Consider the following 57,671-nt stretch of genomic DNA (forward strand, 5'->3'; position numbering starts at 1 on the left):
GAGCCATAACATTTTAGTTGATACCAACCGAAATGTTTAATGGCGAATTACATCTGACAAATAAAAAACAAATAAAAATAAACAGATGAAAATTTCTTTGTTAGGCTATATGGGAAGCGGTAAATCTACGATTGGTAAAGAATTGGCTTCCAAATTAAATCTGAAATTCATCGACCTAGATAAATTCATTTCTTCCAAACATCAAAAATCCATTCCTGAAATATTTGCTACTGATGGAGAAATCAAATTCAGAAAGTATGAACGCGAAGCCTTAATTGAAATCTTAGAAGCAGAAGAAAACTTCATCTTATCATTGGGTGGCGGAACGCCGGCTTATTATGACAATATGGATTTAATCAACCAAGCCACACATTCTATTTATTTAAGATTGACACCAAAAGAATTGATCGAACGCCTTCGACCTGAAAAATCATCTCGTCCGCTCATAGCACATCTTTCTGACGAAGAATTCCCCGAATTCATCGCCAAACACCTCTTTGAAAGAAGAAATTTTTATGAAAATGCAAAATCAATCCTTGCGGTTCAAGAAAAATCAGTGAAAAAAATCATAGAGGAAATCATTCTAAACCTTCCTCATCCTCACCGGATATGAAATCATCTAGATCCCGTCTGTCTTTTTTGGTAGGTCTCCCCTCGCCTTTTTCTCTATAATAATCTTGATCCAACTTTCTCATTTCCAATTTATCCCACTCCTCTTTTGGGGTTTTATCGATGATATGTAATGAAACCAATTTGGCAGCCATTCGGCTTTTGGGGATTTGGATCACTTCGAATTGATAATCGATTTGATCTTTTCTTACCGTAATTCTATCAGAAGGAATTACTTCACGAGATGATTTAGCAACGTCTCCATTCACTTTTACCCGATTTTTTTTGACAGCCTCCGCCGCCATACTACGGGTTTTGAAATACCGGACACACCAAAGGAATTTATCTAAACGCATTGTTAAATTTATTTTAAGGAACTTAATTTTTGTAAATTCGCAACCAAATAACAAAGTTATGATGAAAAAATGGGGAATTTGTCTTCTGGCAGCAGGTTTGTTTTTAACAGCTTGTAGCAGTGATGATGATAACAATGAAGTTTCACAAGAAGATCAAAACCAAGTGGACGATGAAGCCATCGTGAATTATTTAGAAGATCATTATTTTGAGCCGGAACGCGGATTGATCAGAAAATATGATGATGAAGATGAAGCTGATGATGCTTATCCAAATCTGAAATCGATGGGTGTTAAGCTCAATTCAGGTGTTTGGGTGATCAAACGTCCTGGAGTAACAGCAGAAGGACCGTCTATCACTTCCAATACCCAAGATAGCATACAGATTTCTTATGATTCTAATCGATTTATTGCAAGTCGGGATAATGTAACAGAAGGTTCAGAATTATATGGGTCAGTTGGCACCTATTATAATACCATCAATTCAACTGGTGTAGCAGCTTGGGATCCTATTTTTTATTACACTGAAATTACAGAAGATTTGGCTGACAACGACATCAATCTCGATCATTTTGTGATTGAAGGATTTGTAGAAGGCCTTAAAGAATTCAATTCCACTCAAACCTCTGGAGATGATTTGTACAATTTCCAGGGTGCAATCATCGTTCCTTCCAGAGCTGCTTACGGTCGTGATTTTGTCTATACCGGAGGACAATTGAGAAATGATGTTTATAGAAATACAAGTTTCATTTTCAATTTTGAATTACATCAATTTTTGCCAAGAAATAATTAAAATCATTATTTAAAATACCAAGGTGCAAAGGATTTCTTTTGCACCTTTTTTTATTTTATAAATTTGTGGTGCGCATGAAACTATTTCTTTCACCCAATTCATTAAAATTGAATTTAAATCCAAACGCCAAACTGCTGGTTGCCGTCAGTGGCGGTGTGGACAGCATGGTTTTATGTGATTTATTGGTGAAATCCAAAATTGATTTTGCCATTGCACATTGTAATTTCCAATTGAGAGGAAAGGATTCAGACGAAGATGAAAATTTTGTGGTGAATTATTGTGAAGAAAATCAAATTGAATTCTTTTCTAAAAAATTCGAAGTAAAAAATCACAAAAATTCAGGGAATTTTTCTACACAGATGGCTGCAAGAGAACTGCGTTATACTTGGTTTGAAGAAATCATGAAAGAACAAAACTTTGATTATTTGGTTACTGCACATCATCTGAACGATGCATTGGAAACTTTTTTGATCAATCTTTCTAGAGGCACCGGAATAAAAGGTTTGACGGGAATTCAGGAAAACGCCCAAATTTTACGACCACTCCTTCCCTTTTCCAAAGCCGAAATTTTAAATTATGCTGATGAAAATCAATTGAAATGGCGGGAAGACAGCTCAAATGCTTCAACAGATTATGTCCGAAATAAAATTCGTCACAAAATCTTTCCCGAACTCAAAGAAATTCATCCCGAATTTTTAAACAATTTCTCTCAATCCATTCAATTTCTAAAAGAAGAAAATCAATTGATTTCCAATCATTTGGAAGAAATTAAATCGAGAATTTTCGAGGAAGAAAAAGAGTCAATTCAAATTTCGATTGATAAAATAAAAAAACTCAACCCAATCGAAACTTATTTGCATCATTTGTTTTCTGAATTTGGATTTAAATCAACAAACGAAATCCTTAAAATCTTGCAATCTGAAAACGGAGAAATTCGCTCGAAAACACATCGATTGATCCGCAACAGAAATGAAATCATCTTAACGAAAATCAAATTGGAAAAATTTGAGCAGGAAATAGAATTAAATGAATTTGAAATCCTCGAAAAACCTTTATATTTGAGGTTTTTGAAATCGGAGGAAAGAAATTTAAAGGCAGATGAAACACTGGATTATGATAAAATTAAATTTCCACTCCGACTCAGAAAAATGAAAATTGGAGATATTTTTTATCCTTTTGGGATGAAAGGTTCAAAGAAATTGAGCAAATATTTCAAAGATGAAAAGTATTCGAAAATAGAAAAAGAAAATGCTTGGTTGTTGGTAGATGATGATGATAGAATTGTTTATGTTGTAGGAAAACGCATTGACGACCGATTTAAAATAACAAAACACACACACAAATACTTAAATATTTTTTTATGAAAAAAAGGACTTTATTTTTTCTCTTATTTCTTCCTTTTTTGGTCAATGCACAGATTTTAACGCCTGTCAAATGGTCGACAGAAACCAAAGATTTAGGAAATGATGAGTATGAAATTTCTTTGCATGCAAAGATTGACAAAGGTTGGCACATGTATTCGCAGAAACATCCCGGTGATGGAATCGGGGTTCCGGCGACGATTACTTTTGAATCCAATCCCAATGTTGAATTAAAAGGAGAGGTTTCAGAAAGCGGAAAATTATTGGACAAATACAGCGAACTTTTCCAACAACAAGAAAAATATTACGAAAACAAAGTTACCTTCAAACAAAAAGTCAAACTTAAAAACCCAAAAGAAACGACTGTAAAATTCAGTGCGGAAACCCAGGTTTGTGATGCCGAAAAATGTTTACCGCCTGATTGGCTAGACTTTTCGGTAAAAATCACCCCGAAAAAGGAAGAGGTTGTAGAAGAAAAAACCGAGGAAATTGAAGAAAAATCTGAAGAAATTGCTGTTACTTCAACAGAAAATAACGTTATAGATTCCACTCAATTAACTCAAAATGAATTGAATGAAACATCTGATTCTACTTCAATTCAAAATCAAACTGCCGTAGAAACCGGAGATACAAAGCCTGAAAAAGATAAAGAAGCAGAAAAAGGACTTTGGGATATTTTTCTGTTAGGCGTCGGTGGCGGACTTTTGGCATTGGTGATGCCATGTATCTTCCCGATGATTCCACTTACCGTAAGTTTATTTACCAAACAAAGTAAATCGCGAAGCGAAGGAATCACAAAAGCATTAACGTATGGTCTATCCATTGTCGTGATTTTTGTCGCTTTGGCTTGTTTGGCAACTTTGATATTTGGAGCTTCTGCTTTGAATGAATTTTCCACCAATCCATGGGTAAACATCGCTTTCTTTTTGATTTTCATCTTTTTTGCGATTTCCTTTTTTGGTGCATTCGAAATCGCATTACCGGCGAGTTGGGCTAATTATACGGACAAACAAGCGGACAAAGGCGGATACATCGGTATCTTTTTCATGGCATTTACGTTGGTGATCATTTCATTCTCTTGTACTTTACCGATCATCGGGAGTTTAGCTACACAAGCTTCTACAACCGGAAATTATTATGCATTGATCGTAGGTTCTTTAGGATTCTCTGTCACCTTGGCGATTCCTTTTGTATTGTTTGCGATTTTCCCAAGTTGGATCAATTCATTGCCGCGATCCGGCGGATGGATGAATACCGTAAAAGTGACTTTAGGTTTTATCGAATTGGCATTTGCCTTTAAATTCTTATCCAACGCCGATTTGGTTTGGCAAGCACATTGGTTGGAAAGAGAAGTGTTCTTGGCTATTTGGATTGCGATTTTTGGATTGATGGGCTTGTATTTGTTGGGCAAATTCCGATTGAAATTGGACGCACCGGAAGATAGAATCGGTATCCCGAGATTGTTTTTTGCGATTTTGACTTTCACTTTTGTGATTTATATGATCCCGGGGCTTTGGGGCGCTCCTGTCAATATATTAAGTGGATTAACACCTCCTATCCAATATGCAGAATCTCCAAACGGTGTTGGTCGTGCGGCTGTTGCAGTTGGTGGCGGTGAAGCTGCCGGAGAATTGTTACCAGGACAAAAATACGGACCGCATCAGATACCTGCATTTTTGGACATGGCTGATGCGATTGAGCATTCAAAAAAAGTGAACAAACCGATCATGATTGACTTTACCGGTCATGCTTGCGCCAATTGCCGTAAAGTAGAAGAACGCGTTTGGTCCGATCCTAAAGTGAAAAATATGTTGTTAAACGATGTGGTTTTGGTTTCGCTTTATGTGGATGAACGCACCGAATTGCCAAAAGAAGAACAAGTTTATTCAGAAGCTTTGGGTCGAAACTTAAAAACGGTTGGAAACAAATGGACGGCATTTGAAATCGAAAAATACAATAACAACGCACAACCTTATTATATCATCGTTGATGAAAATCTAAACAATTATAACGAACCGCTTGGTGCGCTTTATGATGTAGACGAATACGTCAAATGGATGAAACAGGGTATCGATGGATATAATGCGAAGAAGAATTAAAACAATTCAATTTTAATCATAAATAACCGGTATCCCAGATATCGGTTATTTATTTTGTTTGTCGCTCATGTAAAATACCAATTCTCCACCTTTCACCAAATCCGAATGTTTCAATGTGAAGTCTTTGATTTCTTTTCCGTTTAATTCAACTTTTTGAACAAAAACATTTCTTGATGAGTTATTTATAGATTTGATTTTTAATTTTTTACCATTTTCTAATTGAACAATCGCTTCATCAATCAAAGGACTTCCAATTGCATAATTTTCACTTCCCGGTGCCACTGGATAAAAGCCCAAAGCAGAGAAAATATACCATGCGCTCATCTGTCCACAATCATCATTTCCACCCAATCCGTCCGGCGTAGGCTTGTATTGCATTTCCAAAATATGCCGAACCGTTTCTTGTGTTTTCCAAGGTTCCGATGACCAATTGTACAAATAAGCTACATGATGCGCCGGTTCATTTCCATGCACATATCCGCCGAGAATTCCTTCCCGCGAAATATCTTCCGTATGCGCAAAAAATTCATCAGGTAAATGCATCGTAAACAAGGTGTTGAGTTTATCGGTAAACTTCTTTTTTCCGCCCATCGCCTTAACCAATCCTTCCGGATCATGCGGAACAAAAAAGCTGTAATTCCAACTATTCCCTTCTATAAAGCCCATACCATGCGTTTCTTGACTATCGAAATTTTCACGAAATGTTCCATCGGCCAATTTTGGGCGCATCATCCCGATGCTTGGGTCGAAATTATTTTTCCAATTCTCCGAACGTTTGATAAATGTTTCATAAACATCCATTCGACCTAATGTTTTGGCAGCCTGCACAATTGCCCAATCATCGTATGCATATTCGAGTGTATTGGAAACCGAAGTTCCGTTTTTCTCATCCGGAATATATCCCAAATCAATATAATCACCGATTCCTTCATAAAACCGTTTGTTGGCGGTTTCGACGCAAGCATCCAAAGCCGCATTTTCATCGCCGTCATAAATTCCTTTTACGATAGCATCTGCCACTACCGAAACGCTATGGTAACCGCTCATGCACCAATTATCGTTGGCATAATGCGACCAAATCGGCAACATTTTCAACGAAATTTGCTCATAATGTTTCATCATGGATTTCACCATATCGTTATTTCGGGAAGGTTGAACAAGGTTGAAAAACGGATGCAGCGCCCTGTACGTATCCCAAATCGAGAAGGTCGTATAATTCGTAAAACCATCGGCAATATGGATTTCTTGATCCAAACCTTTGTATTGCCCGTTTACATCCATATAAACCGTCGGACTCAAAAACGTATGATAAATCGCTGTATAAAAATTGATTTTATCGTTTTCCGAAGCTTTTATTTGAATTTTATTTAATTCTTGATTCCAACTTTTTTGCGTTTGATTTTTTATCGCTTCGAAATCCCAACCGGGTGTTTCTACCAATAAATTCTCCATCGCATTGGATTGACTTACAGGTGATAACGCAAATTTCACCATGATCTCCTCGCCTTCTTCTGTATCATAATCAAAATGCATTCTGATTTTTTGTCCGGCGATTTCGGGGAAATTTTCATTTTGGTTAAACTTTCGCCAAAATCCTTTGTAGACCTGATTAGTATCAAAATCCTTTCGGCCGTAACTTTTAAAAGATTTGGAAAACGTCATCGCAAAATAAACCGTTCGGGTTCTCGCCCAACCATTGGTTTGTCTGTAACCTGTCAATGTGGAATCATTGACTACCCGTACATACGTCCAAACCGTTTTATCGTCATAATTGTAAATCCCCGACATCAAATCCAGAATGATATGGGATTCGGCCGATTTTGGAAACGTATATTTATGAACACCGACCCGAGTTGTTGCCGTAAGTTCAGCTTTGATGTTGTAATCTTTTAATTGAACTTGATAATAACCCGGCGCTGCTGATTCTTCATCGTGTGAAAAACGTGAACGAAAACCTGTTTCAGGATGTTGAGCCGTTCCGGGATTCATTTTCAACTTTCCAACCGTCGGCATCACCAAAAAATCACCCAAATCGGAATGTCCTGTTCCGCTGAAATGCGTATGACTAAATCCTACGATCGTTTCGTCTTCGTAACGGTATCCGGCGCAATATTTATAGACATCTTTATTGTATTTCCCGTTCAATTCATAGGAAATCGTATCGGTGTCAGGGCTGAGTTGAACTGCTCCAAAAGGCGCTGTAGCACCGGGATAGGTATGTCCCATTTTTTCAGTTCCGATGAAAGGATTGACATATTTCAAAAGGTTTTCTTGGGAAAATCCAATTAGCGAAACAAGAAAGAAACAGGGAATCAAAAATTTTTGCATACCTCAAATCTACAAAAAACAAAAATTGAGAATCGTTATTAACCTATTGATAATTTAATTCGAATTTAATTTTATCTCCCTTTTATGTTCAATACCTTTGCTGCGCAATTCTGAAAAATGCCGTTAAAAGAAAAACTCTGGAACAGAAATTTCATCATTGCATGTATCGCCAATTTCTTGGTGGCCTGTTCGTTTAACTTGTTGATGCCAACTATTCCGATTTATTTATCGGAAGAATTGGGTGTGCCGCATTCCGAAATCGGAATCGTACTTTCCTCCTATGCGATTGCACTTTTATTGATCCGTCCTTTTTGTGGATATTGGGTCGATGTATATGCTCGTAAACCTTTGTTTTTATTGGGTTTGACGGTTTTCATCGCCACATTTTTTGGTTATTATTTTGCGGTCACGGTTTTGTTTCTCGTGATATTAAGGTTTGTACATGGGATGTCTTGGGCGCTGGCAACGGTTTCGGCCAATACGGTGGCGATTGACATCATTCCGGCTTCCAGAAGAGCAGAAGGAATTGGATTTTTTGGGGTGAATACCAACATCGCGATGGCGATCGCACCATTTGTAGCGGTCAACATTTATGAAAGTTACGGCTTTCATTTTTTGATCAGTTGTGCTTTGATGATGGGATTTTTATCCATTTTAGTGGTGATTTTCATCAAAGTTCCGAAAAGAGAAAAATTGGACAAAACACCGCCTCTTTCCTTTGACCGATTCTTTTTATTAAAAGGTTTCCCAATTTTCATTAACCAATTGTTTTTATCCTTTGGTTGGGGAACTTTGATTGCATTTGCTGTTTTGTACGGAAAAGACACCGGAGTGCATAATGCAGGTGTTTTCTTTTTGTTTCTGGCAGGAGGAATCATTTTATCGCGGGTGACTTCCGGGAAATTTGTAGACAAAGGACATCTTCACAAAGTGATGGTTACCGCACTATTTGTCATCGCTTTAGGCTTTGTGTGTTTTGCCTTATTTCACAGCATTTACGCCTTTTGTATATCGGCGTTTATCATCGGAATCGGCTATGGAACGCTATTTCCTGCACTTCAAACGATTTACATCAATATGGCATCCAGCTCCAAACGCGGAACCGCCAATTCAACTTATCTGACCGGATTTGATTTGGGAATCGGAATCGGGATGCTATTTGGCGCCTATCTCGGCGATCATTTCGGGTTTTCAACGATGTACTTGATTACAGCAGGATTCTGTCTATTTGCGCTAATTTATTATTGGTTTATATCTCGAAAAGTTTTTGAGAAAAATCGAGTACGATAAATTAAGTCCCGCAAAACGTCACAAATTCAGCATCAAAAGCTTCTGGCGCATGCAAATAGTTTTTATTTTCTAGGTTGAATTCATACGGATTTTTCAAAATTTCCAAAAAAGAATTGAATTCGGTTAAATCCCCATTTACAGCGGTTTCCAATGCTTTTTCTACGAAATAATTTCGAGGAATGAAAACCGGATTTGTTTTTTGCATCAAATCAAATGCTGCTTGCTTTCCTCCTTCTTGATTTTGAATGCGAAGTTTCCATTTCGAAATCCAAGCCTCAAATTTCTCGTCGAGAAAGAATTGGTTTTCATCAAAAATTTCAGGCATTCGTAGAAATGTGAACGAATTGGTATAATCTTTTTGATGAATTTCCATCAGCCCTAAAAATTCATCTACTAACTTTTCATCACCTTCTTTAATTTCTACAAAACCCAATTTCGATGCATACATTCTGTACCATTTTTGGGTAAATTTTTGATCGAATTCGTTGATTTTTTCAGTAGCCATTTCAATGGCTTTTTTCTCATCTGAATCGATTAAAGGAATTAAAGTTTCCGCAAAACGCGCCAAATTCCATTTGATTATATTCGGCTGATTTCCAAATGCATATCGGCCATGTGTATCGATCGAACTAAAAACGGTTTCGGGAATGTATTTTCCTAAAAACGCACAAGGACCGTAATCAAAAGTCTCGTCTGAAATCGACGCATTGTCCGTATTCATCACACCGTGAATAAATCCTACGCGCGTCCAATTGATGATTAAATCCATCTGCAATTCCATAACTTTTTCAAGTAAAGCCAAAGCTTGATTTTTAGCCTCTTTCAATTCTGGAAAATGACGATGCGTCGTATATTTCATCAATTCATCTACATATTCAATTCCACCAAAATACCGTGCAAATTCAAAAGTTCCGACCCGGATGTGGCTGCGCATGATTCTTGTCAAAACCGCTCCGTCCTGCAGCATTTCCCGATAAACTTTCTCTCCTGTTTTGATCACCGCCAAAGATCTGGAAGTAGGGATTCCTAAATGATGAATCGCTTCGCTCATCAAGTATTCGCGCAACATAGATTTCAGTGTGGCTTTTCCGTCGCCACGTCGGGAAAAAGGTGTTTGACCACTTCCTTTGAGTTGGATATCCAATCGTTTTTCCGAATTTGTCAAATGCTCTCCGAGCAAAATAGCTCTTCCGTCACCCAACATCGTGAAATGTCCGAATTGATGACCGGCATAGGCTTGGGCAATCGGTTCAGAACCTACAGCCAATTTATTTCCCGATAAAATTTGAGCCAATTCATTTTTATCAGCGTTTTCCAAATCCAATTCTTTCAATAAATCTTGATTGAGCAATAGCAATTCGGGATTTGGGGCAGGAAAAGGATGAACCGATTCAAAAAATTTCGGGGAAAGCTTTTTATAGGAATTGTCAAAATTGAAAATAGAATCGGATTTCATTTGAAATAGAATTTAGACAAAATTACAAAGCAGAGATTGGAATCTCGGATTTCTGTACAACAAAGTTTTTATGCTTTCATTTCATTCAATTATAATTTGTTTCGTTAATTAGCGTTTCAGAAAAGTGAAGTTTCCTTTATTCATACTTGTATTGCTGTTTTTTTCTTTTGGGTTGGCACAAGAGAAAGACTCTATTTATACATTTTACGATTTCAAATCGGATAAAAACAGCTATGAAAAAGACTTCCAGAAAAGAATTGAAAACGATTCTTTGCTGTATCAAACCTTGGATTCGCTTAAAACCATCGGGTTCTATACTTTGAAAATGGATTCCATAAAAGCACATCAAGTTTATCTGAACAAAGGAAAAATGTACAAGCGTATTTGGGTAAAAAATGATTCGGTTTTTCAGAAAAAAGAAGATTGGTTTGCGGTGAAAAATCTGGATTCTTTGATTCAAAAAGTCAATGAAAATTATGCGGCAAAAGGTTTTCCGTTTACGGAAGTAAAAATCTTGCCGATGGGTTACAAAGACGGTGAAGCCCAAGTTGCACTCAATGTTCAATTATTTGCTGCACGTACCATCGACGGTGTGAATGTGGAAGGTTATGAAAAATTGTCCAAAGGCTATATCAAACACGGATTGGGGCTGAAAAAAGGAAAAATTTACAATGAAGCGGAATTGAAAAAGATTTCGGAGAGGATGAGTTATAATTTATTTGTTGAAGAAATCCGCGCGCCTCAAACGCTTTTCAATACTGATTCGACGACGGTTTATCTCTATGTCAAAAAAGTAAAATCCAATTTATTTGATGGTGTGCTCGGATTTGGGAATGATGCCAATGGGGATTTCAGACTGAATGGAAATGTGAAAATCGAGTTGAACAATAATTTTAACGGCATGGAAAAAATCCGATTGAATTGGATTGCGACGGCAGATAAAAGCACGACTTTGGATTTGAACGTTCGGGTTCCTTACCTTTTCCGTTCGGCTGTGGGAACACAGACCAATTTCAATATGTATCGGAAAGACAGTGTGTTTGTCAATACAAAAATCGAAGAGCGGCTATTTTATCAAATCAGCATGAATTCCAATTTAGGTTTGAATTTAAGTTATGAAAGTTCCAATTTCGTGCTGGACGAATATCCGGAAATGGCTTTGTTGTACGATGATTTTAACAAATCGGGAATCGGACTCAGTTATGAATTTTTTCAACCTTCCCAAAATCGATTATTAGAAGGGAAATCAGGCATCAGTATGGTCGGAAAAGCATTGCGAAGAAAAAGCCAAAAAATCGATCCCACGACAGAGGAAATCACAAAATTTGACATTCCTCAATATGAAGTCGGGCTCAATGCTTTTTATATTTTCAAACTTTTCCCAAAACATTTATTGAAAACGCAAATCGAAGGATATGGTTTGTTTGGAGATGAAGCGTTTTATACGGAAAATGAATTGTACAGAATCGGAGGATTTGGGAGTTTTCGCGGATTTAATGAAGAGAGCATTTTTGCATCGGCTTATGGAATCGGTAGTGTGGAATATCGGTTCATGCCCAATGACGGGTTTTATGTCGCGCTATTTGGGGATTATGGATTTGTGGAAAACAAATCAAATGGTGTGAATGAGAACTTTTTGGGAATAGGTACCGGCATTTCATTTTTGACGCAATTGGGTGTATTTAACCTGAGTTATGCAGTTGGAAAACAGTCTGATAATGCGTTTGACTTCCGGAACTCAAAAATTCATTTCGGGATTTTGACAAGATTTTAAGAACAAAAAACCTTGCTCCTTTATTCAAGAAACAAGGTATTTGTGTGTGCTTAATTATTTTACGCTCTCCTTTATAAATTCCAAATTTACGGAAAATTTTACATTATCGGAAACAACCACTCCACCAGATTCCATAACGGCATCCCAATTTAATCCAAATTCCTTGCGTTTGATTTGACCTGAGAACTCAAATCCGGCGCGTTGATTCCCATAAGGATCTGTGATGACACCACCAAAATCTACTTCCAAAGTGATGGGTTGGGTTACCCCTTTTATGGTAATTGCTCCATTTAAATTTCCCCCACTCCATTTTTCTGATGTAAATTTTAATTCAGGGAAATCGGCAGCATTGAAAAAGTCATCGCTTTTCAAATGTTCATCTCTTTGCGGATTTTTTGTGTGAATCGAATCGATTTGAGCGGTAAAACTGAAAGTTCCAGTTTCAAAACTCTCTGAAGTCGATTCTGCTGATGCGTCAAATTCTAAAAAATTGCCTGACACAGTTGAGATTACCATGTGTTTAACTTTAAAGTTAACTTCTGAATGCGCTTTATCTACGTTCCATTTAATTGACATAATGAATAAATTTAAATTATGGTTGCAAAGTTATTTTGTAGAAGCTAAACAGGAATTGATATAGGATAATAAATCAACCTGGGAATCATCTATAAATTAAAGAAACGTTAAATCATTTCGTTTTGTTTTGTTTTTTCCGAACAAACTATATTTTTGCAAAAAAATTCAAGGTTTGGATGAAGAAATTAAATTGGAATTGATTGAAGAATTTGCCAATCATTTTCACGAAACTAATAAATTACCACCATTAACTTCAAAGGTTTTTGCCTTTATTTTGGTGGATAAAAACGTGGAAGGCTATACTTTTGATGAATTGGTCAGCATATTTAATGTGAGTAAAAGTTCTATGTCTTCTAGTTTGAATTTATTAATCAAATATGATTTCATAGGTCAATATAACAAAATTGACGAAAGAAAACGAAGATATAAATTGACACCACATCAATTACCCATTCGGCTAAAAAAGACAAAAAATGAATTGATTAAGGAAAAATATTTGTCTGAAAAGTTGTTCCAATACCGAGAAGAAATACAGTCCTCCGAAGACGCTGAAGATATCCACAAAGAAAAGGTGACGGTATATTTAGAACATTTGGACAGTGCCATTGAGTTATTGGATGGAACAATCAAAAAATTAGAAAAATTAAATTGTAAATTATAAAATTATTATAACGAGATGAACTATGAAGAATAGAACGCTTTATTTGATGCTGGGGATTGTACTGATAGGAATGGTACAATCTTGTAAGAAAGACAATGCTGGAAGTGCGCAACAAGGAATGGCGAAACCCTATCCTGTGGTGAGTGTTCCGAAGGATTCTATAACTGCATTTGCGGAATATCCGGCTAGTATAGAAGGAGTTGTGAACAGTGATGTGCGTGCAAAGATCACAGGCTATATTACCAAGGTTTATGTAGATGAAGGACAATTTGTACAAAAAGGTCAAGCACTTTTTAAGCTGGAAACCAACACTTTATCTCAAGATGCGAGTGCAGCTCGAAGTGGTGTTTCAGCTTCAGAATCTTCAGTTGCTGCCGCTAAAGCTGCAGTGGATGCTGCTCAAATAGAGGTCAACAAATTGGTTCCGCTTGTTGAGAAAAAAATCATTAGTTCAGTTCAGTTGGAAACGGCAAGAGCCAATTTACTTTCGGCTCAAAGTCAACACAAACAAGCACAAGCCAGTTACCTTCAATCTCAAGCCAATTATAAATCGGCTGCCGCCAATTTAGGATATGGAACTGTTTATGCGCCGGTTTCGGGTGTGGTAGGTAGCTTGCCGCTAAGAGAAGGAAACCTCGTTGGTCCAAATGATGCTACACCTTTAACGGTCATTTCAGATGTCAGCGAATTGTATGCTTATTTTTCTATGAATGAAAAAGAGTATTTGGACTTTTTGGAAAACAATGAAGGAAAAACGCTTAAAGAAAAAATCAAAAATCTTCCTCCTGTCAAATTGAAATTGGCTAACGGAAGCATGTATTCTGAAGAAGGAAAAATTGAAGCAGTTACAGGGCAAATCGACCCGCAAACTGGAACAATTCAGTTTAGAGTTCATTTTGACAATGAAAACGGACTCTTGACCAATGGAAATAGCGGTAGTATCATGATTCCTCAACTGTATCCAGATGTTTTGGTCGTGCCTGAATCTTCTACGTTTGAACAACAAGGAATAACGTATGTATACAAAGTAGAAAAAGATACTGCAGTTTCTACCATTATTGGCATTACGGCAAGAGCCAATAACATGGCCATCATCAATAACGGTTTAAAAGAAGGGGATAAAATCGTAGCGACAGGAGTAGGAAATCTACGTACCGGAACAGCCATCCAACCTCAACCGGCCAATTTTGATTCTATTGTCCAATCCATTAAACCTGTATTTAAATAATGATTCAATTTATTATCAACAGACCGGTATTTGCAGCTGTAATCTCAATTTTGATTGTGATACTCGGGATTTTAGGTTTGACCGAATTACCGGTCACACAATATCCCGACATTGCGCCGCCTACCGTACAAATTAATGCCACTTATCCAGGAGCCAATGCCAAAACGGTTATGGAAAGTGTGGTGATTCCTATTGAAGAACAAGTGAATGGTGTGGAAGATATGGACTATATTTCTTCTACAGCTTCCAATAATGGATCGGCCAATATTTCAGTTTTCTTTAAACCGGGAGTAGATCCAGATATTGCAGCGGTAAACGTTCAAAACCGTGTAGCCCGGGCAACTCCTATCCTGCCCTCTGAAGTAAATCAGACCGGAGTTGTTACCCAAAAACAACAAACAAGTGCTTTGATGTTTATTTCGCTTTACTCGAGCAATGAAGCTTATGACCAAACATTCATCGAAAACTATGGAAATATCAACATCACTCCTGCGTTAAAAAGAATCAACGGTGTAGGTGACGCAAATGTTTTCGGTGGTCGAACTTATGCTATGCGTGTTTGGCTCAAACCGGAACAGATGAAAGCTTATGGACTCAATCCATCTGATGTAACTGCTGCCATTCAAGAACAAAGCCGCGAAGTTGCCGCAGGACAAATTGGTTCCAATGCCGGAAATTCATTTGAGTATGTTATCACGTATAAAGGTCGTTACAACGAAAAAGAACAATATGACGACATCATCATTAAATCCATAGGCAATGGTCAATTTTTAAGACTTAAAGATGTTGCAGATATCGAAATGGGTGGTCAATCTTACGCCGGAATCGGTAGAAGTAATGGAGATCCTGCTGTGAGTATTGCGATTTACCAAACGCCAGGTTCGAATGCCCAAACCATCATCAACGATATCAAAGCCTATTTCGAACAAGCAGAAGCATCCTTTCCGGAAGGAATAGGTTATCGGATTAATTTTGATACCAATGAATTTTTGGATGCATCCATCTCAAAAGTGGTACATACGATCATTGAAGCTTTTATTTTAGTATTTCTCGTCGTATTTATCTTTTTGCAGGACATTCGTTCCACTTTGATTCCGGCCATTGCAGTTCCGGTTTCATTGATAGGATCTTTTTTCTTTTTGAATTTATTTGGATTCTCCATCAACTTATTGACGCTATTTGCGATGGTCCTCGCCATCGGTATCGTAGTGGATGATGCCATCGTCGTCGTCGAGGCCGTCCATGCAAAACTGGAAAATGGCGAACATCCAAAAGAAGCCACCAAAAATGCGATGAGCGAAATCACCGGAGCCATTATTTCCATTACTTTGGTTTTGGCAGCTGTGTTTGTGCCGGTAACTTTTATTTCTGGTCCTACCGGTGTTTTTTATCAGCAATTTGGTATCACTTTGATCATTACCATTATCATTTCTGCGATCAATGCATTGACATTGAGCCCCATGCTATGTGCTTTGTTCTTGAAACACAAAGAACCAAAAGCTTATGAAAACAAAAATATTTTCCAGCGATTTTTCCATAAATTCAATACCGGATTTGATGCAGCGACTAAACGATACGGGAATATGTTTACTTTCCTATTTCGTCATAAATGGGTTACCGTTATTTTATTTGTCATAGCCGGATTGGGAATTTATTTTGCCAATAGTGCGATGCCAAGTGGATTTGTGCCAAATGAAGACCGCGGAATTATTTTCATCAACGCCGAATTGCCTCCGGGAGCATCAATGGACAGAACCTATTTGGCAATGGAAAAAGTAAAACCGGTCGTGGAACAAATTCCTGGCGTACAATCCTTTACGTATATCACCGGAAGAAGTTTCTTAGGAGGTGCAGGGAGCAATCAAGCGTTGGGATTCATTAAATTAAATTCATTTGAAGAAAGAACCCATGCTGATGGACAAAGTGTAGATGAAATCACCGGAAAATTATTTGGTGTGACAGCTGGAATTCCAGATGCCCAATATGTTTTCTTCGGACCACCTTCTATTCAAGGATATGGAATCAGCGCAGGATTTGAAATTAAATTATTGGACCGATTTGGAGGTGAAGTTGCCGATTTAGATGCTGCTACGCAGAATTTCATTCAGGAATTGATGGCCCGTCCGGAAATCCAATATGCACAATCTTCCTTTAAGACAGGATATCCTCAATTGGATTTGGAACTAAATGTACCTCGAATCAAAGAAGCAGGACTTTCTATTTCTGATATTTTAAGTGCATTGCAAGGGTATATCGGTGGTGTTTATGCTTCTGACTTTACGAAATATGGTAAATATTATCGTGTTTCTATCCAAGCTTTACCGGAAGATCGGAAAGATGTTTCTTCTTTAAATGAATTCTATATTCGAACTTCAAGTGGTCAAATGGCACCTATTTCTCAGTTTGCTTCATTGGATAGAACGTATGGACCACCGTCGTTAAATCGTTTCAATTTATTCAATGCCGTTACGGTATCTGGAGCAAATAATCCGGGTTATTCGACCGGTGATGCCATTTCAGCCGTTCAGGAGGTAGCAGAAACTTTACCGAGCAATTATTCGATTGATTATTCTGGTTTGACCCGTGAAGAAGTAAATGCAGGATCAGAGACCGTTGTGATTTTTATTTTGTGTTTGATTTTTGTGTATTTCATTTTGAGTGCATTGTATGAAAGTTTCATCGTTCCTTTTTCTGTCATCTTTTCTTTGCCATTTGGGATCATGGGCGCATATTTAGGTCAGTGGTTATTTGGACTGGAAAATAATATTTACTTCCAAATTGCCTTGGTGATGCTCGTAGGATTATTGGCCAAAAACGCAATTTTGATTGTCGAATTTGCCCAAATCCGGCGTATGCATGGTGAAACCATCGCCAAATCTGCAATTAATGCTGCAAAAGCGCGTCTTCGCCCGATTTTGATGACATCATTTGCCTTTATTTGTGGTTTGTTGCCATTGGTTTTTGCATCAGGAATTGGAGCAGTTGGTAACCGTTCAGTAGCAACCGGTGCAGCAATTGGTTTGTTAATCGGTACCATTTTCGGTTTGGTTGTGATTCCGGTTTTGTATGTTATTTTTCAAGCATTACAAGAACGCATTAAGCCGATTAAATTTGATTCAGAATCTTCAAACATCCATTAATTATGAAATTGAAAATACCCATCATAGTCTTTACCACTTTTTTGTTGGTTCAATCTTGTTCTACGATTAAAAAAGAATACAGCAGAGAAATTCTGAAAGAGGTAAATGTAGACATGTACCGTACAGAAAGAGAAGTAAATGATACAACCAATTTGGCACAAGTCAAATGGCAAGAATTATTTACTGACAAACAATTGCAAAATCATATCACGACCGCTTTGAACCAGAATCTGGATTTAATGGTTGCTTTGGAAAATATAGAAAATGCAAATGCCTATGTGCTCCAAGCTAAAGCTGGACAATTGCCTATGCTGTCCGTCGGTCCGTCTGTTACTTATTCGTCGAGTTCAGTAAATACCCAATTTGGGCAAATCATCGGTGATAGACAGTATATTACACAGTACGAATTTGGCGCAAACCTCAGTTGGGAAGCGGATATTTGGGGCAAAATTGCCAGTCAGAAAAGAGCGCAATTGGCAACTTATTTACAAAGTGTAGCAGCTCATCAAGCCATCAAATCAGAAATTGTTTCTGCGATTGCGACTTATTATTATCAATTGTTGTCTTTTGATGCTCAAAAGGAAATCCTAAATGAAACGATTTTATCGAGAAAAAGTAGTTTGGAAACTTCAAAAGCACTTAAAGAAGCAGGGCAATTGACTGAAGCCGCTGTGAAACAATATGAGGCACAAGTCCTCAATGCTGAAGCCCAAATTATTTCAATCGACAACAACATCAAAATCGTGGAAAACGCCATGAGTGTTTTGATGGGAAATGCACCGCAATCGATTGCAAGAGGAAGATTGGATGCGCAGGAAATTCAAACAGAACTGGTAAAATCAGGTGTTCCGGTTCAGTTGTTGGACAATCGTCCAGATGTATTGGCTGCTGAATACTCATTGGTCAATTCATTGGAATTGAGTAATGTAGCAAGAGCTTCTATGTATCCGACGCTATCTTTGAGCGCAAATGGCGGACTTCAAAGTGTGGACATCGACAAATTGTTCAATGCGAATTCTCTTTTCTTTAATCTAATTGGTTCGTTGACCCAACCGATTTTCAACCAAAGACAATTGAAGACCCAAAAAGAAGTGGCTTTGAACAATCAGCAAATTGCGTATTTGAATTATAAATCAACCATTTTAAATGCAGGTCAAGAGGTTTCCAATGCACTTAGTGATTATGAAACCCAAACCAAATTGGCCGATTTAAAAGAGCAAGAATACCAAGCTTATTTTGATTCTCGAAATTATTCGGATGAATTGTTGAACTATGGTTTGGCTGATTATTTGGATGTTTTGGTAGCGGAGCAAAATGCCTTGAATGCTAAATTAAATGCAATTTCAGCAGATTACGGAAAACTAAATGCTGTGGTTCAACTTTATTTGGCTTTAGGCGGCGGATGGCGTTAATTGAAAGTTGAAAATTAGAAATATAATAAAAAGCTACTTGATTGAGTAGCTTTTTTTAAACGGCTAATATTTTATCTTTGAAAAATGAATCAAAAAGAAACCGAAATTCAATGTTGTGTGACCCAATGTGAAAATCCATTGGACCAGGATTATTGGAACCAAAGATGGGAAAAAAATGAAACCGGATGGGACATAGGTGCAGCTGCTCCGGCTATCGTGGAATACATGAATCAATTTCCCGATAAAAAGGCCAAAATTCTGATACCGGGCTGTGGAAACGCGCATGAAGCTGCTTATTTGGTTGAGAATGGTTTTAGAGATATTACCCTGATCGACATTGCACCCAATGCCGTAAAAAGATTACAAGAGAAATTTGCGGACGATTCAACCATCTCCATTTTATGTGAAGATTTCTTCCAACATAACGGAAATTATGACCTGATCATCGAGCAAACTTTTTTCTGTGCCATCCCTCCTTTTCGTCGAGCGGAATATGTAGAGAAATCAGCCGAATTGCTCAATGAAAATGGTAAAATAATTGGTTTGCTTTTTGATAAACAATTTGATCAAAATCATCCACCCTTTGGTGGTTGTCCTTGTGAATACAAACCTATCTTTGAGCCCTATTTCAGGATCAAAACTATGGATGAATGTTACAACAGCATTCCTCCCAGATCCAAATCTGAAGTATTTATCAATTTGGTTAAAAAATAATTGGAATGAAGAATTTTGTAGTAAAACATAAATTAACATTAATCGGAATTGCTTTGGGCGCCATAGGCGGATTTTTCTATTGGCAGCAAATCGGATGTGATTCGGGAAGTTGTGCGATCACTTCAAATCCCTTGAATAGCACCGTTTACGGTTCGGTCATGGGTGGTTTATTTTTATCCATTTTTAAAAAGAATTCGAAGTAAAATTAATAATGAAAAATCAAAATCTAAATAGCGGTAAATTTATATTTCTATTTTTGATGATGATTGCTTTCTTATTGCCTTGCGCCATTAAGAAAGAACTCAAATCCGCTGTAGATGATGCTTTGGTTTTGGTTGATCAAACCAAAAAAAACAACCCAAACTTCACTTGCCAAACCATCTCAAAAGCTGATTCTCTTCAAGTTTCTTCAGATATTTCTTCTCCAATTTTTGGACTTTCCGGTTTAAAATCACCCATTTATTCAATTGGTTTTTCGACCGATTCTTTTGATCTCAATCAGGAGAAAGAAGTAATTTACTCATCTTCTGTTCCCCTATTTATTCTGTACGAAGAATATTTGATTTGATTCCATAATAATTTTAATACAACAATCAATTGAACTCATATTCAATTGGTTATATATTACTTTATTAATCAAATATTACTTTTAAAAATGAACAATCAAATATTTTCATACGCAGGTATGTTTACCACTTCCTTGCGTTTAGTTGCCGGATGGACCTATTTTTCAGCCTTTTGGCGGCGCCTTATATTGGAAAACAAACTCAACCCTGAAGAAGCCGGCTACATCGGAGAAAAATTCAATCATTTCTTACCTCATGCCCTTGGGATCAAACCGCTCATCGAGCATTTGGTTTCCAATCCCGAAAGCCTTTGGTGGGCAATGGCTTCTTTTACAATTATAGAAGGTGTCGTCGGGCTTTTCTTTATTTTCGGATTATTTACCCGACTGATGAGCATCGGCGTATTTTCATTGGCTTTTGGTATTCTTTTGGGTTCTGGTTGGCTCGGGACGACTTGTTTGGATGAATGGCAAATAGGTGTACTGGGCATCGCTTCCGGTTTTACTATTTTTCTATCAGGAGGCGGTAAATTTTCTTTAGACCAATATTTAGCTTCTAAAAAAATAGGATTTACCCAAACGAAATGGTTTGGATTTTTAGGTTCTAATCTTTTACCGATAAAAGACGTCCTTTTGTCAAAAATGGTCATAATTGGTTCTATTTTTATTTTTGGAATGACCCTTTTTACCAATCAATATTTCCACGGTGGAGTTTATGGGAAATTGCACAATCTCTCTGTAAAACCGCATATAACGATCACGAATGCAAAAATTGAAAATCAAAAATTATCTTTTACCGTTTTTCGGGATGAAGGAGCTGATGTTTATGGTTCATTTTTAATCGGAATACAATTGACCAATGAAAAAGGTGAAATCATTTTTGAACAAAATCAAAATCAATTGTCCCAACTTTCATCCGACCAAATTGAAAATGATTTTGTTGCCAAAGTAAAACCCGGGAAACATAGTTTGGTTTTACCCCTTGGCGCAAGAGCCAATTTGATTTTTCAACATGAAGCTTTTAAAGATTTAGCAGGAGAATACCGATTGGAACTAACGGACATCAGTGGTGCGAAATGGGAAACTGTAATAACGATTCCATAAGGAATTGATGGTTAAGAAAAAAAGCGATTCATTGAAATATTTTCTAAAAGTGAATCGCTTTTTTTGTGAATCTGATTTTCATGTTGGGTTTTGATTATTAAAACAATAGAAAATTAGTTAAGTTTGAATTCAATAAATTATTTTAAATTCATGAAGTACTCACAAGAAATTACCATCGACGCTCCTATCCAGAAAGTCATCCAACTTTTTGATGATCCTGATCAAATGGACAAATGGATGAAAGGTTTGATCAGTTTTGAACATTTAAGTGGGACGCAAGGTCAACCCGGCGCCAAATCTAAATTGAAATTTCAAATGGGAAAAAGAGAAATCGAAATGATCGAAACCATAACCGTCAGAAATCTTCCTCATGAATTTAGCGGAACTTATGATGCAAAAGGCGTACACAACATCGTGAAAAATTATTTTGAAGAAATTTCCGAAAATCAAACCCGTTATACGACCGAAAATGAATTTCAGATGAAAGGATTCATGAAAATTATGGCTTGGTTGATGCCCGGCGCTTTTAAAAAACAATCGCTGCAATATTTAAAAGACTTTAAAGCATTTGTTGAACGTACGAATTCGTAAATTTAGATGGTCATTTTTTAGCAACTTTCATGATAAACTCGTTAGCATGCATTTACCAGCATCCCTTGCTTTCAAAAGCCAATTTGGACATTATATTTTCTGCACACCGGCGAATTAAGGTTTCCAAAAACGAATTTCTTTTGCGTGAAGGCGAAGTTTTAAATTCTTACTATGTTTTGGAAAGCGGTTTGGTTCGGGCTTTTGTCCACGATTTTGATAACAATGAAATCACTACTGAATTCTTTGTGAAAAACGAAATTGTGATTGTTCCTTCTTCCCTTTTTCAAAGAATACCGTCCAAAGAAAATCTTCAAGCCGTTACGAATGCTGTCTTATGGAAAATTGAATTTGATGATTTCGAAAAATTATTTGATCAAATCGAAGGATTTAAAGATTGGGGAAGATTATGGTTTACTTTCCAATTGTTTTCCAACAAACAACGATCACTCGACATGATTACGGAAACTGCTACCAACCGCTATTTAAAGTTGATGAAAGAAAAACCTTCCATCGTCAAATCGGCTCCACTCAAACAAATTGCCTCTTATTTAGGAATTACAGATAGTTCATTAAGCCGAATTAGAAGGGAGATTTTATACAATTCAAAATCCTGAATTCAAAAATTTCAAATTCTTGTCATAAGGCAAGAATTTTTTATTGGGTTTCATTTTAACTTTGGAATTAATAAATTTAAAATCTAATTTTATGGATAACAAGGCAATAGTAAAACAGTTTTTAGGAAATCTTTTTATAGACAACGACAAGGCGTACGAAGTAGTTGCAGACAACGTTCGTGTAAATTGGCCTGGTTTCGGGATGGAAGATATTGTCGGAAAAGATAATCTGAGAAAGTTTTTTGAAAACGACGGACCAGATAAAGTCATTGAACAAAAAATCAACAATTTGTTGTGCGAAAACGACACGGTAATCGGAGATGGAACCATCGTAACTGAACGAAACGGAAAAGTGGAAACTTCACATTTCGCTGATGTTTATACGATGAAAGATGGAAAAATTATACGACTAAATTCGTACATGGTTTTTGATAAAACTAACCAACCATAAACAAAACAACATTTAAATCAATAAATCATGAAACTAAATCCTTATTTAAATTTCGATGGAAACTGCGAAGAAGCATTTAACCATTACAAAATAGTGTTTAAAACCGAATTCAATCAATACGGAATGATGCGATTTGGCGATATTCCTTCCATGGATGGTTTTGAACTTGCAGACGAACATAAAAACAGAGTGATGCACGTGGGAATCAACATTGGTGGGGATATTTTGATGGGCTCTGATACGATGCCCGGATTTGCGCAACGTCCTTTCCAAAATGGTGATAATGCTTATGTGAGCATTCATCCTGATTCGCGTGAAGAAGCTGACCGGATTTTTGCTGAACTTTCCGAAGGAGGAGAAATCGAAATGCCGATGGAAGACCAGTTTTGGGGCGATTATTTCGGGAGTTTCCGTGATAAATTCGGTATAAATTGGATGATTAACTTTAATGCAAACGGTCAATAACTTAATTGTAAATCATTAAGACCTATCAAAAATTTGGTAGGTCTTTTATTTTTCTAAAATTCTTGGTAAATTTAGGTTCAATTCAATCAAATTTACCATGGAAAATTGTTTAGAATGTGGTGATAAAATTATAGGTCGTTCCGATAAAAAATTCTGCAATGACAGTTGTCGAAATGCTTACAACAACAAGCAAAACAAGGATTCAACCAATTTGATGCGCAATATCCAACGCATCTTGCGTTCCAATCACCGTATTCTCTCTGAGTTGAATTTCAAGGACGGAAAATATAAAACTACCAAAGAAAAACTCAACTCATATGGTTTTGATTTTGAGTATTTTACCCATTTTAAAAAATACAAAAATGGCGCGGAATATCGGTTTATTTTTGATATCGGTTATAAAGAGCTGGAAGATGATTGGCTGTTGATAGTTCGAAACGATTAAAAATCCAAAATTCCATTATTTAGTTCAACCGCTTCTTCGTTTGCACGAAACAATCTTGCAGTATGGTTTCCTTTTAATTCAATTTTTCCGTTTTCAATTTCCAACCAACTTCCCTCTCGCAGTCCCAAAACAGGTTGTGAATTAAATTTGTGAAACTCTTTGATGCGGGTTTCACGTGTTTCACCTTTGTGTGTGGAATCTGGATCAGGATCGAGATAATGTGGATTGATGTTAAAAGGTAAAAATCCGAGTGCTTCAAAACTCGGCGGATAAACAATCGGCATGTCGTTGGTCGTTCCGACGGTCATTCCGGTTAAATTGCTTCCTGCACTACTTCCCATATAATGAATTCCATCAGCCACAACTTGTTTCAAGGTTTCCATTACATCCAATTCGTACAATGTTTTTAACAACAAAAATGTATTTCCGCCACCTACAAAAATGGCTTTGGCATTTTGAATGGCATCTTTTGGATTAGAAAATTCATGAATTCCTTTTACCGAAATATTTTTTTGACCAAAGGCTTTTCTCGGCGCTTCGGTATATTCGTCATAAGAAATTCCGGAAGGTCGTGCATAAGGAACGAACAAGATTTCATCCGTTTGTAAGAAATCAACTGCATCTTCTATAATATAGTCCAAATAACCACTTCCAAAAACGGTACTCGTACTTGCGGCAAGGATTTTGTAATTTTGATTTAACTTCATGAGCGCAATTTAATTTGAATTTGCTAATTCTAAAAGAAATTCATTAGTTTCGAACCAAAATTTAACCGATGTTAAAGTATTTTTTATTTGGCATTTTTTGTGTCCAGTCCATTTGGATTTCAGCTCAAACGGATAACGATCCCATTTATGTCAATTACAACTTTTTTCCAAGCAGAGATTTCGATAAAGTAGACGGAAGTGCGACTTATCAACAAGTCGAAGCCAATGTGATTTTGCCTGGTTTTAACTTGGGAAAAAAAACAAAAGTCTATACCAATTTGAACTACAAAGTCAATAGTTATGACTTTGAAGATACCGGAACCGATGTTTATCCGACTACTTTAAATGATTTCAGACTGGGTTTTATCGTCCGACATCAAGTTTCAGATATTTTTGAACTCATTTTAGCTCCGCGGATCAATGTCAGAAGTGATTTTGAAGAAAAGTTCAGCAAAAGAGATTTGTTTCCCAGTGCGCATTTGTTGGGATTGCGCACCCATAAACAGAACCCAAATTTGATCTATGGATTGGGTGTGAGTTACAACAACGAAGGAATTAAGAATTTGGTAATTCCAATTGGGATTTTACAATATAAAAATGAGGATATCCGCATCTACACTATCATTCCGAGTTTTGCATATATTATGTTGACACCTTCGGAAAAATTCGAATACGGTTTAAGTGTCAATTTGGAAGCGGGATTATTTCACATCGACCGATTTTCATTGGATAATTCACCCAATTATCTTCGAACTTCCAACGTGACCATCGCGCCAACTTTGGGCTATAAATTTTATAAAGATTTCTGGTTCAACTTTAGAGCCGGATATGCGATGCCGGGAAATTATCAATTGCTGGATGCCGATTTTGAGGCAGTTCCCTATTGGAAAAAAAATAAATTGGCAGACAGTTTTTCGATTATGGCCGGCGTCAGTTTGCGTGTGAAAGAAAAACAGGATTAAATTTTCATGAAATTTTCCTTCATCAAACGATTTAATTGAATTTGCGCAATGGAATCCGGCGCATATTTTAAAAAATTATTTCGCAAGTAAATTGCAAGAGAATTTTCAGATTGCGCCATTTTTCCTGCTATCCAGGAAGTATCCGTAATGTATTTCGTACGATCTAATCGTCGATTTTCAAAATTCCGAAATGCGGTTGGAAAATCATTTTTCATCAATTCATCTTGTAAAACGGCCACATCTTCAATCGCCATACAAGCGCCTTGTCCCATATTGGGCGTGGTGGCGTGCGCCGCGTCACCGATCAACAGAACTTTATCAGAAAAATTGAAACGAGAAATTGGTTTTATATCCACAATCGGCGTACTGATTACATCTTTTTCATCCGTCAAATCCAATAACATCGGAATATCCCGATGGTAATTTTGAAACAATTTTTTTAATTCTTCAAGTCCAAATTTATCCACACCGTCATTCATATCAGAATTCACACAAGCATACCAATACACGCGCTTTCCGCTCAACGGCGAAATTCCAAAACGTCCGTTTCGTCCCCAAGTTTCCGAATTTTTATGAATGGATTTCCAATTCTCCAAATGCACAACGCCTCTCCAACACCAATATCCGGCGTATCTCGGCTTTGATTTCGGCAAAAAAAATTGTCTGACTTTTGAATTCACACCATCGGCTCCGATCACATAATCAAATTCTACTATTGAATTATCCTTAAATTTTAGTCGAACTTTAGAATCGACCTGAATGTCAATAAATTCCTTTGAAGTTTCAATTTGATTGGCATCCAATTGACTTAGTAAAAACTGGTGCAAATCGGCACGGTGAACAGCATAATTGGCTTTGTTGTACTTTTTTGAAATCCTGGAGGTGTCGGCCTGAACCAGAATTTCTCCTTTTTCATTGCAAATATCAAATTGATCAATTGGATTACTGATCTGGACAATCCCTTCTTCCAAATCCAAATATTCAAAAGCCTTGATCGCATTACTCGCCAGACCTATCCCCGCTCCTATTCCACGAACGGTTTCCGAAGCTTCAAAAACGGTAGAATCCAATTCCAAATCATTCAACATTTTGGCAAGAGTTAAACCTCCGATCCCGGCACCGATTATCCCAATTTTTGGTTTCATAGTTGAAATTTAAATCAATATTCTGAAATGCAAAATGAGGATTATCAGCGATTCTAAATTTCTCATTATTCTGTTAATTTCATACATTCGCTAACATGAAAATAATTAGCTACAACGTCAACGGAATTCGCGCTGCGATGCGCAAAGGATTATTGGATTGGGTAAAAGTCGCACAGCCCGATGTCCTTTGTCTACAAGAAACCAAAGCGAACGAAGAACAAATCCTGGAAGAAATCAAATTATTCAGCGAAATCGGGTATTTCTCGTATTGGCATTCCGCTCAGAAAAAGGGATACAGCGGCGTTGCCATTCTTACCAAACATACACCGGAAAAGGTAGAATATGGAACCGGAATCGAATACATCGATTTTGAAGGTCGTGTCTTACGCGTGGATTATGAAGGTGTTTCCATCATCAGTGTATATGTTCCGAGCGGAACCAATATGGATCGGCTGGATTTCAAAATGCAGTTCTGTCGAGACTTTCAAAACTATATCAAAGAATTACGAAATGAAATTCCCAACTTGGTGATTTGTGGGGATTATAACATTTGTCACGAAGCGATTGACATTTGGGATCCGATTCGAAACGCAAAAGTTTCCGGTTTTTTACCAATGGAACGCGAATGGTTAAGCGGATATTTAGAAGACTGCGATTTGATTGATTCTTTTCGCTATTTTGTAAAAGAACCGCATCACTATAGTTGGTGGAGTCAGCGTTTCCCCACGGTTCGCGAGCAAAACAAAGGTTGGCGGATTGATTACAATATGGTCAGTCGACCATTGGAAAAAAATATGGTGAGAGCAGCTATTTTACCGGAAGCCAAACATTCAGATCACTGTCCTGTCCTCGTAGAATTGGATATTTGATTATTTTTTGTTTCAATTCAAATCCAATTTTAACAATTCTTAATTTTTAATTGGAATAATGTTTGGAAATAGATTGCAAAATTTAAATTATGAAAAAAATATTTTTTGCAAGTATTCTCTCCATTGGATTATTTGCTATTGGTTGTAGTGATGATGAATCTTCCGGAAATTCAGGCGACACTGCGACACTTGAACTTAGATTGACAGACGGTCCTGCGGATTACGAAGAAATCAATTTGGATGTTCAAGCGGTTGAAATAATCGTAGAAGGTGAGAATATCAATTTCCCCATTCCTAACCCCGGTGTTTATAACATTTTGGAGTTAAACAATGGAATTGATGTTTTGCTGGGCAATGCGCCTATCCCTGTTGGAGATGTTTCCCAAATCCGTTTGATTTTAGGTGATGATAACACGATTCGAGTAAACGGTGAATTGCATCCTTTGGACACTCCTTCTGCACAACAAAGTGGGTTGAAAGTAAATGTTCATTATAATTTTGAGCCGGGAATGGTTTACCATGTCTGGTTGGATTTTGATGCCGGAAAATCAATTGTGGAAAGAGGGAACGGAACCTACGGTTTGAAACCCGTTGTGAGAGCCTATACTGATTTGACAAATGGTATGATCGAAGGACATGTGCTTCCTATAGAAGCTTTGACAACAGTTTATGCCATTCAAAATGTTCAGGATACGATTGCCGTTGCTATTCCGGAACCAACCGGTTATTTCCGATTCAGCGGTATGGAAGAAGGAACGTACAATTTAAAATTCGATGCTGGAAATGAGGCATTTCAAGATCAAGAATTGGAAAATGTAAATGTAACATTTGGAAATATCACAAATCTTGGAGAAGTGATTATGGTTCCATAGAACTAAAATTTCATTTGATAAATCAACAGACAATCTTCAAATAAGGTTGTCTGTTTTTTGTTTCAAATCCTTACATTTAACCTATGAAAATCTCCATCCCGCAACCTTGTCACGAAAACTGGAACGAAATGCTTGCAGATGAGAAAGGGCGTTTTTGTCAATCTTGCCAGAAATGCGTGATTGATTTTACGAAACTTTCGGATAAGGAAATCTTAAATTATTCAGAAAGGAATATTTGTGTTAAAATATCTAATAATCAGATAGATAGAATTAATTCACGAAAAATATTTCAAATACCAAATTGGTTACGATATTCATCATTATTGATTGCTATGGGTTTAAATTCTGTAATTTTTGCTCAAAATAATAACTCTAAAATAAAATACACCACTTCCCAAATTGAAGAATTACAAAAACAGGATTCAACAATAGTTATTAAACTACAAGTCATTGATGGTTTTGATGAAACTCCAATTTCTGATGCTAAAGTTTACTTAAACAAAAGAAAAAGAAAGTATTCAACAAAAACAGACAAGAATGGGTATTTTGAACTTGAAATTCCAACAAAATATTTGTACGATGATTTAACAATTGAAAAAGATTATTTAAAAGATAGATTTCAAATTGGTTATCTTCTGAATCAGGATAGAATAGGTTTGGTCTTGAAAATCCTTATTGGCCGAATAGATTTTAATAAAGCAAAATAAATTGATGAGTTAAAAAATGAAAATCTCCATCCCACAACCTTGTCACGAAAACTGGAACGAAATGCTTCCGGAAGAAAAAGGACGATTTTGTCTTTCTTGTCAGAAATGTGTTTTGGATTTTACCAAAATGTCTGATTCAGAAATTTTAAATTATTCAAAACAAAAAGATATTTGTGTAAAAGTAAACAGAAATCAAATCTATAGAATCAATAGAATCAATCAAAACTATAATTCAATATATCCAAAATGGTTTCGATTTTCTTCGTTATTAGTTGCTTTTGGTTTGAGTTCTATTGGATTTGGACAAAACAATTCTGAATTGAAATACACAACTTCCGATATTGAAAAATTAATTAAAAAAGATACTGTTGTTATTTTGAAACTTCAAGTTGTTGATGATTTTGAAGGAAGTCCAATTTCAGGTGCAAAAGTTTATTTAAACAAAAAGAAAAGAAAAATCTCTACGATAACTGATGAAAATGGATATTTTGAATTGGAAATCCCAACTAAATATTTGAATGATTATATCATTGTTGAAAGTGAATATTTAAACCGTGATTATCAAATCAAATACATTTTAAACCAAGATAAAATTGGAAATGAAATTTATTTAGGACAAGTTTATTTTGAAAAGTCTAAACCAAATTCTTTTATTGATTCCATTTTTAAATTCTTTGCCTAATAATTTCAAAAAATTATGTCTCACTTTACCCCCGAATTCCTACAATTCCTACGAGAATTACCCGCTAATAACAACCGCGATTGGTTTCATGAAAATAAAAAACATTATGAACAATTCGTAAAATTCCCATTTGAGAAATTCGTAACAGATTTGATTGAAGCATTTTCAAAAGAAGGTTTGGCTGTAGGCGAATTAACTGCAAAAGAATGTATTTTCAGAATTTATCGCGATGTAAGATTTGGTCTCGACAAATCACCGTATAAAATTCATGTTTCAGCATTGATTGCTCCGGGCGGACGAAAAAGCATGAATAGTTTTGGTGCGTATGTTGAACTTTCGGGTGAACATGTCCGTTTATACAGCGGTGCCTATCAGCCATCGCCTGAACTTTTGGTGCAAATCCGACAAAAGATTTATGACGAACCGGAACGTTTACAAGAATTAATTTCCGACAAGAAATTCAAACAAAACTTCGGAGAAATCCGAGGCGAGAAAAACAAACGCATCAACAAACCTTTTTCTGAAATCATCGAAAATCAACCTTTGATTCTCAATAAATCATTCTATTATTTCAAAAATTACGAATCCGAAAATGTATTGAAAAAAGATTTCATCCAGCGATTAGTCAAAGATTATAAAATCATTCAGCCGTTGAATCAGTATCTTGAAGAAGCAATTAAATGATGTACTTATATATGTACATGATAATTACTATCTTTGTAATTAAATGAACTATAAGATGAAAACCATCACTGTTTCTGAATTCAGAAAAAACATAAAAAAATACGCAGATTTGGCGAGAACTGAAAAAGTAATTGTCAATCGTGGTGAAGGAAAAGCTTTTGCAATCGTTCCTTTGGAAGAAGTCGAAGATCCGGGTTACAATCCTGAGTTTGTAAAGAAAATTGAGAAATCTTTACAAGAGGCAGAAGAAGGAAAAACTGTAACAATTAAAACTGAAAAAGAACTTAGAGAATTTCTTGATTCATTATGAATTATATTCTGAAATTTACTGAAATTGCAGAAAAAGATATTTCATCGTTGAAAAAGTCCGATAAAAGAGCATTTGAAAAATTAAGTCAGTTGTTGGATGAACTAAAAGAACATCCTTATTCAGGAACCGGGAAACCAAAAACCCTTAAACATTCACTCAAAGGGTTATGGTCAAGAAGAATTTCTAAAAAACATCGACTTATTTATGCGGTTTACGAGAATGAAATTACAGTTCTCATTGTTTCCGCAAAAGGACATTATTCTGATAAATAAACATCTATCACCTAACTTCCCACTTCTATCATCCAACCAAATTTATTACCTTTGCAATCCAAAAATAATCGAAGAAGATGTTTCAGAGTTTACAGGATAAATTAGACAAAGCTTTACATACGCTCAAAGGAAAAGGGCAAATCACCGAAATCAACGTTGCAGAAACCATCAAAGAAGTGCGTCGTGCGCTTGTTGATGCCGACGTGAGTTACAAAGTGGCCAAAGATTTTACGGACAAAGTAAAAGAAAAAGCTTTAGGTCAAAATGTTATTACCGCTTTGAATCCTAACCAATTGATGGTCAAAATCGTCCACGATGAATTGGCGGATTTGATGGGTGGCGATACTGCAGAATTGAACATTTCTGAAAATCCGACAATTATTTTGATTGCCGGTCTTCAAGGTTCCGGTAAAACGACTTTCTCCGGAAAATTGGCGAATTATCTGAAAAAGAAAAAGGGAAAAAATCCGCTTTTGGTTGCTGGAGACGTTTATCGTCCGGCGGCAATTGATCAATTGAAAGTATTGGGCGAACAAATAGGCGTGCCGGTTTATGCCGAAGAAGAAAATAAAAATCCGGTTCAGATTGCACAAAATGCTTTGGCAAAAGCCAAAGAAGGAAAACACAATGTCATCATTCTCGATACCGCAGGTCGTTTGGCGATCGATGAAGCGATGATGAACGAAATCCGACAAGTCCATCAAACTGTAAAACCGACCGAAACTTTATTTGTGGTCGATTCGATGACCGGACAAGATGCTGTAAACACTGCAAAAGCATTTAATGACGTTTTGGATTATAACGGAGTTGTTTTAACCAAATTGGATGGTGATACCCGTGGTGGTGCGGCTTTGACGATTCGTACAGTTGTTGACAAACCGATTAAATTTATCTCAACCGGCGAGAAAATGGAAGCTTTGGATATTTTTTATCCGTCGCGTATGGCCGACCGAATTCTCGGAATGGGTGACGTGGTTTCCTTGGTGGAACGGGCGCAAGAGCAATTTGATGAAGAAGAAGCCAAACGTTTACAAAAGAAAATTGCCAAAAATAAATTTGATTTTGAGGATTTCTTAAAACAAATCCAACAAATCAAACGAATGGGAAATATGAAGGATTTGATGGGGATGATTCCGGGCGCCGGAAAAGCATTAAAAGACGTCGAAATCGACGATGATGCATTTAAAGGCGTGGAAGCTATCATCCGATCGATGACGCTAAAAGAACGACAAAACCCACATATCATCGACGCAAGTCGTAAAAAAAGAATCGCTTCAGGTTCAGGAACTTCGGTTCAAGAAGTAAACCAATTGTTGAAACAGTTTTCCGAAATGGGAAAAATGATGAAATTCATGCAATCTCCGGGCGGAAGACAGATGATGCAGGCAATGGGAAAAAATATGCCGGGACAATAAAAATTCAGCAAGTCAACTTAATGGTTTTGCTGAATTACTAATTTAATTCTTGCTTTTAGTTGTGAACTTTGTGTTTTCCCATTGTGTTCTTAGTGGTAAAATTTCAACCACAATGGACTCAAAGAATTTCACAAAAGCTCACAAAGTAGTCGCTAAATTCTGTCGTTTTTATGCGAAACAAAGCCCAGTACTCTTTCAAGCTAAAGTATTTAGTATTTTAGAAATTTCCCTTTAAAAATTACTTGATGATTTTCTAGAATTTTGTAGAAATAAATCCCGTTTGGATAATCAGAAACATTTTGATTCAATTCAGATTCAAACGAATAAACATCAATCCATTTCCCTTCAGAATTATAGATTTTAACAAGATATTTTCCTAACCTTTCGGCTTTAAAATTTAAGTTGGATTTTACGGGATTTGGATAAATTTGAAAATTGAAATTTTGATTTTCAGTCAGATGCATCGTTCCACTTCCTTCCACGAATTCGTAGGTTTGATTGATTTCTTCTATGGTAAAAATTTCGATTAAACCAGAAGGCCAACTTACTTTAACTTCTTGAATTTCAGTTGAATCACTTAATCCGAAATGTGTCGTCAAACTATTTTGACTGGCATAACCGGAGGCTGCTTCCACTTTTCGCATTTGTGTTATCGAAATTCCATTGATTGTTGCAGTAACTTTTACAACAGCTCCGATTGCAGAACGATTGGACACCTCTCCTACCAATTTGATTTTCAACCAATTATTTCCAGTTCCTGTATTTTTATAAACCGAATTTTCTTGTCCTTCATTTTGATTGTTGGCATAAATGACATCCAGCCAACCATCGTTGTTGTAATCCCCAAAGGCTGCGCTATACGTCCAACCTTCAAATTCGGAAAGCGCACCAGAATTAACTTTGGTGAAATTCCCTTCGCCGTCATTTAAAAATATAGAATTATGAAAATGTGCATCGTTGTAAGAATTGGCAATGATCAAATCCAAATCCCCATCATTATCAAAATCTCCAAAACTTGACCCGAAAGAGTTGATTCCAATTTCGGCAATTTCAGAAACTGTAATTTCAGTAAACACACCATTTTCATTGATAAACAATTGATTGGCATCTTCCCAATTGGTCACCATCAAATCAAAATCACCATCATTGTCTACATCTGCCCATGAACTTCCCATCGAATTTCTTTCTTGATTTACAATGACCAAATCCGTGATTTTGGTAAAAATATTTGGACCATCATTTCTGTATAAAGTGTTGAAATGGTTGCCTTCATTGGTAATAAATAAATCGGAATCACCATCGGAATCATAATCCACCCAATCAATTGATCTTGAAGGCTTAACTTCATCTGTAATCGCCAAATCAGTTCGTTGTAAAAAACTTCCATCTGCATGGTTTTCAAAATAGAGATTTCGTAAAGATTGAGCACTGTTGGTGATGTACAAATCCAAAAGTTGATCTCCATTTACGTCAATCCAATTTGCTGTTTCTGAATAAGTTAAATTGGGAGCTACGTCTTCTTCAAAGGTAAATGAAGCATCGCCATTGTTTCGGTAAAAATAATTGCGTTTGGGTTGACCGCCAGCACCCCAAGTTACCACATAACCATCCAAATCTCCATCATTGTCAACATCAGCAAAACTCGCGCCTACCGCTCTGATGCTTTGCTCGACGATGTCATCATTTGTTATAGTCGTAAAACTTCCATCACCATTATTGAGATACAGCATATTAGTTTCACCGGATGAAAGTCCATTGGTAAAAAAGATGTCGTCCCAACCATCGTTGTTAACATCTACAAAATTGGCACTTCTGGAAGAAGAAACCGTTGTGGTAATATCGGGAAATTCCATTGCCTCAAAAGATTGTCCATTTGAAACAAATAAACCAAGGCTTAAAAAAGAAAATATTGTTGTTTTCATCTTGAATTGATTTTGAATTCAAGCCTAAATTTCCATTCATTTTCAGAGGAGAAATTAAATTTGATATGAAAAATCTGATTTTGATTTGAAATCCGATTATTTGATACCAAAGCTTAAAATTCAAAATAAAAATCAGACCCAATTTTCAAATCAATCAAAATTTATTAATTTCCTTTGTACAAATTCTGTTCTATGAATCGTATCAAATGGATTTTAATTTTGTGGGTAATTTTAGCTATATCCACTCTTTTCCAAATGGTTACGTACCAATATTTCCAAAAATACGATTACGAAATTTTGGATTATTTCGTCACGCCACTCGCTAGTTTAATTACCGGAATACTATTGTTTTTCGTTGTGGTTTTACCCGTTTTTGATCAAACCAAACACTTAAAAAATCTGAAGCGAATTCTGATTTTAAGCGGTTTGGGGATTCTGTATTCGTTTCTTTTTATTTTCATTTTGCATCTTTTTCCGATTTTATTTTATGAGTCCGATTCTGATTATTTCAGAAGCATATTTGGATTTTTTGTAGCTGATTTTCATAATGTTATCAAGAATTATTTGTTCCAAATTGCCATTTTATTTGCATTTGAATACATCGGAAAAGAAAGAGAAATACTGACCAAACAAAAGGATTTGGAATTGGAATTGAACCAAACCAAATTGCAACTTTTAAAAAGTCAATTGCAACCCCATTTTTTGTTCAATTCATTGAATAGTGTCGTGGCAGAAATCGATCATTCCCCAAAAAAAGCACAAAATATGGTGTTGAATTTAAGTGATTTACTTCGTGAAACACTCGATGGTGATTTTGAGCAACCCATTTCTATCAAAGAAGAATTGATACTTGCTGAAAAATATTTGTCCATTGAAAAAATTCGTTACGAAGATCAATTGAACTACGAAATCAAACTTTCGGAAGATAATGAAAACCTCCAAATTCCCAAGCTCATTTTACAACCTATACTTGAAAACGCGATCAAACACGGCTTTAAAGGACATAATCGACCGATTTTGATTCAAATTAAATCAGAGGGAAATTCGATTTATGTACAAAATAACGGTTCAATTTTGCAAAAAAATCCTGAATTTGGGACAGGATTGCGCAATGTTCAAGAACGAATGAAAATTTTCACCGGAATGGAAAATGCTTTCGAAATTTACCAAGACGTAAATTGGGTCGTAACAAAATTGAATTTCAAATGAAAAAGATCAAAACCCTTGCTGTAGACGATGAAGCGCCGGCTTTGCGGCGTTTGGTAAAAATGATTGAAAATCATCCAAAATTGGAATTAATTGAAACGGCTAGAAATTCGATTGAAGCCAAAGAAAAAATCTTGAAATTCAATCCTGATCTGGTTTTGCTTGACATTCAACTCAAAGATGCTACGGCTTTTGAATTGCTTTTGGAAATTCAAAATTCTTGTAAAGATAAAATCATTTTTTGTACAGCTTATGATCAATATGCCATAAAAGCATTTGATTTTCAAGCGATTGACTATTTATTAAAACCTTATTCGGAAGAACGATTTCAAATAGCCATTGATCGAATTCTCAAACAAAATGAAAAAACGGATTTGACAAAAATGCTTCAAGTTTTGGCCGAAAAATCAAAATCCTCCGAAATGCTAAAAATTCCGGAAGGAAATAAATGCCATTTTATTCATACTGAATTTTTGTATTACGTTCAAGCAGAAGGATATTATGCCCAATTTGTATTGAAAAATGAGAAAAAACTCATCCGGATTTCTTTAAAAAATCTGGAGGAAATTTTGCCTGAATCTTTTATTCGAATCAATAAATCGATCATCGTAAATAAAACTTTTATTTCGGAAATGGTGTCCAATAAATCTTCTACAAAAATTACAATGCCCGATAAAATGGAATTTGATGTTTCCGAAAAATATTTAAAGTACTTTCAATCTAAAATTCTATAAATCAATTCATTGACATTTCAACCAACTTCTAGGTCGTATTTAAATTCCGAGCAGTTGCCGAAACTTTAAGTTTGGATTCGATGAGATTGGTGGTGAGTTTGGACTTTCCGGCTCCATTTGGATAATGTATGAAAAGCACTTTATCTCCCAATTCTATCAATTCGCCATTTAAATTAAAATTCTTCAAAATTTTCCAATTTTCTTTCGTCGGTTTTTCATGGAGAAATGCAAAATAATTTTGTTTGATGTCCAAACTTTCATCTTTTAAAAAGGGGTTTTGCTTCAAAGCAGAACTTAAAGCTTCCGGTTGTAAAACTTGAATTTGAACATCAAATCCAAATTTTTTTAGAATTTCAGTTTTAATGATTTCTTCTAATTTATCGGTCGAATTTAAATTGGATTGAAAAACCAGATTTCCGCTTTGGATATAGGATTTCACGTTTTCAAAATTTAAACTTTCCATCATTTTCCGGAGTAATTCCATTTTGATGATTTTCTTTCCGCTGACGTTGATTCCGCGTAAAAGCGCAATATAGGTTTGCATTTTAATGGTTTTCTTTTGTTATTTTTTTTGCCGTTTCGAGGTACACCGGTAAAGCTGCAGAACCATACCAATTGTAAAAATCAACAGCCAACATTCCGGAACTTATTGCCGGATCTGTTTTTACCAATTCTTTGGCTTCGTCGATCGTTTTGACATCGAGAATGAAAATTCCTCTATAATTCTTTTCATTTTCAACCATCGGTCCGGCAACGATTAATTTATTTTTTTCAACTAATTTGTTGATATTATCCATGTGTCCTCTGAACAATACGTTTACCTTTTCCTTATCATCAATTTTGGTTTCTCCTGTTTTTAAAATCGCCAAAACATAGATTTTCATTCCGTATTGATCAGCTTCTAGGGAATCTGCCAATGCTTTATCATATTCATTGTCTGTGCTTTGGGCATACCCAAATTGGGAAATAAAGCAAATGCCGCATAAAAGAAAAAATGATTTCATGAATGATCGTATTTTTTCAAATTTAAATCATTTTTAAATGGTGTTAAATTTAATTTAAGACTTAGTATATTTGTTTTTCCAAAAGAGACAAAAGAATATATGGAATATTTAGAATTTGAACAACCGATTAAAGAACTTCAGGAGCAATTGGAGAGTTGTAAATTGGTTGGAGAAGAAAACGGAGTTGATGTAAAGCAGGCTTGTAAACAGATCGAAGTAGCGATAGAAGAGTCAAAAAAGCGAATTTATTCGAAACTTACGGCTTGGCAGAAAGTACAACTTTCCCGTCATCCTTCAAGACCTTATTCGCTTGATTATATTTACCATATTACCGAAAATTCATTTATCGAACTCCATGGAGACCGTAATTTTGGTGACGACAAAGCCATGGTGGGCGGAATGGGCAAAATCAAAGGAATCCCATTTATGATCATCGGTCAGCAAAAAGGGAAAAATACAAAGGAAAGACAATACAGAAGGTTTGGGATGCCCAACCCTGAAGGATATAGAAAAGCGCTTCGTTTGATGAAATTGGCAGAAAAATTCAATATGCCGATCATTACTTTAATGGATACGCCGGGTGCTTATCCAGGACTGGAAGCTGAGGAACGCGGACAAGGAGAAGCTATTGCAAAAAACATTTATGAAATGATGAATTTGACCGTTCCGGTCATCAGCATCGTGATAGGCGAAGGAGCCAGTGGCGGAGCTTTAGGAATAGGTGTTGGAAATCAGGTTTTTATGATGGAAAATACTTGGTACTCTGTTATTTCACCTGAAAATTGTTCTGCTATTTTATGGCGATCTTGGGACTATAAAGAACAGGTTGCCAGTCAGATGAAAATGACGCCAAATGATATGTTAGAATTGAAAATCATAGACGGTGTGATCAAAGAACCACTTGGAGGTGCACATTATGATCCTTCTGAAGCTGCAGAAAATTTAAAATCCCAAATTTTAAAATCCTATCAAGAACTTTCAAAACTCTCCGGAGAAGACTTGAAAAAACAAAGACAAGATAAATTCATTGCCATGGGAGAATTCTCGGGTTGATATGAAATAAAAAACTTAAAAAAAGGTGGCTTGGATTTAACCAAAGTCACCTTTTTTATTGGAACTAACAAAGATCAATCCTTGTATTCCGGTTTTAATTTATTGTAGAATTTTTTATAGAATTTTTCAATTTTTGGTGCAATTACGATGCTGCAATAAGGATTTTCTCCTCCATCGTTTTCATAATAATTCTGGTGATAATCTTCTGCAGCGTAGAATTTTTCAAGCGGCACCAATTGCGTTGTAAAACTCCCATCGTACATTTCAGAAGCTTCAAATTCCTTAATTGAGTTTTGGGCAATGGATTTTTGATTCTCGTTTTCAAATAAAATGATGGATCTATATTGTGTCCCTACATCATTTCCTTGTCGATTCAATTGTGTCGGATCATGAACCGTCCAAAAAACTTCTAATAAATCTTGATAGGAAATAACATTGGGATCAAATTCAATTTGAACTACTTCCGCATGTCCTGTCTCACCGGAGCAAACTTCTTTATAAGTCGGATTTACGGTATGACCTCCGGAATAGCCGGAAACCACTTTTTTCACACCCAAAAGCTGGTCAAAAACCGCTTCCACACACCAAAAACATCCACCTCCAAAAGTGGCTTTTTCTAAATTTCCAGTTGAATTCATTGTTGATTGAATTGATTTTTCGGACGTATCTGTTTGACCTTTACAAGCCAAAAAAAATATACATAAAGAAAATATACAGATAAGTCGCATTTGAATTATTAATGATTAGATTTCGCTAAAAAGAGTATAAAAGTTCTTAATTCGAAAACAATTTGAAAAATTCTATCAAAAATTATACCTAGGCAATTTTATCTTTGTTAAATATGACTATTTTTGTAAGTATATAAAGTTAAAATGAAAAATTTCACGGTCAAGGAATTACTTGAAAAAGGAAAAGAATTAAACTTACAGGAAGTAACGGTACAAGGATGGGTTAGGTCATTTCGAAGCAATCGTTTTATTGCCATAAATGATGGATCAACCATAAAAAACATCCAAATTGTAGTTGATTTTGAAAAATTGGATGCAAAGATTTTAAAGAAAATTTCTACTGCCGCTTCTCTAAAAGTAAAAGGTGAAGTTGTGGAAAGCCAAGGAGCCGGACAAGAAATAGAAATCATTGCAAAAGAAATAGAAATACTGGGTGAAGCCAATCCTGATGAACTTCAGTCTACTATTTTACAACCCAAACAACATAGTTTGGAGAAATTGCGAGAGCAAGCGCATTTAAGGTTCAGAACCAATACTTTTTCGGCCATCATGCGTGTGCGAAACAGTTTGATGTTTGGAATTCATAAATATTTCAACGAAAATGGATTTGTTTATATCAATACGCCAATCATTACGGGTTCAGATGCAGAAGGTGCAGGTGAAATGTTCAGCGTTACCAATTTTGATTTGGAAAAAGAACTTCCAAGAACCGAAGAAGGAAAAGTTGATTTTTCACAAGATTTCTTTGGAAAGCAAACCAATTTAACGGTTTCCGGACAGTTAGAAGGAGAAGTTGCTGCTATGGGATTGGGGAAAATTTACACCTTCGGTCCTACTTTTCGTGCAGAAAATTCAAATACAGCTAGACATTTAGCTGAGTTTTGGATGATCGAGCCTGAAATGGCTTTTTATAATTTGGATATGAACATGGATTTGGCGGAAGACATGTTAAAATATGTGATCCGATATGCCTTGGATAATTGTGCTGATGATATGCAGTTTTTAGCTGAAAGATTTGATAAGGAACAAACACAAAAACCTCAAAATGAGCGTTCTGAATTGAGTTTAATGGAGCGTTTGGACTATGTATTGAACAATAAATTCGTCAGACTAAGTTATACTGAAGCGATCGAAATCCTTCAAAAATCCAAACAGAATCAAAAGAAAAAATTCCAATACCCAATCGAAGGTTGGGGAACGGATTTACAGTCTGAACATGAACGCTATTTGGTAGAAAAACATTTTAAAACACCAGTGATTTTATTTGACTATCCTGCTGAGATCAAGGCTTTTTATATGCGGATGAATGAGGATGGGAAAACAGTAAGAGCGATGGATATTTTATTCCCAGGAATCGGTGAAATCATAGGTGGTTCCCAACGAGAAGAACGACTGGATGTTTTGGATGAAAAAATCGAAAAATTTGGGATAGAAAAAGAAGAACTTTGGTGGTACCGAGACACTCGAAAATTTGGTACCGTTCCACATAGTGGATTTGGATTAGGATTGGAAAGGCTTGTTCTTTTCGTTACCGGAATGGGAAATATACGCGATGTCATCCCTTTCCCAAGAACACCAAAAAATGCAGAATTTTAATTAAATTAGACTATGCTAAAGCAGGAACTCAGTTTAAAACTCCAACAAAAACTTTCGCCCCAGCAAATCCAGTTGATGAAATTGGTTCAGTTGCCTACTATTGCGTTTGAACAACGAATCAAACAAGAATTAGAGGAAAATCCGGCTTTGGAAGAAGGAAATGACTATGGCGATGAAGAATTTTCAAGTGAATCTGACGAATGGAACAATGAAGAATATAATGAGGAATCTTCCATCGATACAAGTGACATCAACATCGACGAATACTTAAGTGATGATGAAATTCCAAATTATAAAACTTATACCAATAACTATAGCGATGATGATGAAGAGCGTGCGATTCCTTATGCGCAAGGCATCAGCTTTTTAGATTATTTGGAAAATCAATTGTCCATGTACAGATTGGATGAAGAAGAATTTTCTATCGCCGAATTTATCATCGGAAATATAGATGATGATGGATACATCCGACGAGATTTACAAGCCATCGTGGATGATTTGGCCTTTACCCAAAATATTTACACTGATAAAACCGAGGTTGAAAATTTATTGGTCAATTATATACAAAAATTAGACCCAATAGGTGTGGGAGCTAGGAACTTACAAGAATGTCTTAAAGTACAACTTGAAAACAAAACTCCTCAAACCGAAACCACAGAATTGGCATTAAATTTAATCAATAAGTCATTTGAAGCTTTTACAAAAAAGCATTATAAAAGGTTGATGCTGAAACATGATGTTACGGAAGACCAACTCAAAGATGCCATTTCGGAAATTGAAAAATTGAACCCAAAACCTGGAAAAGCTTTTTCCGGAAATACCAAAGAACTGGAACAAATCACTCCTGATTTTACCATAAGAATCGTGGATGGAGAATTGGAGTTGACCATTAATGGCCGGAATGTGCCGGAACTAAGGGTTTCAAATGCTTATGCTGAGATGTTGGATACTTATAAGCATACGGAAAAGAAGTCAACGGAACAAAAAGAAGCCGTATTGTTTGTCAAACAAAAACTGGATGCTGCAAAATGGTTTATCGAAGCCGTTACTCAGCGCCGAAATACACTTTTGTACACGATGACTGCCATCATGGAATTTCAGGAAGAATATTTCTTAACCGGTGATGAAACCAAAATTAAACCGATGATTCTTAAGGACATAGCAGATAGAATCGGCATGGATATTTCAACGGTTTCTCGTGTTGCAAACAGTAAATATGTCAATACACCGTATGGAACTTTTCTGATAAAAGACTTATTTTCAGAGAGTTTGACCAATGAAGAAGGTGAAGAAGTTTCTACGCGTGAAATCAAAAGAATTCTTCAAGATGTGATCGTGGATGAAGACAAAAGAAAACCGTTGACAGATGAAAAATTGACGGAAATTCTGAAAGAAAAAGGATATCCTATCGCACGTAGAACCATCGCCAAATACCGTGAACAACTGAACATTCCTGTAGCAAGACTCAGAAAAGAGATATAAACTTAAGAGATCAATCTATAAATTCCTCGACGCACTGCGTCGGAGTTTCCTTTTCACCTCTCCTTTGGAGAGGTCGAAACTGCTAAGCAGTTTCTGGAGAGGCATAATAGAATTTCAATTTTTAACCATTAAGTCATAATGAAGCAAATTAAATACTTTCATGGCAATGCCTTGGAGTTGGTTCGTTTCTAGAAATTCTTTATTTCCCATTTTCTTCCCAATTTAATTCTAATGTAGCAAAGAATTTCCCAACCCATAAAATTTCAAGAATAGAGAAAGACAATTCCAAATTCGAAGTTAAATTGTCCAATGATTTGGATTTGATTTTTGATAGCAATGGCGACTTTGTGAGAGTTGATAATTAACTGAATATTAATTGGTTAAAATAAAAAAGGTTTCACTTGCGTGAAACCTTTTTTCATTTGTAAATCTTATCAACCTAATGCTTAAGCTCTTCTAACATTTACAGCATTTGTTCCTCTTCTTCCTTCTTCCAAGTCAAAAGAAACCTCATCGTTTTCTTTTACTTTATCAACCAATCCGGTTACGTGAACGAAATACTCTTTTCCTGAATCTTCATCTTTGATAAAACCGTAACCTTTGGTTTCATTGAAGAATTTTACAGTACCTTTATTCATAATTTTATTAATTTGGGCGAAAGATAGGACGATAAAACCAACTACACACTATAATTTATATTTTTTTATTGCTAATTTTTAGAAATCCTTAACAATTCTTTTTAGACAAATGCTTCATAATAAAAATGCCCGTGAAATCACGAGCATTATAAATGGTTTGTTTCAATTATCTCTTTCGTCCGCTTCCGCTTCTACCGCCGGAACGTCCTCCTTTTCTTCCACCACCGAAATCAGATTTTCCACTTCCGGATTTAGAGTAACCGCCTCCGCTTCTTTTTCCGCCACTTAATTTCCCTGAATATCCTCCTCCAGATTTTCCGGAATATCCACCACCGCTGGAACGTTTGCGATCTCCTTTTCTTCTGTCATTTCTATCATCACCTCGTCTTTCTTTCTTTTCCGGATTTGAAATTTGAACATCAACATCCTCTCCAGCAAATGAATCTAAAATCAACTTTTCAAATTCAGAATCAGCCTCAAAAAAGGAGAAATTTCGAAGAATTTCGATTTTACCGATTTCGATGTCTCGTTTTTTCGTAACCTCATTGATCAAACCAATCAAATTAGGAACTTTCAATTTTTGTTTTTGACCGATTCCTATGTAAAATCTGGTGAATCCTTGTACATTGCTATTTCGGCTGTTGCGCTCTTCCCTACCCGATTCGCTGACGTTTAGATCTTTTGCATTTTTATAATAATCCAAAAAGATATTGAACTCCATCGACACAAATCTTTTTAACAATTCGTCGCGATCCATCCATTCCAATTTTTTGGAAATCGTTTCCATATAAGGTTCGATCTGATGTTCATCAACTTCGATTTGTTCAATTTTATCAATGGTTGCAAACAATCGTCTTTCCACGATTTCTTGTCCGTTTGGCACTTGTTTGCGTTCAATTTTTTTATGGATCAATTTTTCCAATTCCTTAATGCGACGACCTTCTCTTGAATGAGCAATGACGATTGAAATTCCTTTGTTTCCTGCACGTCCAGTTCGACCACTTCGGTGTACATAAACCTCAGGATCATCCGGTAAATTATAATTGATCACATGGGTCAATTCCGTTACATCGATTCCACGGGCAGCAACATCCGTCGCAACCAATAATTGCAATTGTTTACGACGAAATTTATCCATGACCATATCTCGCTGTGCTTGAGACAAATCGCCATGCAAGGCATCAGCGTTGTATCCGTCTTGGATCAAAGCATCTGCTACTTCTTTACATTCTCTTCTCGTTCTACAAAAAACGATTCCATAAACGTCAGGATTGATGTCTGCCAATCTTTTTAAAGCCAAATATCGATCGTTTGCACGCACCATATAATAATGGTGTTCAACGTCATTAGAAGCTTCATTGGTTTTTCCGATGGAGATTTCCACAGGTTTGTGCATGTATTCAGAAGCAATTCTTCTTACTTCTTTTGGCATGGTTGCAGAAAAAAGCAAAGTTTGTTTTTCTTCCGGTGTTCCTTCCAAAATCGCATCGATGTCATCACGGAATCCCATGTTCAGCATTTCGTCCGCTTCATCTAGAACCACCCAATTAACATGGTTGATTTTTAAAGCGCCTCTGTTCATCAAATCCATCGTTCTACCCGGAGTACCGACTACGATTTGTGGATTTTTTTTCAATCCATTGATTTGTTTTTGCGCATCTGCTCCACCATAAACAGGTTGGATCATCACTTTCCCCAAATGTTTGGAAAAAGTTTCCAAATCTTTGGTGATCTGCAAACAAAGTTCGCGCGTCGGACATAAAATGATGGCTTGAACCGTTCTGCTTTCTACACTCAATTGCTCTAAAACCGGTAAACCAAAAGCAGCAGTTTTTCCCGTTCCTGTTTGTGCCAAAGCGATTAAATCTTGTTCAGAACTTAAGATTTGTGGAATGGCTTGTTCTTGAATGGGTGTCGGATTGACAAATCCCAATTCGTCAATTGCCTGAACGATAGATTCGTTCAAGCCTAATTCGTGAAATGTAATCATTTAAATTTTTTAAGCCGGTAATCGGTCATTTACCCTCGCACCGGAGATTTGTTAAAAATCGAATGCGAAAGATGAAATTCAACGGCTACGCAGCCTAAAAACCCAAAATGCTCTTTTACATTCGTGTTTTCCACCCGGAAAACGGGCGCAAATGTACGATAAATATTTGAAATTCAAACAAATCCAACCCAAAGAATTTCGGAGTTCTCATTTCACTAAGACATTGATTTAGGCTTTGTTATTAAAATCGATGAAACCGTTTTCGATGGATTTAATCTTTCGGGTCAATTCAAAAACTCCTATTCCTTCACGAGTTCCATTGTCATTGGAGTTTCCTTCTATGGTATGGATGTATCCGCCTTTTACAGCAGTAATGATCCCGGTATGCCCCATTCCTCTTCCATAGTTTCGGATGAATACATATCCGGGTTTGATCAACGAAGGATTGTTTACGACATCTTTGGTTTTAAATTTTCTACAATCCGTTTGGTTCCATTGTTTCAAAACGCCTGCGGTTTTCACCATAGGATTGGATCGACCTAAATTTTTACAGGCTTCTTCAAAAACCCAATACACAAACGCCATGCACCAAGCATAATTCCCTCTATGCGCATCTAGTCCTGCTGCTTTTAGATAAGCATCTACTTCTTTTCCACGGTTGCTGTTGCGCGGATTTTCTCTTACATGCAATTGGGAATTGGCGATTTTCAAAACTTCTTTAAACAGTGCATTCGTCGGTTCTTCTGCAACGGGAACACTATCGTCCAAAAACAAAACTTCCCAAGTAATGGCACCCACTACACCGTCTACGACAAGCGGAATTCCGTTGATGTCCGTATTTCTGGATTGAAAAAGTTTAACTGCTTTAAAAGTCTGGTTGCCAAAATCACCGTCTACCTCAATCGGCCCACAGTGCAATTTGTTGAGTTGTTTTTGGATGGCTTCGACGACCTTTTGATCGCGCTCACCTTTTTTGATCAATCGTTTTGGATATTTCATGGTTTTAGTTTTTGAGTTATCCAATTTACGAATTAAATTAACTTATAATTTATTAATATTTAAGTATTTAACCTGAATTTAATTAAGGAATTATCCTTTTATTATTAATTGTATATTTATAACAAGTTTAGGCACGGATTTCAAATCCGCGCCATCGGATATTTAAGTATTTAACCTGAGTTTAATTTAGGAATTATCCTTTTAAATTTAATTGTATATTTAAAACAAGTTTAGGCACGGATTTCAAATCCGCGCCGTCGGGATTTTGTACCTTAAATAACTTCTATTATTCTATACTTCTGTCCGTTAAATTCAACCGCATCTCCGGCTTTTTTACCTACAATTGCTGAATAAATAGGGGCTTCTGTGTTCAATCCTATAAACTTCTTCCCATCATGGTCAAATGGTTTTACAGAAATGCCGATGAAGAAATTCAAAGTTTCAGTCAAAACCAATGCGCCAGGTTCTACAACAGATTTCGGGCTGAAATCAAGGTTGATAAAACTATCCAATTCCATTTTGGCTCGATTGATCCGAACCTCTAAATTTCTGGCAGAATCACGGCTTTGATCTTGTTGAGAAAAATCCTCTGGGTCATGCGTGGCTTCCTCATCGATGTCGGCAGCTTCAGCATAAGTTTGGAACATTTCTTTTAATCCATTGATTCCTTCTTTTTCTATTTCTATGATTTTGTTTTTGATTTCTTCTTTTAGTGACATACTGCTAATTTTGATTAAAAATAGAGAATATTCCCTTATTTTTATCAGTAAATCACCTAAAAACCATTACCATGAAAAAAATCATCTTTCTTTTAGCCATTTGTTTTACGTCCACCGTATTTTCCCAACAAGAAGAATTGGCTGATGACATGCCTTCTAAATGGCGTTTCGGAGGTGGATTAGGTTTGGGATTTGGGAGTAATGGCTATTTTGGATTTGCCATTTCCCCTTTTGTCGGTTATGAAATCATCCCTCAACTGGAGGGCGGACTTACGGTTGGTTATCAATATTCCAAATGGAGCGATTCCAATCAAAATCTATTTAACGCCGGACCTTATGTAAATTATTATCCCATTCCCTCTTTATTTGCCCGTGTACATTATGAATATTATAACGGAACCAATGAAATCGAATACGATTACAGCGCAGATAATTTCAAATACAACTTTAACGAATCAGCTCTTTGGTTGGGTGGTGGTTACAGGACCACCGGAAAAGTTCAGTTATACGCCGGTTTGATGTACAATGTTTTGTACGATAGCAGTTCCAGCTTATTCTCCACCGGACTGCGACCCATTTTGGGCGTAAGTGTTGGATTTTTAAATAAAATTTTTTAAGATTTAGAAGTGAAAAAATCATTTAAAACATAATTTCTAATGGAATTAATTCATTTTTAAATAGTTGTATTTAATTGATAATCAAATAATTAAAGCTTTAATTCAAATTTTAACAAAAATATATTTGGAAAATAAATTATTTCGAATTTAAATTTGCAACCGAGAAGTTCATACAAAAATTGTCTTATCAAGAAAAGTTGAGGGAAATGGCCCGTTGAAGCTTTAGCAACCTGTTTTATCGACAAGGTGCTACATCCATCCGCCGTCTGGCAGAAAGATAAGTGAAGTAAAGTTTAGCAAATAATTACACAATATACTGGACTCTTCTGACTTATCAGAAGAGTCTTTTTTTTGGGCTTTTCTGAAGCTGCTCTTGGTAAGATTTTATCTAGTAACTAATAAAAATACCATCATGAGCAGAATCACAGACATCATCCACTCCGTACCCGTTGACGAATTGACAGGTTCTATTTCCGTACCAGTTTACCAAACTTCCACATTTGTTCAGGAAGCGCCAGGCATCAACAAAGGTTATGATTATGCAAGAAGCAATAACCCAACCCGAAAAGCACTGGAAGACATCGTAGCAAAATTAGAAGGTGGTGATGCTGCTTTTGCATTTGCAACAGGATTGGCTGCAATAGATGCTGTTGCCAAATTGCTCAAAACTGGAGATGAAATCATCGCTGTTGATGATATTTACGGAGGCGCATACCGATTGTTTACACAGATTTATGAGAAATTTGGCATCAAAGTTCATTATGTTGATACAACTGATGCTGAAAACATTTTGGAATTCATCAACGATAAAACCAAATTAATTTGGATCGAATCGCCTACCAATCCAACTTTGAAAATCACAGACATTCAAAAGATAGCTGAAATCGCAAAACCTTTTGGAGCTCTGGTTGTAGTGGACAATACTTTTGCAAGTCCGGTCGCTCAACTTCCATTTGAGCTCGGCGCAGATATCGTCATCCATAGCGCAACGAAATACATCGGCGGCCATTCTGATTTAGTTGCCGGATTGGTGGTAACCAAAACAAAAGAATTATCAGAAAAAATAAAATTTATACAAAACGCCACAGGAGGAATACTCGGCCCGTGGGATTGTTTTTTAGCCATTCGTGGAATTGAAACACTTGAGTTAAGGGTCAGACAACAAAGCGAAAACGCAATCAAAATTGCAGAATTTCTGACAACGAGGCATGAGGTGGATAAGGTTTATTATCCGGGATTATTAACACACAAAAATCACGAAATCGCTAAAAAACAACAAAACGGGCTGTATGGCGGCGTTGTTTCATTCAGTTTAAAAAATGATACTGTAGAGGCTGCCAATCAATTGGTTACGTCCACAAAATTTTTCAAACTCGCAGAGAGTCTGGGTGGTGTTAAGAGTTTGATTGCTCATCCGGCTCAAATGACGCACGCATCTATACCAAGAGAAAAACGTTTGGAGTCCGGCATTCAGGACTCATTGATTCGGATTTCATGCGGAATTGAGGATGTTGAAGATTTGATTCAAGATTTGGAAAAGGCGTTAACAATAAAAGAAAATTTGGTTCTTAAGGAAAACTAAAATGTTTTTTGGTTGGCTAATTCATACTGATAATAGAAAATCCTCAGGTTAATTTATGAAATAGTCGGCCAATTTTTAAAATTAGAAAGAGAAAATGAAAAAATTAAATATAGGATTATTTGGGTTTGGCGTGGTCGGTGAAGGGATTTACCAAGTTCTTTCAGAGAAATCTCAACTTCAAACACACATCAAAAAAATCGTCATTAAAGATCCGGAGAAAAAAAGAAATGCACCTGCCGAATTGTTCTCCATCGATCCAAATGAAATTTTAAATGATGAAACGATCGATGTTGTGGTAGAATTGATCGATGATGCTGATGCAGCATTTGAAATCGTAAAAACTGCATTAAACAAAGGGAAATCGGTCGTAAGTGCCAATAAAAAAATGATTGCGGAAAATCATTTGGAATTGATAGAATTACAAAGAAAAAATAAAGTTTCGTTTTTATATGAAGCAGCTGTTTGTGGAAGTATTCCCATTTTACGAAATCTGGAAGAATATTATAACAACGATTTGTTGAATTACGTCAATGGAATCGTGAATGGTTCCACCAATTACATCTTGACCAAAATGCGTTCTGAAAATCAGTCTTATGAAAACGCACTAAAAGCTGCACAAGAAAATGGTTTTGCAGAGCGTAACCCTACGTTGGATGTAGAAGGCGTTGACGCAGTTAATAAACTCTCTATCATCATTTTACATGCATTTGGTCGGTTAATTTCTCCAGATGATATTTTGAAAAAAGGCATTACGGCTTTGAAAAATGAAGATTTTAAATATGCAGCAGAAAAAGGTTTGATCATCAAACTGATAGCCGGTTGTGCTGTTGATAAATCTGAAAATATCACGCCTATCGTAGTGCCAACTTTTATTGAAAAATCCAAAACTTTGGGATTGGTAAACAACGAATACAATGGGGTTTTGATCGGCAGTGATTTGGCAGATGAACAATTTCTTTATGGAAAAGGAGCTGGCCGCTACCCTACTTCCTCGGCGGTTTTGAGTGATATTTCTGCGCTTCGATACAATTACAAATACGAATTGAGAAAAGGTATCAAAAACGGATTTCATGGCGAATATTTCGCTGAAAAGAAATTTTATGTTGGTTTCAAACCAGGACTTGATCTCGATAAATCTACTTTTCAAAACATCGAAGAATCTTACCAAAGCAAAGATTATGAATATGTTACAGGAACCATTTCACTAAACGAATTAAAAAATTCGGGATGGTTGGAAAATCCTGAAATTTCCGTAATTTCTTTTTAAAACTTAACCCTTTAAAACTTAACACTATGATAGAATATGATTTTAATTTCCTGTTGGAAATGAGTGACTTGGAATTGGTAAACCAATACAACCTATTGGTAACGCATAAACCAAATGATGATCCCGATGACAAATTAAACGATGTCATTTACAGAGCCATGCTTACAAGGTATTTAGGTAAGACTTTTAAGTCGAGGAATTATAACTTGGAATATATAAGTTCTCCACTAAAAGATGGTTTTAAGGTCATGCATTTTAAAAAACCTGTTTATTTAGAAGTGATTTTAGGAATCAAAACGCTTAAACCGATTGACTTTAATTAATTCATTTTAAAAATTTGTTCATGTTTTTCATTGGAAATTTTGCATAGAATTCTATTCCAGAACCAATTGAATAGCTGAATGCGCTGAAATGATTTCAATCAATATTTCAAAATAGGTTTTTCCGATTCCTGACTTCAAATCAGCGATTTTAAGCTGAACAAAATCCTGATTGAACAGATCAGGATTTTTTAATTTTTCTTCGTAAAAATTCAAAGTTGCTTCCAAACCCAGATCCAAACTGCTTTTTGCTGAATTTTTCCAGACGATTTCCAATTGATCAAAACCCTTTAAACTTCCATATCCACCATACAACAAATCATCAAAAGCATCCAAACTCACACCCAATTTCCAATCTTCATCTTGCATCAACAATCGGTTCAACTCCTCATAAAATCCTTCGATCGTTTGAAAATCATCACCGTTGATTTCCAATTTGAATTTTTCCATACACAAAGAAATGAATTTCCTTTCTTACCATTTGAATCATAATTAGCATCTTTACCAAAAATAAAAAATGAATAAGAAATTAGGTTGGATCATTTTCTATATACTCATCGTTGGACTAAGTATTTTCATCACCTACAAAAGATTTTTACTTTTGAGTGAACCCGAAGGGGAAACCATCATGAATTACGCATTATTTGTGTTATTTATCGTATTCACTTTCATAAATATACGCCTTTTACTTAAACATATAAGAGAATATAAAAAATGAAACTTTCCGAACTGAAAAATATATACCAAAACGAACTTCAATCGATTTATTCGAATGCTGAAATCGAAAGAATTTTCTATTGGACTGCTGAAAAAATTTTGAACAAACCCGAACATATTTTGCGATTGGCTTTGGATGAAGAATGGCGGGAATTTGAAGAATTAAAAAATCAATTTTTATTCAAATTAGTGCTGTTAAAAGAACATAAACCCATTCAATACATTTTGGGCGAAACCGAATTTTACGGAATGAAATTTTTCGTCAATGAAAATGTATTGATTCCACGACCTGAAACGGAAGAATTGGTAGAATGGATACTTTCTGATTTCCCCAATCATGAAAATCTAAAAGCCCTAGACATCGGCACCGGAAGCGGATGTATTCCGATTACACTGAAAAAAAATCGACCTGATTGGAAAATTGCTGCTTTGGATTTTTCAGAAAAGGCAATTGAAACAGCTAAAAATAATGCCAAATTCCACCAAACCGAAATTGAGTTCATTCAAAATGATTTTTTAAAGATGAATTTCAATTCGCTCGAAAAATTGGATCTGATCATCAGCAATCCGCCGTACATCGGTGAAACCGAAAAGAACGAAATGGATGAAAATGTGGTGAAATTTGAACCACATTCTGCCCTATTTGTACCCGATGAAAATCCCTTGATTTTTTATGAAAAAATCGTTGAATTCGCGAAGCAAAAATTAAAACCCAACGGAAAAATTTTTGTGGAAATCAATCAGAATTTAGCCCGTGAAACAAAAGAATTATTTCAAAATAATTTCGAAAACACGGAACTAAAAAAAGATATTTCGGAAAATTTCCGGATGATTAAAGCTTTTAATTAAAACTTGATATGAATAAACTTAAATCATTGATAATTATTTTATTAACCAATTCATTAGTTTTAGCACAAGAGATTCATCAAACCAATCCCAATGCGGCTCCTTCCATAGTTTGGGCGATGAGCAGTGAGCTGGACGATGCCTTGCTGGAAAAGGACACGGCAAGTCTTCGAAAATTACTTCATAAAGATTTAATTTTGGGACATTCCAATGGTTGGTGGGAAACAAAGGTTTCTTTGCTCAAAAATCTTCCCACCCAGAAAATTCGTTATCAGGAATTTCGAACAGTCGGTGAGCCTGAAATTCACCATGCTTCTGAAAATTTAAAAACCATTACACGAAAACTAACGGCAATTGGAGAATTGGATGATTATGATTTTGAGGTGGATTTAAAAATCATAGAAATTTGGATTTACGAAAACGAAAGATGGCAACTTCTCGCCCGTCAAAGTGTAGAAGTCGAATTTGATGAATAATTGATTACATTTGGTTTATGGTAAAACTTTTCATTTTCTTATTCCCCATATTCACACTGGCACAAACGACAAGTGTGGAGGATTTTCTGACCGCTGACACTTGGAACATCGCGTACAATATTTCTCCGGAAGGTGAAAGAGTAGATGAAGAAAGTCAGGAGAAAATCCGTTCCAATTGGGTAAAATTCCTAAAAGACGGTACTTATGAAACACCCTCCGGAATCAGCGGAAAAACGATAGGGAAATGGACTTTTAATCCGGGAACCCAAGCGATTCATTTTAACGAAAACGGTTCAAAATACCGCGCAATCGTAGATGAAATTAGCGATATCAGTTTGGTACTTCATTATGTGGACAATGGCGGATTTAAATTGGGCTTGATCCATTATGTCCACATTCCCAAAACCAAATCCAACGAAGAAACGACGCTTTTATTGACTTCCGGAAAATGGAATGTAATTTTGAAAAGATATGATGCGATGGAAGACAGAACGCCTGAGGAAAATGTAGAAAATACTTGGTATGAATTCAATCCTGAAGGAACCTATCAAAAATCGGAAGTAATAGGAGAAGAAATCGTTACATCAGAAGGAACTTGGTTCATGGATGAGAAATTCCAATTGAATTTAGATGCTGGAGAGAATACGATTTATTCAGTTGTTGGAGATAAATCCAAATTGATTTTGACTACGATTTCCGGCGGATACAACACCATCGAAATGCGAAAAGCAAAATGATCAATGCTGATGTCCGGAAATAGTCAGATAAGCTACCACAAAACCTAAAAGTACTGTCAAAACTTTTTGCGTTTTGAATTTATGGCTATCCGTACTCTCAAATAAAATCACGGTTGCGATGTGAATGAAAATTCCCGCTACAAAAGCAGAGGCTTCCACATGATAATCTGCCAAAACCGTTTCGCCAAAAACCACTCCCAAAGGCCCTGCTAATGCAAAGACAAACATAAACAATAACTGATAGATTTTTTTGATTTTCATTTGAGAGACCGCACCGTAAAGCACCATGGCTACAGGGATGTTATGAATGAATATGGCCCAAAGCAAATTATGACTATGCTGGTGCATGATGGGCATTCCTTCAAAAAAAGAATGTAAAAACAACCCGATGAAAATACTGATAGGAAAAGTTTTATTATGGTTCAAATGAACATGTCCGTGCTCTGCTCCTTTACTCAAAGACTCTACGATCATCTGGAAAAACAAGCCGCCTAATACATACAAACCAATGCTATGATCATGTACTTCATAAACCGTTGGGAAAATTTCCAAAACCGCCGTTGCAAGAAAAAAAGCGCCACTGAAAATCAATAAGAACTTACTGAGACTTTTATTTTTAACAAACAATTGCCCCAATAAACTTCCCAATCCTACGGATAGAAATAAAATTAAAATTTCAAACATCGGTGCAAAAGTAAATCAATTCGTTAAAAAATTTATCAAAGTAAATATTATTATTATTTTCGTAGCATTAACATACATAAAACATGAGAATAAGTTTATTTTTATTACTAACTAGTTTCTCCTATTTTCTATTTTCTCAATCCATCGATGTTAACCCCACAGCTGCTCCTGAAAGTAATCTCACAGCAGAGGAATTGACTTTTCAAGTATTGATCGACGGTGGAGATTGTGCGGAAATTGATAATTTTCAATTGACTGATAATTTCGATGACGAACCATATCCTAGCCCCGATAGAAGTTGGGGATATTTTGAAAGAGGAAGTTCTGATTTTCCATTTGAGTCAGGAATAGTATTGACTTCTGGTTTTGCTCGAAGAACGGAGGGGCCAGATAATGGCATTCAATCAGACGGTGAAACTGATTGGGATGGTGATGATGATGCAGATGAACTTGCCAATACTTCAACTTTTAATGCCACTATTTTTGAGTTTGATTTTGTACCTTTTGGAAATGAGATTTCCTTCAATTATATTTTTGCTTCTGAAGAATACCCAGGATATACATGTTCTCAATATAATGATGTATTTGGGTTCATCATTAGTGGTCCCGGAATCGTAAATGATCCTGGGTTAAGTGGAAAAAACATTGCGCTTTTACCAAACGATGATTTTGTTACTATAAACAATGTTAATAGAACTGACATAATACCAAACCCGATTTATGGAACATGTGGGAGTTCTGAATACTTTGTCGATGGTCCATTTCCTTATATTGAGCACGGTGGAAGAACAGTCCCATTAACAGCTTATTCTGAAGTTCAACCAGGTGAAACATACCATATTAGATTATTGGTTGCAGATGCTTATGACTATTCCTATGATTCCGCCGTATTCCTCGAAGCGGGTTCATTTAATTTAGGGGGAACTTTAGTCGATCCTTCCGGTGCTACGATTGGTGAAAGCCAGATTTTATGTGATATTGAAGAATATCCGATGACTGTAAATTTAGATGTTCCATCTGCAACTTATCAATGGAAATTGAACGGTATAGATATACCGGGAGAGACTTCAAATACCTATACTGCAACAGAATCAGGCATCTATTCTGTACTTATATTTGCTGGAGATTGCGAATCCGAACCTTTCGTAGATTTGACGTTCAGCACCACGCCTACGCTATTGGTTTCTCCTCTTGAAAAATTTATCTGTACAGAAGATGGTGTCCATGAATTTAATCTATCCGATTACGACATAGAAATCGCTGATTTGATTAATGATTTCACCTATTATGCTAGTTTTACGGGAGCTGATACTGAGGAAGAACTTCCTATTCCAGATTTAATTGAAGTAGAAACTACAGATGGCATCGTAACGGTTTATGTTCGTGTTGAAAATCCGGATGGGTGTTATAGTATTGCTGAAATCAAACTGGAAGTAGGACAAGAACCTGAAACCACACCTTTTGAATATCCTGAATGTGATGAGGATGGAGATGGTTTTGCAGTGTTTGACCTCAATGCAGAGGTTGAAAATTTAATCGTTTCAGATCCTGCTGGTTTGAACTACGAATTTTTTACAGATGCAGCAATGACGGAATTGATCGCAGATCCAGCCAATTTCACCAATACCATCGTGAATACCCAAATTATTTATGTAAGGATTTTCAATCCAACTTTGGGAGCAAAAGATTGTCCAACTTCTGAAGAAATGACATTGATCGTGGAAGAATTTCCATTGATCCAAGCAGACGAATGGTCGCTTTGTGACAACTTAAACGACAATTCGGAATTTGTGGATTTAACCCAAAATGAAATCGTACAAACTGAAGGCCTCGTTGTAACTTATGCCTATTCAGAACAAGACGGAACCATGATTACAGATCCGGAAAATTATGAAATGACTACATCTCCAACCATCATCAATGTCATGGTTACCAATGAAACCGAAACTTGTCAAGCTTCAGAAACCATTACCCTTACTTTTGATTTGGCACCTGAATTGGTCACGGCCAATTTGGAACGATGCAGCAGTGATAATTTTGCTGAATTCTTCTTGCCTGAAGCCAACGAATTGGTCATCGAAGACACAACCGATTTAATTTTTACGTATTATCTAACAGAAGCTGAAGCCATCCTTGGAGATGACGCCAATGCTCTTCCAGAAAATTTCACCAACACTATTCCTGACCAATCTGTATTTGTCCGGGTTGTAAATTTAAATGGTTGTTTCAATGTTGTCGAAGTAATTTTGGATGTCAATAACGGTCCTGCAACCGCCCCACTGAACTATCCGATTTGTGATGACAACGGAGATGGAATTGCCGAATTCAATTTGGAAACCGAAGCACCCAATCTTTTGACCGGTGCGCTTGGAACTATCGAAATCAATTATTTCCTCGATGAAGCCATGACCACACCGATTCCAAATCCGGCAACATTTGAAAATACTTCCAACCCACAGATTGTTTATATTTCCTTTTTTGACCCAACACTTGGCGCGGAAGCTTGTACAACCGTGGAAGAATTGACCCTTGTCGTAGAAGAATTTCCAGCTTTACAACCGAACGTTTGGACAGTTTGTGACAATGAAAATGACGGTTCAGAAATTATCGATTTGACAACAAACAATATCGTTCTCACGGAAGGATTGGTTGTTTCTTATGAATATTCAGAACAAGATGGAACGGCAATTGCAGATCCAATGAACTATGAAGTTACGGCTTCACCAGCCATCATCAATGTTTTGGTTCGAAATCAAGCTGAAACCTGTGAAGCAACCGAGACCATCACTATCCAATTCCTTGAAGCACCAACAGCTGTTGACGATATTTTACCATTGGTTTATTGTAGTCTAAATGAATATGCCGAATATAATTTAACAGACTTGAACGAATTTTTAGTTACAACCGGAACAGCAGGTTTGACATTTAGTTATCATTTAACTTTGGGAGATGCCCGAAATGATGTGGGTGCATTACCTGAAAATTACACCAATACTTCCCCCGATCAAATCATTTTTGTACGAATTGAAAATGCAAACGGATGTTTTGATATTGGACAAATTTTATTGGAAACCGAATTGGTGCATAATCAATTAACTGACAGCTTGATGGTTTGTGATGATCCTTATGAAATCAGTGATGGGATTGCCACATTTGATTTGACGGTTCGTCATGAAGATGTGGAAAATTCATTGGGAGGTGACAATTACACTGTCCGATATTATTTATCCTTGACAGATGCATTGTCGGACCTAAACATGATTCCAGATCCAACGCAATTCCAAAACACAACTTCTCCTCAAACCATTTTTGCAGTGGCAAGTGATGGAATGAATGGTTGTGCAGGCGTAGTTGATTTCCCTATCGAAGTCCTCTCCGTTCCAGAATTTGAATTGCCGGAATACCTCGCTTTCTGTAATTATGATGAGAAATCTTACGAATTCCTACCTTCTTTCACTTCCTATACTTGGTTGGATGCAGAAGGAAACGTCATCAGCAACCAAAATACAGTGGATTTTGACCAAGAAGGAATGTATACCCTTGAAGTTACCGGAACCGAAAATGATTGTCCAGCACGTCGCGACATCGAAATCATATTTGACAATCAACCGACGATTTTGGATGTAGAAGTAGACGGCGAAACCGTAACCATTTCGGCAACAGGTGGACTCCCTCCTTACCAATACAGCATCAACAACGG

General features: G+C 36.3%; 58 protein-coding genes and 1 riboswitch (1 of these 59 only partly in view). Of the genes, 42 read left to right on the forward strand and 16 right to left on the reverse strand.

Features of this window, described 5'->3' with window-relative positions:
* Positions 1–85 precede the first annotated feature (85 nt).
* Positions 86–613: a shikimate kinase gene (locus HU137_RS08660; protein ID WP_182043446.1), complete on the forward strand. Its 528-nt coding sequence runs from the start codon at positions 86–88 to the stop codon at positions 611–613.
* On the opposite strand, the gene HU137_RS08665 is transcribed toward HU137_RS08660, so the two are convergent.
* The gene (locus HU137_RS08665) at positions 579–965 is read right to left on the reverse strand and encodes an RNA-binding S4 domain-containing protein (protein WP_182043447.1); all 387 of its coding nucleotides are present in this window, start codon (positions 963–965) and stop codon (positions 579–581) included. The genes HU137_RS08660 and HU137_RS08665 overlap by 35 nt on opposite strands.
* A 58-nt stretch (positions 966–1,023) precedes the next feature.
* Here HU137_RS08665 and HU137_RS08670 point away from each other — a divergent pair, with 58 nt between their 5' ends.
* From HU137_RS08670 to HU137_RS08680, 3 genes are all read left to right on the forward strand, one after another.
* Positions 1,024–1,755 carry a hypothetical protein gene (locus HU137_RS08670; RefSeq protein ID WP_182043448.1) on the forward strand — a complete coding sequence of 244 codons (732 nt, stop codon included), beginning with the start codon at positions 1,024–1,026 and terminating at the stop codon, positions 1,753–1,755.
* Positions 1,756–1,829: 74 nt separating this feature from the next.
* Complete coding sequence (gene tilS / locus HU137_RS08675) at positions 1,830–3,119, forward strand: tRNA lysidine(34) synthetase TilS (protein ID WP_182043449.1); 1,290 nt, start codon at positions 1,830–1,832, stop codon at positions 3,117–3,119.
* Complete coding sequence (locus HU137_RS08680; RefSeq protein ID WP_182043450.1) at positions 3,116–5,215, forward strand: protein-disulfide reductase DsbD family protein; 2,100 nt, start codon at positions 3,116–3,118, stop codon at positions 5,213–5,215. The genes tilS and HU137_RS08680 overlap by 4 nt, the downstream gene beginning before the upstream one ends.
* Positions 5,216–5,260: 45 nt before the next feature.
* Here the strand turns inward: HU137_RS08680 and HU137_RS08685 are convergent, their stop codons facing one another.
* Positions 5,261–7,543: a GH92 family glycosyl hydrolase gene (locus HU137_RS08685; protein ID WP_182043451.1), complete on the reverse strand. Its 2,283-nt coding sequence runs from the start codon at positions 7,541–7,543 to the stop codon at positions 5,261–5,263.
* Positions 7,544–7,660: 117 nt separating this feature from the next.
* Between HU137_RS08685 and HU137_RS08690 the strand changes: the two genes are divergently transcribed.
* The gene (locus tag HU137_RS08690; protein ID WP_182043452.1) at positions 7,661–8,833 is read left to right on the forward strand and encodes an MFS transporter; all 1,173 of its coding nucleotides are present in this window, start codon (positions 7,661–7,663) and stop codon (positions 8,831–8,833) included.
* A gap of 1 nt (position 8,834) precedes the next feature.
* Here the strand turns inward: HU137_RS08690 and HU137_RS08695 are convergent, their stop codons facing one another.
* Complete coding sequence (locus HU137_RS08695) at positions 8,835–10,289, reverse strand: protein adenylyltransferase SelO (RefSeq protein WP_182043453.1); 1,455 nt, start codon at positions 10,287–10,289, stop codon at positions 8,835–8,837.
* A gap of 124 nt (positions 10,290–10,413) precedes the next feature.
* Here HU137_RS08695 and HU137_RS08700 point away from each other — a divergent pair, with 124 nt between their 5' ends.
* Complete coding sequence (locus HU137_RS08700; protein WP_182043454.1) at positions 10,414–12,063, forward strand: POTRA domain-containing protein; 1,650 nt, start codon at positions 10,414–10,416, stop codon at positions 12,061–12,063.
* 54 nt (positions 12,064–12,117) lie between these two features.
* On the opposite strand, the gene HU137_RS08705 is transcribed toward HU137_RS08700, so the two are convergent.
* Complete coding sequence (locus HU137_RS08705; protein ID WP_182043455.1) at positions 12,118–12,639, reverse strand: YceI family protein; 522 nt, start codon at positions 12,637–12,639, stop codon at positions 12,118–12,120.
* 172 nt (positions 12,640–12,811) lie between these two features.
* On the opposite strand from HU137_RS08705, the gene HU137_RS08710 reads away from it, so the two are divergent.
* The 13 genes from HU137_RS08710 to HU137_RS08770 all read left to right on the forward strand — a co-directional run bounded on the left by HU137_RS08710 (position 12,812) and on the right by HU137_RS08770 (position 24,029).
* Positions 12,812–13,300 carry a hypothetical protein gene (locus HU137_RS08710; protein ID WP_182043456.1) on the forward strand — a complete coding sequence of 163 codons (489 nt, stop codon included), beginning with the start codon at positions 12,812–12,814 and terminating at the stop codon, positions 13,298–13,300.
* Positions 13,301–13,322: 22 nt separating this feature from the next.
* Entirely contained in the window at positions 13,323–14,528 is a 1,206-nt protein-coding gene (locus tag HU137_RS08715) for an efflux RND transporter periplasmic adaptor subunit (protein WP_182043457.1), read from the forward strand.
* Complete coding sequence (locus HU137_RS08720; RefSeq protein ID WP_182043458.1) at positions 14,528–17,668, forward strand: efflux RND transporter permease subunit; 3,141 nt, start codon at positions 14,528–14,530, stop codon at positions 17,666–17,668. Before HU137_RS08715 ends, HU137_RS08720 begins: the two co-directional genes overlap by 1 nt.
* A gap of 2 nt (positions 17,669–17,670) precedes the next feature.
* Positions 17,671–19,080 (forward strand): TolC family protein, encoded by a 1,410-nt coding sequence (locus HU137_RS08725; RefSeq protein ID WP_182043459.1) that lies wholly within the window; start codon positions 17,671–17,673, stop codon positions 19,078–19,080.
* Positions 19,081–19,164: 84 nt separating this feature from the next.
* On the forward strand, positions 19,165–19,794 hold the full coding sequence (locus HU137_RS08730) for a methyltransferase (RefSeq protein WP_182043460.1): 630 nt from the start codon (positions 19,165–19,167) through the stop codon (positions 19,792–19,794).
* 5 nt (positions 19,795–19,799) lie between these two features.
* Positions 19,800–19,997, forward strand: coding sequence for a DUF6132 family protein (locus tag HU137_RS08735; protein ID WP_182043461.1), 198 nt, complete (start codon positions 19,800–19,802; stop codon positions 19,995–19,997).
* 8 nt (positions 19,998–20,005) lie between these two features.
* A complete protein-coding gene (locus HU137_RS08740; protein ID WP_182043462.1) occupies positions 20,006–20,362 on the forward strand; it encodes a hypothetical protein in 357 nt (118 codons plus the stop codon).
* 87 nt (positions 20,363–20,449) lie between these two features.
* Positions 20,450–21,463, forward strand: a complete 1,014-nt coding sequence (locus tag HU137_RS08745; protein WP_182043463.1) for a TQO small subunit DoxD — start codon at positions 20,450–20,452, stop codon at positions 21,461–21,463.
* Positions 21,464–21,613: 150 nt separating this feature from the next.
* Positions 21,614–22,054 carry an SRPBCC family protein gene (locus HU137_RS08750; RefSeq protein WP_182043464.1) on the forward strand — a complete coding sequence of 147 codons (441 nt, stop codon included), beginning with the start codon at positions 21,614–21,616 and terminating at the stop codon, positions 22,052–22,054.
* A 29-nt stretch (positions 22,055–22,083) separates the two neighbouring features.
* Positions 22,084–22,668: a Crp/Fnr family transcriptional regulator gene (locus HU137_RS08755; RefSeq protein WP_182043465.1), complete on the forward strand. Its 585-nt coding sequence runs from the start codon at positions 22,084–22,086 to the stop codon at positions 22,666–22,668.
* A 91-nt stretch (positions 22,669–22,759) separates the two neighbouring features.
* A complete protein-coding gene (locus HU137_RS08760) occupies positions 22,760–23,119 on the forward strand; it encodes a nuclear transport factor 2 family protein (RefSeq protein WP_182043466.1) in 360 nt (119 codons plus the stop codon).
* Positions 23,120–23,143: 24 nt separating this feature from the next.
* Positions 23,144–23,584, forward strand: coding sequence for a VOC family protein (locus HU137_RS08765; RefSeq protein ID WP_182043597.1), 441 nt, complete (start codon positions 23,144–23,146; stop codon positions 23,582–23,584).
* A 97-nt stretch (positions 23,585–23,681) separates the two neighbouring features.
* Positions 23,682–24,029, forward strand: a complete 348-nt coding sequence (locus tag HU137_RS08770) for a hypothetical protein (protein ID WP_182043467.1) — start codon at positions 23,682–23,684, stop codon at positions 24,027–24,029.
* Here the strand turns inward: HU137_RS08770 and pepE are convergent.
* Positions 24,026–24,736, reverse strand: a complete 711-nt coding sequence (gene pepE / locus HU137_RS08775) for a dipeptidase PepE (RefSeq protein ID WP_182043468.1) — start codon at positions 24,734–24,736, stop codon at positions 24,026–24,028. The two genes, HU137_RS08770 and pepE, sit on opposite strands and share 4 nt — an antisense overlap.
* Positions 24,737–24,804: 68 nt before the next feature.
* Between pepE and HU137_RS08780 the strand changes: the two genes are divergently transcribed.
* Positions 24,805–25,698, forward strand: a complete 894-nt coding sequence (locus tag HU137_RS08780; protein ID WP_182043469.1) for a DUF6268 family outer membrane beta-barrel protein — start codon at positions 24,805–24,807, stop codon at positions 25,696–25,698.
* Here HU137_RS08780 and HU137_RS08785 read toward each other — a convergent pair.
* Complete coding sequence (locus HU137_RS08785) at positions 25,695–26,843, reverse strand: FAD-dependent monooxygenase (RefSeq protein WP_182043470.1); 1,149 nt, start codon at positions 26,841–26,843, stop codon at positions 25,695–25,697. The genes HU137_RS08780 and HU137_RS08785 overlap by 4 nt on opposite strands.
* A 95-nt stretch (positions 26,844–26,938) precedes the next feature.
* Here HU137_RS08785 and HU137_RS08790 point away from each other — a divergent pair, with 95 nt between their 5' ends.
* The 8 genes from HU137_RS08790 to ffh all read left to right on the forward strand — a co-directional run bounded on the left by HU137_RS08790 (position 26,939) and on the right by ffh (position 32,654).
* Positions 26,939–27,712, forward strand: a complete 774-nt coding sequence (locus tag HU137_RS08790) for an exodeoxyribonuclease III (RefSeq protein WP_182043471.1) — start codon at positions 26,939–26,941, stop codon at positions 27,710–27,712.
* Positions 27,713–27,801: 89 nt separating this feature from the next.
* Positions 27,802–28,584, forward strand: coding sequence for a DUF4382 domain-containing protein (locus HU137_RS08795; protein ID WP_182043472.1), 783 nt, complete (start codon positions 27,802–27,804; stop codon positions 28,582–28,584).
* 83 nt (positions 28,585–28,667) lie between these two features.
* Positions 28,668–29,291, forward strand: a complete 624-nt coding sequence (locus HU137_RS08800) for a hypothetical protein (RefSeq protein WP_182043473.1) — start codon at positions 28,668–28,670, stop codon at positions 29,289–29,291.
* A 16-nt stretch (positions 29,292–29,307) separates the two neighbouring features.
* The gene (locus HU137_RS08805; protein WP_182043474.1) at positions 29,308–29,973 is read left to right on the forward strand and encodes a peptidase associated/transthyretin-like domain-containing protein; all 666 of its coding nucleotides are present in this window, start codon (positions 29,308–29,310) and stop codon (positions 29,971–29,973) included.
* 15 nt (positions 29,974–29,988) lie between these two features.
* Positions 29,989–30,657, forward strand: coding sequence for a DUF2461 domain-containing protein (locus HU137_RS08810; RefSeq protein WP_182043475.1), 669 nt, complete (start codon positions 29,989–29,991; stop codon positions 30,655–30,657).
* Positions 30,658–30,712: 55 nt separating this feature from the next.
* Positions 30,713–30,967: a type II toxin-antitoxin system Phd/YefM family antitoxin gene (locus tag HU137_RS08815; protein ID WP_182043476.1), complete on the forward strand. Its 255-nt coding sequence runs from the start codon at positions 30,713–30,715 to the stop codon at positions 30,965–30,967.
* Positions 30,964–31,239: a Txe/YoeB family addiction module toxin gene (locus HU137_RS08820; protein WP_182043477.1), complete on the forward strand. Its 276-nt coding sequence runs from the start codon at positions 30,964–30,966 to the stop codon at positions 31,237–31,239. The genes HU137_RS08815 and HU137_RS08820 overlap by 4 nt, the downstream gene beginning before the upstream one ends.
* A gap of 77 nt (positions 31,240–31,316) precedes the next feature.
* Positions 31,317–32,654: a signal recognition particle protein gene (gene ffh / locus HU137_RS08825; protein ID WP_182043478.1), complete on the forward strand. Its 1,338-nt coding sequence runs from the start codon at positions 31,317–31,319 to the stop codon at positions 32,652–32,654.
* Between the two features lie 209 nt (positions 32,655–32,863).
* Here the strand turns inward: ffh and HU137_RS08830 are convergent, their stop codons facing one another.
* Positions 32,864–34,576 carry an FG-GAP-like repeat-containing protein gene (locus tag HU137_RS08830; RefSeq protein ID WP_182043479.1) on the reverse strand — a complete coding sequence of 571 codons (1,713 nt, stop codon included), beginning with the start codon at positions 34,574–34,576 and terminating at the stop codon, positions 32,864–32,866.
* A 255-nt stretch (positions 34,577–34,831) separates the two neighbouring features.
* On the opposite strand from HU137_RS08830, the gene HU137_RS08835 reads away from it, so the two are divergent.
* Both HU137_RS08835 and HU137_RS08840 read left to right on the forward strand, forming a co-directional pair.
* On the forward strand, positions 34,832–35,785 hold the full coding sequence (locus HU137_RS08835; RefSeq protein WP_182043480.1) for a sensor histidine kinase: 954 nt from the start codon (positions 34,832–34,834) through the stop codon (positions 35,783–35,785).
* Positions 35,782–36,516, forward strand: a complete 735-nt coding sequence (locus HU137_RS08840) for a LytR/AlgR family response regulator transcription factor (RefSeq protein ID WP_182043481.1) — start codon at positions 35,782–35,784, stop codon at positions 36,514–36,516. The genes HU137_RS08835 and HU137_RS08840 overlap by 4 nt, the downstream gene beginning before the upstream one ends.
* A 28-nt stretch (positions 36,517–36,544) precedes the next feature.
* On the opposite strand, the gene HU137_RS08845 is transcribed toward HU137_RS08840, so the two are convergent.
* Entirely contained in the window at positions 36,545–37,060 is a 516-nt protein-coding gene (locus HU137_RS08845) for a DUF1697 domain-containing protein (RefSeq protein WP_182043482.1), read from the reverse strand.
* A gap of 1 nt (position 37,061) precedes the next feature.
* Positions 37,062–37,520, reverse strand: a complete 459-nt coding sequence (locus tag HU137_RS08850; protein WP_182043483.1) for a YciI family protein — start codon at positions 37,518–37,520, stop codon at positions 37,062–37,064.
* Between the two features lie 99 nt (positions 37,521–37,619).
* Here HU137_RS08850 and HU137_RS08855 point away from each other — a divergent pair, with 99 nt between their 5' ends.
* Entirely contained in the window at positions 37,620–38,573 is a 954-nt protein-coding gene (locus HU137_RS08855) for an acetyl-CoA carboxylase carboxyltransferase subunit alpha (RefSeq protein ID WP_182043484.1), read from the forward strand.
* Between the two features lie 74 nt (positions 38,574–38,647).
* Here HU137_RS08855 and msrA read toward each other — a convergent pair whose 3' ends face one another.
* Positions 38,648–39,211, reverse strand: a complete 564-nt coding sequence (gene msrA, locus HU137_RS08860) for a peptide-methionine (S)-S-oxide reductase MsrA (protein WP_246361528.1) — start codon at positions 39,209–39,211, stop codon at positions 38,648–38,650.
* 234 nt (positions 39,212–39,445) lie between these two features.
* Here msrA and asnS point away from each other — a divergent pair, with 234 nt between their 5' ends.
* The 3 genes from asnS (at position 39,446) to HU137_RS13130 (ending at position 42,744) form a co-directional block, all read left to right on the forward strand.
* Positions 39,446–40,897: an asparagine--tRNA ligase gene (gene asnS / locus HU137_RS08865; RefSeq protein WP_182043486.1), complete on the forward strand. Its 1,452-nt coding sequence runs from the start codon at positions 39,446–39,448 to the stop codon at positions 40,895–40,897.
* Positions 40,898–40,909: 12 nt separating this feature from the next.
* Positions 40,910–42,379: an RNA polymerase factor sigma-54 gene (gene rpoN, locus HU137_RS08870; protein WP_182043487.1), complete on the forward strand. Its 1,470-nt coding sequence runs from the start codon at positions 40,910–40,912 to the stop codon at positions 42,377–42,379.
* A gap of 194 nt (positions 42,380–42,573) precedes the next feature.
* Positions 42,574–42,744, forward strand: a complete 171-nt coding sequence (locus HU137_RS13130) for a PepSY-like domain-containing protein (protein ID WP_394367609.1) — start codon at positions 42,574–42,576, stop codon at positions 42,742–42,744.
* Positions 42,745–42,825: 81 nt separating this feature from the next.
* Here the strand turns inward: HU137_RS13130 and HU137_RS08880 are convergent, their stop codons facing one another.
* From HU137_RS08880 to HU137_RS08895, 4 genes are all read right to left on the reverse strand, one after another.
* On the reverse strand, positions 42,826–43,017 hold the full coding sequence (locus HU137_RS08880; protein ID WP_182043488.1) for a cold-shock protein: 192 nt from the start codon (positions 43,015–43,017) through the stop codon (positions 42,826–42,828).
* Between the two features lie 166 nt (positions 43,018–43,183).
* Entirely contained in the window at positions 43,184–45,007 is a 1,824-nt protein-coding gene (locus tag HU137_RS08885) for a DEAD/DEAH box helicase (RefSeq protein ID WP_182043489.1), read from the reverse strand.
* Between the two features lie 228 nt (positions 45,008–45,235).
* A complete protein-coding gene (locus HU137_RS08890; RefSeq protein ID WP_182043490.1) occupies positions 45,236–46,006 on the reverse strand; it encodes a CHAP domain-containing protein in 771 nt (256 codons plus the stop codon).
* 272 nt (positions 46,007–46,278) lie between these two features.
* Positions 46,279–46,725: a hypothetical protein gene (locus tag HU137_RS08895; protein WP_182043491.1), complete on the reverse strand. Its 447-nt coding sequence runs from the start codon at positions 46,723–46,725 to the stop codon at positions 46,279–46,281.
* A 71-nt stretch (positions 46,726–46,796) separates the two neighbouring features.
* Here HU137_RS08895 and HU137_RS08900 point away from each other — a divergent pair, with 71 nt between their 5' ends.
* From HU137_RS08900 to HU137_RS08915, 4 genes are all read left to right on the forward strand, one after another.
* Positions 46,797–47,342 (forward strand): hypothetical protein, encoded by a 546-nt coding sequence (locus HU137_RS08900; RefSeq protein ID WP_182043492.1) that lies wholly within the window; start codon positions 46,797–46,799, stop codon positions 47,340–47,342.
* Positions 47,343–47,523: 181 nt separating this feature from the next.
* A riboswitch (SAM riboswitch) is annotated at positions 47,524–47,626 on the forward strand.
* A 128-nt stretch (positions 47,627–47,754) separates the two neighbouring features.
* The gene (locus tag HU137_RS08905; protein WP_182043493.1) at positions 47,755–48,924 is read left to right on the forward strand and encodes a trans-sulfuration enzyme family protein; all 1,170 of its coding nucleotides are present in this window, start codon (positions 47,755–47,757) and stop codon (positions 48,922–48,924) included.
* A gap of 94 nt (positions 48,925–49,018) precedes the next feature.
* A complete protein-coding gene (locus tag HU137_RS08910) occupies positions 49,019–50,191 on the forward strand; it encodes a homoserine dehydrogenase (protein WP_182043494.1) in 1,173 nt (390 codons plus the stop codon).
* A gap of 26 nt (positions 50,192–50,217) precedes the next feature.
* A complete protein-coding gene (locus HU137_RS08915) occupies positions 50,218–50,514 on the forward strand; it encodes a hypothetical protein (protein ID WP_182043495.1) in 297 nt (98 codons plus the stop codon).
* 51 nt (positions 50,515–50,565) lie between these two features.
* On the opposite strand, the gene HU137_RS08920 is transcribed toward HU137_RS08915, so the two are convergent.
* Positions 50,566–50,961 (reverse strand): ribonuclease inhibitor, encoded by a 396-nt coding sequence (locus HU137_RS08920; protein ID WP_182043496.1) that lies wholly within the window; start codon positions 50,959–50,961, stop codon positions 50,566–50,568.
* 264 nt (positions 50,962–51,225) lie between these two features.
* Between HU137_RS08920 and prmC the strand changes: the two genes are divergently transcribed.
* From prmC to HU137_RS08935, 3 genes are read left to right on the forward strand one after another with little or no spacing between them, the layout of a single operon-like run.
* The gene (gene prmC, locus HU137_RS08925; protein ID WP_182043497.1) at positions 51,226–52,077 is read left to right on the forward strand and encodes a peptide chain release factor N(5)-glutamine methyltransferase; all 852 of its coding nucleotides are present in this window, start codon (positions 51,226–51,228) and stop codon (positions 52,075–52,077) included.
* 8 nt (positions 52,078–52,085) lie between these two features.
* Positions 52,086–52,550, forward strand: a complete 465-nt coding sequence (locus HU137_RS08930) for a nuclear transport factor 2 family protein (protein WP_182043498.1) — start codon at positions 52,086–52,088, stop codon at positions 52,548–52,550.
* Positions 52,551–52,567: 17 nt separating this feature from the next.
* On the forward strand, positions 52,568–53,287 hold the full coding sequence (locus HU137_RS08935; RefSeq protein ID WP_182043499.1) for a hypothetical protein: 720 nt from the start codon (positions 52,568–52,570) through the stop codon (positions 53,285–53,287).
* On the opposite strand, the gene HU137_RS08940 is transcribed toward HU137_RS08935, so the two are convergent.
* The gene (locus tag HU137_RS08940; RefSeq protein WP_182043500.1) at positions 53,288–53,971 is read right to left on the reverse strand and encodes a ZIP family metal transporter; all 684 of its coding nucleotides are present in this window, start codon (positions 53,969–53,971) and stop codon (positions 53,288–53,290) included.
* Between the two features lie 83 nt (positions 53,972–54,054).
* Between HU137_RS08940 and HU137_RS08945 the strand changes: the two genes are divergently transcribed.
* Positions 54,055–57,671 carry the 5' portion of a choice-of-anchor L domain-containing protein gene (locus HU137_RS08945; protein ID WP_182043501.1) on the forward strand. It continues 394 nt past the right edge of the window, so only the first 3,617 of its 4,011 coding nucleotides appear in the window; it begins with the start codon at positions 54,055–54,057; the stop codon falls past the right edge of the window.

Source organism: Moheibacter lacus, assembly GCF_014042165.1.
Taxonomy (GTDB): Bacteria; Bacteroidota; Bacteroidia; order Flavobacteriales; family Weeksellaceae; genus Moheibacter; species Moheibacter lacus.

Excerpts from the sequence above, each read along its gene's own strand:
- HU137_RS08660 (WP_182043446.1), top strand. The coding sequence starts at position 86 with ATGAAAATTTCTTTGTTAGGCTATATGGGAAGCGGTAAATCTACGATT.
- HU137_RS08665 (WP_182043447.1), bottom strand. The coding sequence starts at position 965 with ATGCGTTTAGATAAATTCCTTTGGTGTGTCCGGTATTTCAAAACCCGT.
- HU137_RS08670 (WP_182043448.1), top strand. The coding sequence starts at position 1,024 with ATGATGAAAAAATGGGGAATTTGTCTTCTGGCAGCAGGTTTGTTTTTA.
- tilS (WP_182043449.1), top strand. The coding sequence starts at position 1,830 with ATGAAACTATTTCTTTCACCCAATTCATTAAAATTGAATTTAAATCCA.
- HU137_RS08680 (WP_182043450.1), top strand. The coding sequence starts at position 3,116 with ATGAAAAAAAGGACTTTATTTTTTCTCTTATTTCTTCCTTTTTTGGTC.
- HU137_RS08685 (WP_182043451.1), bottom strand. The coding sequence starts at position 7,543 with ATGCAAAAATTTTTGATTCCCTGTTTCTTTCTTGTTTCGCTAATTGGA.
- HU137_RS08690 (WP_182043452.1), top strand. The coding sequence starts at position 7,661 with ATGCCGTTAAAAGAAAAACTCTGGAACAGAAATTTCATCATTGCATGT.
- HU137_RS08695 (WP_182043453.1), bottom strand. The coding sequence starts at position 10,289 with ATGAAATCCGATTCTATTTTCAATTTTGACAATTCCTATAAAAAGCTT.
- HU137_RS08705 (WP_182043455.1), bottom strand. The coding sequence starts at position 12,639 with ATGTCAATTAAATGGAACGTAGATAAAGCGCATTCAGAAGTTAACTTT.
- HU137_RS08715 (WP_182043457.1), top strand. The coding sequence starts at position 13,323 with ATGAAGAATAGAACGCTTTATTTGATGCTGGGGATTGTACTGATAGGA.
- HU137_RS08720 (WP_182043458.1), top strand. The coding sequence starts at position 14,528 with ATGATTCAATTTATTATCAACAGACCGGTATTTGCAGCTGTAATCTCA.
- HU137_RS08725 (WP_182043459.1), top strand. The coding sequence starts at position 17,671 with ATGAAATTGAAAATACCCATCATAGTCTTTACCACTTTTTTGTTGGTT.
- HU137_RS08730 (WP_182043460.1), top strand. The coding sequence starts at position 19,165 with ATGAATCAAAAAGAAACCGAAATTCAATGTTGTGTGACCCAATGTGAA.
- HU137_RS08735 (WP_182043461.1), top strand. The coding sequence starts at position 19,800 with ATGAAGAATTTTGTAGTAAAACATAAATTAACATTAATCGGAATTGCT.
- HU137_RS08740 (WP_182043462.1), top strand. The coding sequence starts at position 20,006 with ATGAAAAATCAAAATCTAAATAGCGGTAAATTTATATTTCTATTTTTG.
- HU137_RS08745 (WP_182043463.1), top strand. The coding sequence starts at position 20,450 with ATGAACAATCAAATATTTTCATACGCAGGTATGTTTACCACTTCCTTG.
- HU137_RS08750 (WP_182043464.1), top strand. The coding sequence starts at position 21,614 with ATGAAGTACTCACAAGAAATTACCATCGACGCTCCTATCCAGAAAGTC.
- HU137_RS08755 (WP_182043465.1), top strand. The coding sequence starts at position 22,084 with ATGATAAACTCGTTAGCATGCATTTACCAGCATCCCTTGCTTTCAAAA.
- HU137_RS08760 (WP_182043466.1), top strand. The coding sequence starts at position 22,760 with ATGGATAACAAGGCAATAGTAAAACAGTTTTTAGGAAATCTTTTTATA.
- HU137_RS08770 (WP_182043467.1), top strand. The coding sequence starts at position 23,682 with ATGGAAAATTGTTTAGAATGTGGTGATAAAATTATAGGTCGTTCCGAT.
- pepE (WP_182043468.1), bottom strand. The coding sequence starts at position 24,736 with ATGAAGTTAAATCAAAATTACAAAATCCTTGCCGCAAGTACGAGTACC.
- HU137_RS08780 (WP_182043469.1), top strand. The coding sequence starts at position 24,805 with ATGTTAAAGTATTTTTTATTTGGCATTTTTTGTGTCCAGTCCATTTGG.
- HU137_RS08785 (WP_182043470.1), bottom strand. The coding sequence starts at position 26,843 with ATGAAACCAAAAATTGGGATAATCGGTGCCGGGATCGGAGGTTTAACT.
- HU137_RS08790 (WP_182043471.1), top strand. The coding sequence starts at position 26,939 with ATGAAAATAATTAGCTACAACGTCAACGGAATTCGCGCTGCGATGCGC.
- HU137_RS08795 (WP_182043472.1), top strand. The coding sequence starts at position 27,802 with ATGAAAAAAATATTTTTTGCAAGTATTCTCTCCATTGGATTATTTGCT.
- HU137_RS08800 (WP_182043473.1), top strand. The coding sequence starts at position 28,668 with ATGAAAATCTCCATCCCGCAACCTTGTCACGAAAACTGGAACGAAATG.
- HU137_RS08805 (WP_182043474.1), top strand. The coding sequence starts at position 29,308 with ATGAAAATCTCCATCCCACAACCTTGTCACGAAAACTGGAACGAAATG.
- HU137_RS08810 (WP_182043475.1), top strand. The coding sequence starts at position 29,989 with ATGTCTCACTTTACCCCCGAATTCCTACAATTCCTACGAGAATTACCC.
- HU137_RS08815 (WP_182043476.1), top strand. The coding sequence starts at position 30,713 with ATGAAAACCATCACTGTTTCTGAATTCAGAAAAAACATAAAAAAATAC.
- HU137_RS08820 (WP_182043477.1), top strand. The coding sequence starts at position 30,964 with ATGAATTATATTCTGAAATTTACTGAAATTGCAGAAAAAGATATTTCA.
- ffh (WP_182043478.1), top strand. The coding sequence starts at position 31,317 with ATGTTTCAGAGTTTACAGGATAAATTAGACAAAGCTTTACATACGCTC.
- HU137_RS08830 (WP_182043479.1), bottom strand. The coding sequence starts at position 34,576 with ATGAAAACAACAATATTTTCTTTTTTAAGCCTTGGTTTATTTGTTTCA.
- HU137_RS08835 (WP_182043480.1), top strand. The coding sequence starts at position 34,832 with ATGGTTACGTACCAATATTTCCAAAAATACGATTACGAAATTTTGGAT.
- HU137_RS08840 (WP_182043481.1), top strand. The coding sequence starts at position 35,782 with ATGAAAAAGATCAAAACCCTTGCTGTAGACGATGAAGCGCCGGCTTTG.
- HU137_RS08845 (WP_182043482.1), bottom strand. The coding sequence starts at position 37,060 with ATGCAAACCTATATTGCGCTTTTACGCGGAATCAACGTCAGCGGAAAG.
- HU137_RS08850 (WP_182043483.1), bottom strand. The coding sequence starts at position 37,520 with ATGAAATCATTTTTTCTTTTATGCGGCATTTGCTTTATTTCCCAATTT.
- HU137_RS08855 (WP_182043484.1), top strand. The coding sequence starts at position 37,620 with ATGGAATATTTAGAATTTGAACAACCGATTAAAGAACTTCAGGAGCAA.
- msrA (WP_246361528.1), bottom strand. The coding sequence starts at position 39,211 with ATGAATTCAACTGGAAATTTAGAAAAAGCCACTTTTGGAGGTGGATGT.
- asnS (WP_182043486.1), top strand. The coding sequence starts at position 39,446 with ATGAAAAATTTCACGGTCAAGGAATTACTTGAAAAAGGAAAAGAATTA.
- rpoN (WP_182043487.1), top strand. The coding sequence starts at position 40,910 with ATGCTAAAGCAGGAACTCAGTTTAAAACTCCAACAAAAACTTTCGCCC.
- HU137_RS08880 (WP_182043488.1), bottom strand. The coding sequence starts at position 43,017 with ATGAATAAAGGTACTGTAAAATTCTTCAATGAAACCAAAGGTTACGGT.
- HU137_RS08885 (WP_182043489.1), bottom strand. The coding sequence starts at position 45,007 with ATGATTACATTTCACGAATTAGGCTTGAACGAATCTATCGTTCAGGCA.
- HU137_RS08890 (WP_182043490.1), bottom strand. The coding sequence starts at position 46,006 with ATGAAATATCCAAAACGATTGATCAAAAAAGGTGAGCGCGATCAAAAG.
- HU137_RS08895 (WP_182043491.1), bottom strand. The coding sequence starts at position 46,725 with ATGTCACTAAAAGAAGAAATCAAAAACAAAATCATAGAAATAGAAAAA.
- HU137_RS08900 (WP_182043492.1), top strand. The coding sequence starts at position 46,797 with ATGAAAAAAATCATCTTTCTTTTAGCCATTTGTTTTACGTCCACCGTA.
- HU137_RS08905 (WP_182043493.1), top strand. The coding sequence starts at position 47,755 with ATGAGCAGAATCACAGACATCATCCACTCCGTACCCGTTGACGAATTG.
- HU137_RS08910 (WP_182043494.1), top strand. The coding sequence starts at position 49,019 with ATGAAAAAATTAAATATAGGATTATTTGGGTTTGGCGTGGTCGGTGAA.
- HU137_RS08915 (WP_182043495.1), top strand. The coding sequence starts at position 50,218 with ATGATAGAATATGATTTTAATTTCCTGTTGGAAATGAGTGACTTGGAA.
- HU137_RS08920 (WP_182043496.1), bottom strand. The coding sequence starts at position 50,961 with ATGGAAAAATTCAAATTGGAAATCAACGGTGATGATTTTCAAACGATC.
- prmC (WP_182043497.1), top strand. The coding sequence starts at position 51,226 with ATGAAACTTTCCGAACTGAAAAATATATACCAAAACGAACTTCAATCG.
- HU137_RS08930 (WP_182043498.1), top strand. The coding sequence starts at position 52,086 with ATGAATAAACTTAAATCATTGATAATTATTTTATTAACCAATTCATTA.
- HU137_RS08935 (WP_182043499.1), top strand. The coding sequence starts at position 52,568 with ATGGTAAAACTTTTCATTTTCTTATTCCCCATATTCACACTGGCACAA.
- HU137_RS08940 (WP_182043500.1), bottom strand. The coding sequence starts at position 53,971 with ATGTTTGAAATTTTAATTTTATTTCTATCCGTAGGATTGGGAAGTTTA.